Below are 55009 nucleotides of genomic sequence, written 5' to 3'. Positions count from 1 at the left end.
CGCGGCCCTCGCCCAGGAACTTGCCCTGGCCGTCGACCACCTCGATATTCATGCGCAGGTGGCCCTCGACCAGGCTCACCGACTCGGCCCAGGCCTCGTCGGCTACACGCACGCCGGTCATGCGCAGCAATTCCTGGCCCAGGGCCTGGGGCAAGGCCCCCTGGGCGAACGGCATGCGTGCCAGCGACGCCTTGACGAAGTCGGGCACCGGCACGAAGTTCTTGCGCAGGGCCTTGGGCAGGTTGCGTACCAGCGCCACGCACTTGGCTTCGAGCAGGCCCGGCACCAGCCACTCGAGGCGTTCACCCGGCAGGTTCGGCAACAACGGCGCAGGCACGCGCACAGTCACGCCATCGCGCGGGTGCCCCGGTTCAAAGTGATAGGTCAGCGGCAGGCGCAGTTCGCCCACCTGCAGGCTGTCGGGGTACTGGGCCGCCGTGACCTCGCTGGCCTCACGCGCCAGCACGTCCTCTTCGCGCATGATCAGCAGGTTGGCATCCTTCTGGCTGCCCATGAGGTACCAGGCATCGAAGGTGGCGGTCTGGTGAATTTCTTCGGGCAGGCGCGCTTCGTAGAACGCATACAGCGTTTCTTCATCGGCGAGAATATCGCGCCGACGCGCTTTGGCCTCCAGTTCATCAAGCTGCTCCAGCAGGCGCTTGTTGGCCGCCAGGCATTTGGCCCGCGACTGGATCTCGCCGCCTACCAGGCCCTCGCGGATGAACAGTTCACGCGAGGTGGCCGGGTCGATCGGGCCAAAATGCACCGGGCGCCGCCCGACCAGAATCAGGCCGTACAAGGTGATCTGCTCATAGGCCACGACCTGCCCGCGCTTTTTCTCCCAGTGCGGCTCGAAGTGGTTCTTCTTGACCAGGTGGCCGGCCAGCGGCTCGATCCAGTCCGGTTCGATCCGGGCCACCACGCGTGCATACAACTTGGTGGTTTCGACCAGCTCGGCGGCCATCACCCACTGCGGGCGCTTACGCCCCAGGCCCGACGACGGGTGTACCCAGAAGCGCCGCTGGCGAGCCCCCTGGTAGTCGCCCTCTTCGGTTTTATGGCCGATCTGGCTGAGCAGGCCGCTGAGGATGGCCTTGTGAAACTTCTGGTAGTCGGAAGGTTCCTTGTTCACCGTCAGTTGCAGGTCACGGCAAATCAATGCCAGCTGGCGATGGGCATCGCGCCATTCGCGCAGGCGCAGGTAATTGAGAAAGTGCTTGCGGCACCAGTTGCGCAACGGGTTGGCGGTCAGCGCCTGGCGCTGTTCTTCAAAGCCGCGCCACAAATTCACCAACGCGGCGAAGTCGGAGTCCACATCCTTCCATTGCGCGTGCGCCTGGTCCGCCGCCTGCTGGCGCTCGGGCGGGCGTTCGCGCGGGTCCTGCACCGACAACGCACTGGTGACGATCAACACTTCCTGCAAGCTACCCTGGCGTGCGCCCTCCAGCAGCATGCGGCCCAGCCGCGGGTCGATGGGCAGGCGCGCCAACTGGCGGCCGATTGGCGTCAGCTGGTTCTCGCGGTTGACCGCCGACAGTTCCTGCAACAGGTTGAAGCCGTCGCTGATGGCCTTGCCATCTGGCGGCTCGATGAACGGGAACGCGTCAATGGCACCCAGGCGCAGGTGCAGCATTTGCAGAATCACCGCCGCCAGGTTGGTACGCAGGATTTCCGGGTCGGTGAACGCCGGCCGGCTGTTGAAATCCTCTTCGCTGTACAAGCGCACGCAAATGCCCGGCTCAACCCGGCCGCAACGGCCTTTACGCTGGTTGGCACTGGCCTGCGACACCGCCTCGATGGGCAGGCGCTGAACCTTGGCGCGGTAGCTGTAGCGGCTGATGCGCGCAGTACCGGTGTCGATCACATAGCGAATGCCCGGCACAGTCAGCGAGGTTTCGGCGACGTTGGTGGCCAGCACCACCCGGCGCCCGGTGTGCGGCTGGAAGATGCGCTGCTGCTCGGCCGGCGACAGGCGCGCGTAAAGCGGCAGAATCTCGGTATGGCGCAGTTGCGCCTTGCGCAGGATCTCGGCGGCATCGCGGATTTCCCGCTCGCCCGGCAGGAAGATCAACACGTCGCCAGGGCCTTTGCCTTGGCTGCGCTCATGCTGGGCCAGCTCGTCGAGGGTGGCGAGAATCGCCTGGTCGACCGTCAGGTCGTCCTCGATCTGGTTGCCCTCTTCGTCCTGCTCGCTGGTCAGCGGGCGGTACCAGGTTTCCACCGGGAAGGTGCGGCCAGACACCTCGATGATCGGCGCATTGTCGAAGTGTTTGGAGAAGCGCTCCAGGTCGATGGTCGCCGAGGTGATGATCAGCTTCAGTTCGGGCCGGCGGTGCAGCAAGGTCTTCAGGTAGCCGAGCAGGAAGTCGATGTTCAGGCTGCGCTCGTGGGCTTCGTCGACGATGATCGTGTCGTAGCGTTCGAGAAAGCGGTCATGCTGGGTTTCGGCCAGCAGGATGCCGTCGGTCATCAGCTTGACCAGGGTGTTGGCGTCGCTCTGGTCTTCGAAACGGACTTGGTAGCCGACCAACCCACCCAGCGGCGTACCCAGCTCTTCGGCCACCCGCGCCGCCACGCTGCGCGCGGCAATGCGCCGTGGCTGGGTATGGGCAATCAGGCCATGGCTGCCACGGCCCAGTTCCAGGCAGATTTTCGGCAACTGCGTGGTCTTGCCCGAACCGGTTTCACCGGCGATCACCAGCACCTGGTGTTCGGCGAGGGCCTTCTTGATTTCGTCGCGTTTGGCGGCGATCGGCAGGTTGTCGTCGTAGCGCACGACCGGCACGCTCTGCTGGCGCGCGGTAACCTGGGCACAAGAAGCCTGGACCTTGTCCACCCACTGCGCCAGCTTGGCCTCGTCTGGGCGCTTGCGCAGCTCATGCAATTGCCGCCGCAAGCGGTGGCGGTCGGCAATCATGGCGTGGTCGAGGTTGTGCAGCAATTTGTCGATGGCGTGGTCAGTCATGGGGCTTTTTAATGATGCAGGTGAGCCTGCTTTTTCATGATCGGCATTCTGAGGATGCGCGATTGTCGCAGATTTGCGCCTGTTTTGCTGTCCAGGCTGGCGCGCACCGTGTAGGAGCGGCCTTGCGTCGCGATGGGCTGCGCAGCAGCCCCGTGGTTTTGTGCCGGGGCGCAGATTTTGGGCTGCTACCGCAGCCCATCGCGACGCAAGGCCGCTCCTACAAGGGATCGCACAGTGGCTGAAAGTTTAGCAAGTCCTTAAGTAAAGGTTGCCATTCACTGCTTTAATCACCCTTACGCCGCATGTGAGTATCAAAACCATGACGCCCGCCCAGCCCATCGCCCCACCGTTGCCGCGCCCTTCGCTACCGAAGGCCCGCAGCCGTGCCGGGGAAAACCCGCTGGTGCACATCATCCTCGCCTTCTGGGCCTTGTGGCACTGCCGCCACGCCCGCCCACCGGATACCGCCCTCACGCCGTTGTGACCAAACCCGGCCAGCCTCTGGCCGTTTGCCCCAGCCGGGCCGCCCGCCAGTGCGGTGGCCCTGCGCAGCCGTGAGCGAACCCAACATGCATTTTGCCCCCGTAGAGCACGCCGCCCGTTTTCTGGCCGACAACCCTGATATCGAGTTGTTCGAGCTGTTCATTCTCGACGCCAACGGCGTACCCCGCGGCAAGCTGCTGCACCGCGACGAGTTGCTGGCCGTGTACCAGAGCGGCCGGCCGCTACCCAGTACCATTCTCGGCCTGACCCTGAACGGCGACGATGTGGAAAACTCTGGGTTGGTCTGGGATGTGGGTGATATCGACTGCCGCGCCTACCCGCTCGAGGGCAGCCTGACAAGGTTGCCCTGGCGCCGGGTGCCGACCGCCGCGGTGCAGGTGAGCATGCACCCGAGCGAGGGGTTGCCTGCCAGCATCGCCGACCCGCGCCACGTGCTGCTGCGCACCATCGAGGCGCTGCAGGCCGACGGCTACCACCCGGTGATGGCCTGCGAACTGGAGTTCTACCTGCTTGACCAGCAGCGCGACGCCCAAGGCCGCCCGCAACCGGCACTGGACAACGATGGCGGGCGCCCGCGCAGCACCCAGGTATACGGCCTGCGCGAACTGGAACAGATCGAGCCGTTTCTCGCCGATCTGTATGCCGCCTGCAAAGCCCAGGGCATCCCGGCCCGCACGGCCATTTCCGAATACGCCCCCGGCCAGGTGGAAATCACCCTGGAGCACGGTGACGCACTGCAGGCCATGGACCAGGCGGTACGCTACAAGCGCCTGGTCAAGGGCGTGGCCCATGCCCACGGCAAGCAGGCCTGCTTCATGGCCAAGCCATTTGCGCACCTGGCGGGTACTGGCATGCACATGCACCTGAGCCTGGCTGACCACGCCGGCACCAATCTGTTCGCCAGCGACGACAAGGCTGGCACGCCGCTGCTGCGCCAGGCAGTCGCCGGCATGCTGCGCCACCTGCGCGAATCACTGCTGCTGTTCTGCCCCAACGCCAATTCGTTCCGCCGCTTCCAGGCCAACAGTTATGCACCAATGGCACCCACCTGGGGCGTGGACAACCGCACCGTGAGCCTGCGCGTACCCGGTGGCCCGGTCAACAGCCGGCATGTGGAGCACCGCATCTGCGGCGCCGATGCCAACCCCTACCTGGCGGCGGCGGCGATCCTGGCAGCCAGCCACCGTGGCATTCGCGAACAGCTGGACCCAGGGGCACCGGTGCAAGGCAACGGTTATGCCCAGGCCACCGAACACCTGCCCACCGACTGGCTGACGGCGCTCGACGCCTTGCAGCAGTCGGCTTGGGCCCGCGAAGCATTGGGCGAGGACTTCCTCGGCGTGTACCTGAAGGTCAAGCGCGCCGAGTACCGCCAGTTCATGGCCGAAGTCAGCGAACAGGACTGGCGCTGGTACCTGCACCAGGCCTGAGCCCCTCAACATTCAAGGAACACCCATGAACGCAGCATTGCACAAAGGCCCGGCGCAGCGCGCGCCGTCCTACTACAGCGCCACCCTCAACGACCCTACCGAGTACCCGCAACTCAAGGGCACGGTGCAGGTGGATGTGGCAATCATCGGCGGCGGCTTCACCGGCGTGGCCACAGCAGTCGAGCTGGCCGAGCGCGGCCTCAAGGTGGCCATCGTCGAAACCAACCGTATAGGCTGGGGTGCCAGCGGCCGTAACGGTGGCCAAGTCACTGGCAGCCTGTCGGGCGACGAAGCCATGCGCTCACAGATGCGCAACCACCTGGGCGCCGAGGTCGATGACTTCATCTGGCACCTGCGCTGGCGTGGCCACCAGGTAATCGAGCAGCGCGTAGCGCGCTACGGCATCGACTGTGACCTCAAGCGTGGCCACCTGCATGCCGCCATGAAACCCTCGCACATGAACGAGCTGCGCGCGTTCGAGGCCGAAGCGCAACGCCGGGGCATGGGCGAGCAGGTTCAAATGCTCGACCGCGCGGCAGTGGCTGAGCACCTGCAGAGCCCACTGTACATGGGCGCCTTGAAGAACCTGCGCAACCTGCACCTGCACCCGCTCAACCTGTGCCTAGGTGAGGCCCGCGCCGCACATGGCCTGGGCGCGCTGGTGTTCGAGAATTCCGAAGTGCTGGACATCGTGCATGGCCCGCGCCCGGCGGTGGTTACCGCCCACGGCCGGGTCGAGGCACGCCAGGTGATGCTGGCCGGCGATGTGTACCACAAGCTGGAAAAGCGCCAACTCAAGGGCAAGATATTCCCGGCCATGGGCGGGATCGTCACCACCGCGCCACTGGGCGAACTGGCCGAGCAGATCAACCCCCACGACCTGGCGGTGTACGACTGCCGCTTCGTGCTCGACTATTACCGCCTGACAGCCGACAAGCGCCTGCTGTTCGGTGGCGGCGCCAACTACTCCGGCCGTGACTCGCGGGATATCGAAGGCGAACTGCGGCCATGCATCGAGCGCACGTTCCCGGCATTGAAGGGCGTGCCGATCGAGTTCCAGTGGAGCTGCGCCATGGGCATCGTGGTCAACCGCATTCCACAGCTGGGCAAGCTGTCGGACAACGTGTGGTATTGCCAGGGGTATTCCGGGCACGGCATTGCCACCAGCCACATCATGGGCGAGATCATGGCCGAGGCGTTGACCGGTACGCTTGAGCAGTTTGACACCTTCGCCCAGTGCAAGCATGTGCGGGTGCCGATGGGGGACTTGCTGGGCAACCCGCTGCTGGCGGCCGGCATGTGGTATTACCAGATGCTGGAAAAACTGCGCTGAGCCCAAAACCCATGCCCTCGCTGTAGGAGCGGCCTTGTGTCGCGATGGGCCGCAAAGCGGCCCCTGGATCTTGGCATGGGCGCTGAAATGGACGGGGCCGCCTTGCGGCCCATCGCGACACAAGGCCGCTCCTACAGGGGCAGCGCAGGGTCAGGCGATCTTCTTCAAGCCCTGCTTCTTCAGCTCTTCATCACGCAGTTCGCGGCGCAGGATCTTGCCCACGTTGGTGGTCGGCAGCGCATCGCGGAACTCGATATGGCGCGGCACCTTGTAGCCGGTCACGTTGGCACGCATGTGCTCCATCACCTGCTCCTTGGTCACGGTCATGCCCGGCTTGACCACGATGAACACCTTGATCACTTCGCCCGACTTCTCGTCCGGCACCCCGATGGCCGCGCACTGCAACACGCCAGGCAAACCGGCAAGCACATCTTCCAGCTCGTTGGGGTACACATTGAAGCCGGAGACCAGGATCATGTCCTTCTTGCGGTCGACGATACGCATGTAGCCGTCAGGCTGGATCAAGGCGATATCGCCGGTCTTCAGCCAACCCTGGTTGTCGAGGATCTCGGCAGTGGCCTCTTCACGCTGCCAATAGCCCTTCATGACCTGCGGGCCCTTGATGCACAGTTCGCCAACTTCGCCCAACGGCAATTCGTTGCCGGCCTCGTCGATTACCTTGCACAGGGTCGACGGCACCGGAATACCAATGGTGCCGACCTGGTTCGCTTCGGCAGGGTTGACCGTGGCCACCGGGCTGGTTTCCGTCATGCCGTAGCCTTCGCAGATGGCGCAACCGGTCACAGCCTTCCAGCGCTCGGCCACGCTCAACTGCAGGGCCATGCCGCCCGACAAGGTGATTTTCAGCGCCGAGAAGTCCAGGGCACGGAACCCATCGTTGTTGCACAGGGCAACGAACAGGGTGTTCAGGCCGACAAAGCCGGTGAACTTCCACTTGCCCAGTTCCTTGACCATCGCCGGCAGGTCACGCGGGTTGCTGATCAACACGTTGTGGTTGCCGATCAGCATCATCGCCATGCAATGGAAGGTGAACGCGTAGATGTGGTACAGCGGCAGCGGGGTGATGAGAATTTCACAGCCTTCGTGCAGGTTCGAGCCCATCAGCGCCCGGCACTGCAGCATGTTGGCCACCAGGTTGCGGTGGGTCAGCATGGCACCCTTGGCCACGCCAGTGGTGCCGCCGGTGTACTGCAGCACCGCCACATCGTTGGCCTGCGGGTTGGCCTCGGTTACCGGCTGGCCCTTGCCCAGCGCCAGCGCAGCGTTGAAACGCACGGCCTGCGGCAGGTGGTAGGCCGGCACCATCTTCTTCACGTACTTGATCACGCTGTTGATCAGCAAGCGCTTGACCGGCGGCAACAGGTCGGCCACTTCGGTGACGATGACGTGCCGGACCTGGGTCTTGGGCACCACTTTCTCAGCCAGGTGGGCCATGTTGGCCAGGCACACCAAGGCCTTGGCGCCAGAGTCGTTGAACTGGTGTTCCATTTCCCGCGCGGTGTACAGCGGGTTGGTGTTGACCACGATCAGCCCGGCGCGTATGGCACCGAACACCGCGACCGGGTACTGCAGGACATTGGGCAGTTGCACGGCAATGCGATCACCCGGCTTAAGGTCGGTATGCTGCTGCAACCAGGCGGCAAATGCCCCCGACAGCGCATACAACTCGCCATAAGTGATAGTCTTGCCCAGGTTGCTAAAGGCCGGTTTGTCGGCAAAGCGTTGGCAGGATTGCTTGAGTACTGCCTGGATATTGGGGAATTCGTCAGGATTGATTTCCGCCGTAATCCCGGCTGGGTACTTATCCTTCCAAAAATGTTCGATCATGGAAGCCCACTCCTTCAGCAACAGCGAAGTTCGATTCACGCGTCGATGCGCTTATTATTGATATGAGATGACGGTTCGTTGCAAACCGGATCATCTGAAAGCGGGCCGAGAGTAACAGCTTTGCCTGGGGTCGCCTAGAGGCCAAAACGGGCCTTACGGTCACAAAAATGACTCAATGAACAATTTAGGTCATTTTTAGAGTATTTAGCTTAAAGTGGCAAGCTACAAGCTTCAAGCGGCAAGATAGAGCGTGCCAAAGGCTCTGATTCAACGCTTACAGCTTGTAGCTTGTAGCTTGCAGCTTGCTTCTCGCAGCTCGCAGCTGACTCAAGCGATATCCCGCAGCTCCCGGCGCAGAATCTTGCCCACCGGCGTCATCGGCAGGGACTCGCGCAGCACGATGTGCTTGGGCACCTTGTAACCGGTGAAGTTGGCCTTGCAGTAGGCCTTGAGCTCATCCACGCTCAGCCCCCCCTCGCGCGGCACCACGAACAGCTTCACCGCCTCGCCGGAACGCTCGTCGGGCACGCCGATGGCCGCGCAGTTGGCGACCTGCGGGTGGCCCATCACCACGTCTTCGATCTCGTTGGGGTACACGTTGAAACCCGAGACGATGATCATGTCCTTCTTGCGGTCGACGATCCGCGTGAAGCCGTCCGGGTCGATCACAGCGATATCACCGGTTTTGAACCAACCGTCCGCATCCAGGGCCTGGGCGGTGGCCTCAGGCTGCTGCCAGTAGCCCTTCATCACCTGCGGCCCCTTGATGCACAACTCGCCACGCTCGCCCAACGGCAGCTCATTGCCGTCATCATCGATGACCTTGAAGGCGGTACCGGCCACCGGGATGCCCACCGTACCCAGCCGGGCCAACTGGCCGTAGGGGTTGGTGCTGGCCACCGGGGAGGTTTCGGTCAGGCCATAGCCTTCGACAATGCGGCAGCCGGTAAGCGCCTCCCAGCGTTCGGCAGTGGCCTTGACCAGCGCCGTGCCACCGGAGTTGGTAACTTTCAGTGCCGAGAAATCCAGCCGGCGAAAGCCCGGGTGATCCATCAGCGCCACGAACAGGGTGTTGAGCCCGAGCAATGCAGAGAAACGCCACTTGCCCAGCTCCTTGATGAAGCCGGGAATATCCCGCGGGTTGGTGATCAGCACGTTGTGGTTGCCGGTGACCATCATGCACATGCAGTTCGCGGTGAACGCGTAGATGTGGTACAGCGGCAGCGGCGCGATCATCACCTCCTGGCCATCCTTGAGCAGCTTCTGCCCGTCCGGGCCGTGCTGCGAAAAGCACGCCAGCACCTGCAGCATGTTGGCCACCAGGTTGCCGTGAGTAAGCATGGCGCCTTTGGCCAGCCCGGTGGTGCCGCCGGTGTACTGCAGCACGGCGATGTCGTCCAGGCTCTGCGGCACCGGTTGCGGCGACAGGCCGCGCCCCTGGCGCAGCACCTGCTTGAACGAGAGTGCCTGGGGCAAGTGGTAGGCTGGCACCATCTTTTTCAGCTTGTCGACCACCGTGTTGATCAACCAACCCTTGGCGGTGGGCAGCAGGTCGCCCATTTTCGCTTCGATCAGGTACTCGATGCCGGTGTCGGGCAACACGGCCTGCACCCGCTTGCCGAACATGTTCAGGTAGACCAACGCCCGCGCCCCGCTGTCATTGAACTGGTGGCGCATCTCGCGCTCGGTGTACAGCGGGTTGGTATTGACCACGATCAGCCCGGCACGCATGGCACCGAACACGGCGATCGGGTACTGCAGCACGTTGGGCATCTGCACCGCGATACGGTCGCCCGGCTGCAGGTCGGTGTGCTGCTGCAACCAGGCGGCAAACGCGGCTGAATGTCGCTCCAGTTGCGCGTAGGTCAGGGTCACGCCCAGGTTGCTGAATGCCGGGCGGTCGGCAAAGCGCTTGCAAGAGCGCTCGAACACCTCGACCACCGAGGCATAGGCATTGATGTCGATGGTGGAAGGCACGCCCGCCGGGCGCTTGTCATTCCAGAAGTCGGCTTGCATTTATTATTGTTCCTCTGCCTGGACCTGAACTGCGTCCTTGGATCCTTGACCTGGTCGCCAACCGGCAAACAGGCGTTGCTTCGACGTTAGCAGGTAAGCCCAGGGTGGCCTATACGCCAAGTGCCGCCATTAACATTGTGAATCTTATTTGTGCCCTTCCTGCAATCGGGCCGGTTGTGCATACACTGTTCCGGTACCCCATGCGCACAAGGAGCCGCCATGCCCCACGACGCCTTCTGGCTGCCCGTCAGCGAGCACTGCCGCCTGTACGTGCACCAATGGCTGCCAGCCACGCCAGTGAAAGCCGTAGTCTTGCTGGCCCATGGCATGGCCGAGCATGCCGGGCGCTACCAGCGCCTGGGCCTGGCCCTGGCCGCGGCTGGCTTTGCCGTGTTCGCCGCTGACCAGCGTGGCCACGGGCGTAGCGCCGAGCACGGCAGCCTGGGCCTGTTCAGCCGCCATCATGGCTGGAATGCCGTGGTCGACGACCTCGGCCGGCTGGCCCAGTACATTGGCCAACACTACCCGGGCACACCGCTGTTCCTGTTCGGCCACAGCATGGGCAGCTATATCGCCCAGGCTTACCTGCTGCACCACAGTGCCAGCCTGCACGGGGCGATCCTGAGCGGTTCCAACTACCAGCCTGCCGCGCTGTACCGCATGGCCCGGCTGGTGGCGCGGCTGGAGGCCTGGCGCCAGGGGCCGCTGGGCAAAAGTGCGGTGATCGAATGGTTGTCCTTCGGCGCGTTCAACAAGGCCTTCAAGCCCAACCGCACGGCATTCGACTGGCTTAGCCGCGACCCGGCCGAGGTCGACCGCTACGTCAACGACCCGCTGTGCGGCTTTCGGTGCAGCAACCAGCTGTGGCTGGACCTGCTGCAAGGCTTGGCGCAGATCAGCCAGCCGGGTAACCTCGCACAGATCGATCCGAACCTGCCGATACTGATAATGGGTGGGGAATGTGATCCGGTCAGTGCCGGCAAGCGTCTCACCCATCTGGCCGACGCCCTGCGCGCCACCGGCAATCGACATGTACAGCTACGCGTCTATCCTGAAGCGCGGCATGAAGTACTCAACGAAACCAACCGTAACGAGGTCACTGCCGACATTGTCGGCTGGCTTGAACAGGCACTGGCCATTGATCGGCCCGTGCGCAGTGAATGACAGCCACCCTCGCCTACCGCTCAAGGAAACCCCGATGTCCCAGGTCACCAACACGCCTTACGAAGCCCTCGAAGTAGGCCAGAAGGCGCAATACCAGAAGTCCGTCGAAGAGCGCGACATCCAGCTGTTCGCGGCGATGTCCGGTGACCACAACCCGGTGCACCTGGACGCCGAGTTTGCGGCCAAGAGCATGTTCCGCGAACGCATTGCCCACGGCATGTTCAGCGGCGCGTTGATCAGTGCGGCAGTGGCCTGCACCCTGCCAGGCCCTGGCACCATCTACCTGGGCCAGCAGATGAGCTTCCAGAAGCCGGTGAAGATTGGCGACACGCTCACCGTACGCCTGGAAATTCTGGAAAAACTGCCCAAGTTCAAAGTGCGCATCGCGACCAATGTGTACAACCAGAACGATGAGCTGGTGGTGCAGGGCGAAGCGGAAATCCTGGCGCCACGCAAGCAGCAGACCGTGGAACTGGTATCGCCACCGAATTTCGTTGCCAGCTGAGCATAGCGCTGGCACTACCGGCCCTGCGACGGGCGAATGCCCGCCCCCAGGCAACCATCAGTCTGGCATCCGCTGGGTGACCAACTCCACCAGGCGGTCCAGGCTCTCACCCCAGCCCTGGTAGAACCCCATGTCCTCGTGGGCCTTGCAATCGGCAGCATTCCAGTGCCAGGCCCGGGCGGTATAACGGGTTTTGCCCCGTTCCTCGTCCAGGCTGATCACGGCGGTCATGAACGCCTTGTTCGACGGTACCCAGCCGGGGCCAAACGCATCGGTGAACACCAGGCGCCGCGGTGCCGCGATCTCCAGGAACACGCCCTGGGTGGGGTACTCGCTACCATCCGGCGCCCGCATCAAGGTGCGGAAAAGGCCGCCGGGCCACAATTGCATCTCGCATTCCGGGGTGCTCATGCCATGCGGCCCCCACCATTGCCTTAGCCACTCGGGCTCGGTCCAGGCGCGGAACACTTTGGCCGGTGGGGCGTCGATCAGGCGACTGATCAACAACTCATGTTGCGCTTGCGCAGCAGGGGCAAGGCTCATCGGGTGTTGTCTCCGTGGCAGTCAGGGTGGCAGTTCACACAGCAAGGCTGTGCGAATTCCCCACGTCCACGATAGACCAGGCCCGCCCCACGAGGGTGGCCCGCCGAGCAGCGGCTCAGTGCGTTTGGCGATAACGGCCCACGGCGTTCGAGCGCCGCGCGGGGGCGCTCGAACCTCCTGTAGCCGGTCAACCCTGCTGGCAGCCCTCGCCCATGGCACGGTACTGGATGGTATGCACCTGGCCGTTGTGGTCTTCATAGGTCATGGTGGCAGGCACCACTTCGCAGACATTGGGAATGGTCGACAGGTCGATTACCCGCTTGATATCCAGGTTCATCGAGTAGTCGTACTGCTGGGCCACTGGCTGGGTGGAGACGGACTTGGCCTCATCGGCGAGGGCGAACGAGGACATACCGACCAATGCAAGAATCAGTAATGGTTTCATGGTGTTTTGCCTTTTGAGCATTCAAGCTGATCGATTGACTTCTAATGCCGTTTCCGGCGCGGAGAAGTTGCCATCTACGGTGAAGATGGCACGAAGTACCGATCCCGCTTCGTACTGCAGGGGGGATGCCTGAAATTCTACGCCTGGCCGTTAATAGTTGAACCCCGAACTCGGATATTCACTCTTGCCGAATTTGCAACAATCTGCGACAAAATACCCGCAAAGCATTACGCCAGAGCCTCTGCTCTGTACTCAGGGGAAATTCGCCATTTCTGAACAATTAACCTGCTCGACACTTGCGGATACAGAACGCCGGCTGCTGGACCACTTTTACCGGCAACAAGGCTCGCGCATGCGCGCGGCAAGCGATGCGCAGTTGTGGGTAGCCAGGGGGCCGGGGATCATTGCCGGGCTGAGCCTGGCCAGGGTAACCGGGGGTTTCTGGCTGACCGGCCTGTTCGTCGACCCGCAACGGCGCCAGCAAGGGATAGCCGGCAAACTGGTGAAGGCGGCGCTGGCCCAGGCTGACGGGCCAACCTGGCTGTTTTGCCACCCCGACCTGCTGGCGTTCTATCAACGCCTGGGTTTCGAACTGGCGCAGTGCCTGCCCGACACCCTCCATGGCCGCTTGCAACGTTACCAGCGCAGCAAACGCCTGGTGGCCCTGCAGCATGGTCAGTCGTCGCCTGCTTCCAGCCCTGGGAACAACACGTCGGTGTAGCCGAACTTGGTAAAGTCCTGGATCCGCGATGGGTACAAACGCCCGATCAGGTGGTCGCACTCATGCTGCACCACCCGCGCGTGGAAGCCTTCGGCAAAGCGGCGGATCGCGTTGCCCTGTGGGTCGATGCCCTCATAGCAAATGTGCTTGAAGCGTGGTACCACGCCGCGCAAGCCGGGCACCGACAAGCAGCCTTCCCAACCGTCTTCCAGTTCAGTGGAAGTCGGGGTGATGACCGGGTTCAGCAGGATGGTCTGCGGCACCGCTTCGGCGTCCGGGTACCGCTCGCTGCGTTCAAAGCCGAAAATCACCAGCTGCAGGTCGATGCCTACCTGCGGCGCGGCCAGGCCCACGCCGCCGACATGGCGCATGGTTTCAAACATGTCATCGATCAGTTGCTGCAGCTCGCCGCTGCCCAGCAGCTGCACGGGCACTGGCGCGGCGACGCGCAGCAGGCGCTCGTCGCCCATCTTGAGAATGTCACGGATCATCGGGGGTTGGGCTCGGAAGTCTGCGCCTGGCCCGAAGTGGGGTGCTCATGGCCCAGAACACTGATGGTCTGCGCGGGCGCGTGCTCGTCGAAATCCTTTTCACCGGGGTTTTTGCCCTCGGCCGACATGTGCTCGATCACCGCATTCATTTCGGCGCCAAGCAACAGCACAGCAGCCGAGATGTAGAAATACAGCAACAGCACGATGATTGCACCAATGCTGCCGTACATGGCGTTGTAGTCCGCGAAGGTTTTCACATAGTAGGCAAAGCCCAGCGACGCGATGATCCACACCACCACCGCCAGCACCGAGCCCGGCGTGATGAAGCGGAACTTCTGTTTCACATCAGGCATTACGTAGTAGATCAACGCGACCGCCACCATCAGCAGAAAGACGATCACCGGCCAGCGCAACACCGTCCACAAGGTGACGATGAACTCCTGCATGCCGATCTGGGCGGCGATCCACTCCATGACCTGCGGGCCCAGCACCATCAGCGCAGCGGCTGCCAACAGCATGCCGGCCAGGCCCACGGTGTAGAAAATGGATAACGGGATGCGCTTCCAAACCGGCCGGCCCTCGGGCACATCGTAGGCGGCGTTCATGGCGCTCATCATCAGGCGCACACCGGCCGATGCGGTCCACAAGGCGATCACGATACCGACCGACAACAGCCCGCCCTTGGATTGCTGTAGCTGGTCGATTACCGGGTTCACCTGCTCCAGGGCCTGGGGTGGCAACACCAGCTCCGATTGCAGGCGCAACCAGGAGAAAAAGTCGGGCAGGTGCAAAAAGCCGATCAGGGCAATCAGGAACAGCAAGAATGGGAATAGCGAGAACAGCGCCTGGTAGGCCAGCGCCGACGCATAGGTGGACATCTCGTCATCGAGAAATTCCTTGACGGTGCGCGCCAGCACGCGGTGCAAAGGCAGGCCCTGCAGGGCGGAAAAAATCATAGCGTCTCCTTTCGCCGCTTGATCGAATCAACACACAAGTCTAATAGACCGTGCCGAAGCTGTGCTGCTCCCAGTCGCGATTGAAGAAATTGGCGGCAAAAGTAACGGCCTCTTCGCACGTATGCGAAGAGGCCGGCACAGGCTTGCTCAGATCACGGTTTTTTTACCGCGTCCTTCACATCGCCCTTCACTTGCTGCGCCTCGCCTTTGAGCTCTTGCGCCTTGCCCTCGGCACGCAGCTTGTCGTTGTCGGTCACCTTGCCGACACCTTGTTTCACGTTGCCCATCGCCTCATTGGCCAGGCCTTTGACTTTGTCTTTAGTACCGCTCATGGCAAAACTCCTGCAAATGGAGACACGTGTACAGTGTCGACAAAAAGGTGGACCCAGCACCCAGCGCAAGAGTTTCAACGAATTTTCAACCCGCAAGCCAAGCGGTCAATCTACGGGCGAATACCGCACCAAATCACACAGGCAGCCCTGTGTTGACGCCACGGCTCCCCTAGAATGCGGTGCAAATGTGCGCCTCAAGCCAGGCGAGCACACGACAAGAACAATGTTTTCGGATACCCGCCCCATGCGTCTGATGCCTGCACTGCTGGCCTTGCTGCCACTGCTGCCCCTGTCCACCCTGGCCACCGCTGCCGCCAGCCCTGAAACCCTGCGTGTCGAGCGTTACACCGACGACGGCAACCCCGGCACCCTGCGCTGGGCCATTGAAACCAGTAACCGGAACCCCGGCCATTACCGTATCGACATCGCCGCCGTGGGCAAGCCACCTTATGTGATCCGCCCCAGCCACGCGCTGCCGGAAATCAAAGGCCCGGTCAGCATCACCGGGCTGGCCTGGGCACGCGAGGGTCAGTACATTGCCATCGATGGCTCCGCCTACATCAAGGACCAGGGTGTTCGCACCTGCCCCGGTGCCCTGCCCGGCCAGTTCGGCACCAATGTGCGCACCACCACCAACCCTGGGCTGGTGCTGCGTGACACTCAGGGCGTGCAACTGCGCGGCCTGGAAGTGCGCAATTTCTGCATCGGCATCCTGGTCAACCGCGCCAGCCACAATGTCATCGAAGACAACCGCATCGTCGCCAACAAAGGCGGCGCCGGCATCATGCTGACTGGCGACGACGGTGCAGGTAACCCTACTGCTACCACTACCAACAACAAGGTGCTGCGCAACCAGCTGATCGACAACGGGGATGGGCTGGAGCTGACCCGTGGCGCAGCATTCAACCTGGTAGCCGACAACCTGTTCCGCTCCACAGCAGCCAACCCCGAGCCCTCACAGGGTATCGAGATTCTGCTGGGCAACGACAACAGCGTGGTGCGCAACCGCTTCGAGAACTACTCCGACGGCCTGCAGATCAACTGGGGCAAACGCAACTACCTGGCGGCCAACACCTTCAGCGGCAACTCGATCGGGGTCAGCGTCACCGGTGAGGGCAACATCCTCGACGGCAACCTGATCCACGGCAACCGCATCGGCGTGGCCCTGCGCCCGGAGCCTGAGGTAACTACCACACGCCTCAGCGGGAACCGCATCTGGGCCAACAGCCAGGATATCCGCCGCTGCCAGGCGGGCGGCTCATGCGTACCCGGGCAGCGCACCGGGGCCATCGTGTTTGGCGTGCCAGCCCAGGCACACGCCTTGTACGTGGGCTCACGCGGGGTTGGCGCCGACCTGCCGAAGCAGGACCAGGCACTTATCTGCAACGCCAAGGGCGAGCCCAAGCCGTGCCAGCCGCTGCCCAACCACAATCAGCCGGCACCACGGCTGCTGGCGCTGGAAGGCAATGTGCTGCGCGGTGAAGTACAGGGGCCGGCATCGAGCCTGCTGCGCGTTGAGTTCTTCGGCAATGCCCAGGCCGACGCCACCGAGGCCGAGCACTACCTTGGCGAGGTGCAGGTGAACAGTGACGCACAAGGGCAGGCACGGTTTGCCCAGGCGCTGGACGACATCGCAGGGTTGCGCAGCTTCACCGCGACCGTGACTACCGCTGACGGGGCAACCTCCGAGCTGAGCCTGCCGCTTCGTCGCTGACGCAACGCCAGGGCCGGCTGATGGCGGGGGTGGGGCGCAACCCAAGGCAGCGCCCGTGCCCCCCACCTGGCGCGCCCGCAGCAGGCACAACCATCAAACCTTGCCCCGCCCCGTGGCACCCCTCACAATGCAGGCCTTCATAGCGTCAACCCGCAGGAACCTGCATGAAACTCGACAAACCCGCCGCCATCGCCCGGCGCAACCAAGCACTGGCCCGCCCGGTGCTGAACAGCAGCAACACCCTGTTCGCCATTCTGGACAACAAACGCAACCTATGGTGGTTCGAAGTGCCGGTGGCGCTGCTGGGCAAGGGCCAGGCCGACTGGGTCAACCTGCTGCTGCACACCCCGCAAACCGACGAGCTGCAGCACCTGAAACTGCCGACCAACTTCCTCAAGGCCCACCTGGAGCAGATGGAAGTGCGCAAGCCTGGCAAGCGCCGCTCGACCATCAGCCTGGCGCTGAGCGCCGACCGCGACTCGCTGCTGCGCGACACCCGCCCAGGTGGCGAGCAGCTGGATTTCCGCAACTTCGTTCAGGCCTGATCAGGCCTTTTCGATCCGGTCGTCATGGATGACGATCAAGCCCTGCTTGAACAAGCCGCCAATGGCTTTCTTGAAGTTGCCCTTGCTGACATTGAACAGCTTGCTGATCAACGCCGGGTCGCTCTTGTCACACACCCCCAGCACCCCGCCTTCGGCCTCCAGGCGCGCCATGATCTGCTCCTGCAGGCTGTCGGCCAGGGCGGCGCCCACCGGCTGCAGACTTAGGGCGATCTTGCCGTCGTGGCGCAGTTCCTTGATGAAACCCTTCTCGTGCATGCCCGAGCGCAGGAACTTGAACACTTCGTTCTTGTGGATCAGGCCCCAGTGGCGGTTGTTGATGATGGCCTTGAAGCCCATCGGCGTTTCGCCAGCCACCAACAGCTCGACCGGCTGCCCGACCTTGTAATCGGCTGGGGCCACGTCGAGGTAGCGGTCCAGGCGGGAAGTGGCGGTGATGCGGCGGGTGCGCTTGTCGAGGTACACGTGCACCACGCAGTAGTCGCCGATCTTCAACGGCCGCGCCTCTTCCGAGTACGGCATCAACAGGTCCTTGGACAAGCCCCAGTCGAGGAAGATGCCGGCACCGTTGATGTCCTTGACCTTGAGGCTGGCAAACTCACCGACCTGCACCTTGGGCTTCTCGGTGGTCGCAATCAGCTGGTCTTCGCTGTCCAGGTAGATGAACACGTTCAACCAGTCATCGACTTCGGTTTCGGCGTTTTTCGGGATATAGCGCCCGGGCAGCAGGATCTCGCCATCGGCGCCGCCGTCCAGGTACAGACCGAAGTCCACGTGTTTCACGATTTGCAAACTGTTGTAACGCCCAAGCAGAGCCATTTCCGATGATCCTCATAACAAGGCGGCTATTCTACACCTGAAGCCAGCGCGCCGCCCGACCGCTGATGCAGTGGAACCGCCGTGCCCCCCTCGCGTCTACCGTCTGGCCAGCCACTGCAAGGAACAGCACATGCCTTCACGCCTGTCCAAAGCCCTGCTCATCGCCCTTGGATTCGCCCTGGCCCTTGGCGCCTGCAGCCGCATGGACCTGGCCTACCGCAACCTCGATCGGCTGGTGCCGTGGTCGCTGGGCGACTACCTGGACATGAACGGCACGCAAAAGGCCTTGCTCGACGACCGCCTCAAGCAACACCTGGCCTGGCACTGCAAGACCCAGTTACCGGGCTACCTCGACTGGCTGGAGCGGGTCCGCGCCATGGTCGCCAACAACCAGGTGACCGACCAGGCGCTGCAGCAACGCACCCGCGAAGCGCGCCAGGCGATTGGCCGTGTGGCCGAGGAAATCACCCCTTCGGCGACCGAGTTGTTGCGCGGCATGAGCGACCGCCAGGTGGCCGAAATGCGTGAAGCGTTCCGCGACGACATCGCCGAGCGGCAAAAAGAGTACGTCGATACCCCGCTGGCCGAGCAGGTCAACGAGCGCAGCGCGCGTATGGAAAAACGCCTGACCGCCTGGTTTGGCCCACTGTCCGCGGTGCAGAAGCAACGCGTACAAGCCTGGTCAGCAGCGCTGGGCGACCAGAACCGCGAATGGATCGCCAACCGCGCCCACTGGCAGCAACAGCTGCTGCTGGCGATGAACCAACGCAACGACGCCAGCTTCGAGCCGCGCCTGGCGACCTTGTTGCAACACAAGGAAAGCCTGTGGACGCCGGACTACCGCGCGGCCTTCCAGAACACCGAACAACAGGCGCGCAGCCTGTTGGTAGACCTGGTGCAGCAAAGTAGCGTGCAGCAGCGGCAGTTGCTGCAAGCGCGGTTGGCCAAGGTGCGCGACCACTTCAGTGAGCTGAAGTGCCTGAAGAGTGCCTGAAGGCGTGAGGGGCTTGGCCTGCAACACCGCCATCAGCGCCCCTTGCGCCGATACGGGAACACGTCGATCACCTTCCCCTCGCCAATGGCCGCCTGCAGGCCCTTCCAGTAATCCGCGTCATACAACTCGCCGTGCAAGCGGCTGAACAAGCGTCGCTGGCCAATGTCGGCAAACAGAAACGGCGGAAACTCTTCGGGGAACACATCGTGGGGCCCGATCGAATACCACGGCTCGCCCGACAGCTCGTCTTCCGGATACCGCGGTGGCGGTATGTGGCGGAAATTCACCTCGGTCAGAAAGCAGATTTCGTCATAGTCATAGAACACCACCCGCCCATGCCGGGTGACGCCAAAGTTCTTCAACAGCATGTCACCAGGAAAAATGTTCGCTGCCGCCAGTTGCTTGATGGCCAGGCCGTAGTCTTCCAGCGCCGCCAGCACCTGGCCTTCGCCCGCGCGCTCCAGGTACAGGTTCAGCGGGGTCATGCGCCGCTCGGTCCAGCAGTGGCGCACCAGCACCGTGTCGCCCTCCAGGGCCACGGTCGAGGGCGCCACTTCGAGCAACTCGGCCAGGCAATCGGGCTCGAATTTGCTGCGTGGGAAACGAAAGTCGGCGAACTCCTGGGTATCGGCCATGCGCCCTACCCGGTCCACGCTTTTCACCAGCCGGTACTTGTCGATCACCGTGGCGCGGTCAACGGTTTTCGACGGTGAAAAGCGGTCTTTGATGACCTTGAACACGGTGTTGAAACCCGGCAGGGTGAACACGCTCATGACCATGCCGCGCACCCCCGGCGCCATGACGAAGCGGTCGTCGCTGTTGGCCAGGTGGTTGATCAACGCCCGGTAGAACTCCGACTTGCCTTGCTTGTAGAAACCGATCGACGTGTACAGCTCGGCAATGTGCTTGCCCGGCAGAATGCGCTTGAGAAAATGCACGAACTCGGCCGGCACCGGCACATCGGCCATGAAGTAGGAGCGGGTGAACGAGAAGATGATCGACACCTCGGCTTCGTCGGTGATCAACCCGTCCACCTCGATGCCATGGCCCTCGCGGTGCAGCAAGGGAATCACCAAGGGCCATTGCTCATCGCGGTTGTACAGGCGGCCCACCAGGTAGGCACCTTTGTTGCGGTACAGCACGGGCACGAACAGCTCCACCGCAAGCTCCGGGTCCTTGCAAACCCAGTCGGGCAGGCAGTCGCGCACCTGCGCTTCCAGCCGTGCCAGGTCACCCTCCAGGTCACCGTAGGCGACATCGAACGGGTAGTCGGCGAAGATCGCCTGCAGCATTCCCTTCAGGCTACCGCCCAGCGCATAGGTACGGGTTTGCGCGGCGCGCTCGCGCCCGCGCAGCGACGGCCGGGTGGTGTGGATGAACATGCAACCATCGCTGATCTGGTCGTGGCTGAACAGGCTGCAGAACAGCGAGTTGTACCAGGTCTCGGCCAACTCATCGTCCAGCCGGGGGTCGATCTGCTGAATGTAGGCGTGTTTGGCCAGCGGCCACTGCGCCACGTCCAGCAACACCGGCGCGGGGAAGGCCTGGCGCAGCCAGCCGTTGACCTCGGCGACTTTTTCTTCATACAGGCTGATGCGCGCAGCCGCGGCCTGCTGGATTTCCTGCCAGCGCGCCTGCTCGAAGCGCTGGCGGGCGCCGAGGGTAATGCGCTGGAAGTGGTCACGGTAATCGTCGAAGCCCGCCAGGATGGTGCGGGCGATTTCGACAGCGGGCCAGGGTTGGGGCATGCCGGGCACCTCATGGGTGAATGAGTTACACAGCTTAGTCGGCCTGATGCAAAAGCGGGCCAGGTTCACTGCGCAAGAAAGCACAAGTATCGCCCCGCCCCCTCGCGTACACTCGCGCCCCTGCCCTGCCCTCCGGAGACCGTTGTGAGCCCGATTGCCCTAACCCGCCTGCTGACCCTTGCTGCCGTCTGGGGGGCGAGTTTCCTGTTCATGCGCATTATCGCCCCCGAGCTGGGCACGGTGCCGACCGCGTTCTTTCGCGTCTCGATCGCCTGCCTGGGCCTGGTCGCCATCGTCGCCGCCAGCCGCGTGCGCTGGGACTTTCAGGGCAAGCTCGGGGCCTGCCTGGTACTGGGCATGATCAACTCCGGCATCCCGGCAACCTTCTATTCCGTAGCTGCTCAGGTGCTGCCAGCCGGTTACTCGGCGATCTTCAACGCCACCACGCCACTGATGGGCGTGCTGATCGGCGTGCTGTGCTTCCGTGAACCCATGACGTTGGCCAAGCTCTGCGGCATCTTCCTTGGCCTGCTCGGTGTCGGCATCCTCAGCGGGGCCGGGCCGGTGGCCCTGGACATGGCCCTGCTGCAAGGCGCCCTGGCGTGCCTGGCAGCTACCACCTGCTACGGCTTTGCCGGGTTCCTCGCGCGGCGTTGGATCAGTGGCCTGGACAGCCGCCTGTCGGCGCTGGGCAGCATGCTCGGCGCTACGCTGATGCTGAGCCCGCTGTTCGCCTGGAGCGCCCTCAGCCAGCCGCCCGCCAGCTGGGGCGGCTGGCAGGTCTGGCTGTCGCTGCTCGGCCTGGGCCTGCTGTGCACGGCATTCGCCTATATCCTGTACTTCCGTCTGCTGGCAGAAATAGGCCCGGTCAAGGCCAGCACCGTGACCTTCCTGATCCCGGTGTTCGGCGTGCTGTGGGGCGCATGGCTGCTGGACGAGCCGCTGTCGCTGGCGCACCTGTATGGCGGCCTGCTGATTGCTGTGGCCTTGTGGCTGGTACTGCGCCCGGCGCGCAATTGACCGGGAGAACGGCATGAACCCGACCTGCAAGAAGGTGCTGTTCCGCCTGGAACAGGACGCCAACGGCTACCCACCGGCCTCGGTCGAAGGCCTTTGGGCCAAGGCTGTGGAAGGCGGCCATGCCGTGGACAACATCCCCTTTCATGTGTACGGCATCGCGCCGGGTGACCTTATCGGCACCTATGAAGAAGACGGCCAGACCTGGTTCGCCGAACTGCGCCAAAGCAGCGGCACCTCGGTGTTCCGGGTGCTGGTCAAGCCCCCGGAAACCCTCGATCAGGTTCGCGCTGCCTTGCAGGATTTCGGCTGCGCCTGTGAAACCGAGCAGTCGGTAAGACTGCTGGCCGTGGCAGTACCGCAAAAGCGCTCAATCGACACCCTGCTCTACTACCTGCTCACCCAGCGCGAAGCCGGGCTGCTGGACTTCGAGGAAGGCGTACTCCGGCACGCCATCCCCGCCGAGTTCCGCTAGGGCTCAGGCCTTGGCCAGGCGCTTGGCAGGCTTGCGGAACACGAACAGCAGGCCGACCACGATCAACCCCATGCCCAGCAGGCTGAGCGGCGCCAGGCGGTTGCCGAAGATCAGCAAGTCCATCACCGCGGTGACCGCCGGCACCAGGTAGAACAGGCTGGTGACGTTGACCAGGTTACCCTTGGCGATCAGCCGATACAGCAGCAAGGTGGCCAGCAGCGAAACCACCAGGCCCATCCACAGCAAGGCAGCCACGAACCCCCCGGTCCACTGCACCTGTAAGGGTTGCAAGGGTGCGAACAGCGCGCACAGGGCAAAGCCGGCCAGGTACTGCAGCGGCAGCGTGCCCATGGGGTTGTCGGTGATGCGTTTTTGCAGGATCGAACCGCAGGTCATGCTGGCCAGCGCCAGCAGGGCGAACAGCATGCCCGCCAGCGACACCCCACCCAGGTTGAGCCCCTGGTACACCACCATGATCAAGCCGCTCAAGCCCAGCCCCAGGCCGAACAGGCGGCTGATCGAACGCTGGCGCTCCATCAGCACGACGGTGAGGATCGGTTGCACGCCCATGACCGTGGCCATGATGCCTGGCGTGACGTGGGTGTCGAGGGCCAGCAGATAGAAGATCTGATAAGCCCCGAGCAACACGCAGCCAGTGCCCAGGGCACGCAGCATGGCGCCCTTACGGCGTGGCCAGCGCAGCCCCAGCAACGGCCCGATCAGCAACAGGCCCGCCAGGGCCAAGGCAGAGCGCAGCAGCAGGAAGGCGAACGGGCTGGCATGCGCCAGGCCAAGTTTGGAAACGATCGCCCCGCTGCTCCACAGCAGGACGAACAGGCTGGTAGTGGCCGCCGAGGCCACGGATGCTTTGTTGAAAAAGGACATGAATTGCCACCTGATGATAGGCAGATAAGCCAAGCGGACGGCCTGCGCTAAAGCGCACTAAGTAGCCGGCCGGGTTCAGTGGGTTGCGTGTGCGAAGGGACTCGGCCGAAGCCGATCAGCCCAACACGACCACGCAGCATGGCGGAGCTACGCCGCCTACGGCGCCACTGACAGGTGGTGGGTAATGACTGACCATGGCCGGCTGCTGGCTGCCACGCACGACCATGCCCGCGACTGGCGCGATGGCAAAGCTGGTGGTGGAGGGCTTGGCGGGCATGATTCAGGCTTCAGGGAAGGAAGTGTTGTGGAGAATAGCGGTGAACCCACGATTGGGCAATAGCGGGCGCCAGTGTGAGGTGAGCTGGCCTGTGCGCGGGTGAACCCGCGCACAGGCCAGCCTGCGCTCAGAACAACCAGCGGTAAAACAGATAAGCCACGACCACCGCCAGGACCGGGCGCAAGACCCGGTAGGCCTTGGGGTTGGCCCGCTTGAACTGCTTCACGCGAGTGCTGAGCTTGTTGGAGAAGCGCTTGCTCCAGGCATACGCCTGGTTGATGCCGCCCACCCGCTCGTTGTCGGTGTTCTGCGGCGCGGTGGCGCGGCCCAGGAAGGCACTGACCTTGCGGTTGATGCGGGTCATCAGCGGGTTGCTCAACGGCCGCTCGATGTCGCAGAACAGGATCACCCGGGTCACATCGGTCTCGTTTTTCACCCAGTGCACGTAGGTTTCATCGAACATCACGTCTTCGCCGTCCCGCCAGGCGTACTCCTGCCCATCGACGTAGATGCGGCAGGCGTCGGAGTTCGGCGTGGACAGGCCCAGGTGGTAACGCAACGAACCGGCGAATGGATCGCGGTGCGGGTTCAGGTGGCTACCGCCAGGCAGCAGGGCGAACATCGCGCCCTTGACGTTGGGAATGCTGCTGACCAGTTCTACGGTTTTGGGGCACAGCGCCTCGGCCGATGGCAGCGGCTTGTCGTACCACTTCAGGTAAAACCGCTTCCAGCCCTTCTTGAAGAACGAACCGAAGCCGGCGTCGTTGTCCTTTTCGGCGGCGCGGATATAGCCCTCGTCGAACAGGCGCATGGCCTCCTCGCGGATTTCCTGCCAGTTGTCTTTGAGCACATCCAGTTCCGGGAAGCGCTGGCGGTCCAGGTAGGGTTTGGACGGCACCCCGGAAAACAGGTACATCAAGGCGTTGTAGGGGGCGAACAGCGCCGAATGGTTGACGAACTGGCGCAACACCGGCAGGCGGGCCTTGCCGCGCAGGTGCACGAACAGCACGCTGGCGAAGAACACCAGCAAGACACCCGCCTTGGCTGCAAAGGATAAGGTCATGCATCACTCCTAGGGGAAGAAACAGGGCTGCGCGGCCTGCTCTCCTGAAAATCATCCTGCCATCATAAACCGATCCCGCCGCGGTACAAACCACCCGGGCGGGATCGTGTCGATGAAGATTGTGCAGTCAACCAGGCTGCCGAACATTGAGCCCGGTCAGCGGCATGGCCGGTTACTGCTGGTTTTCCTGGTCGCTGAACATGTCGCTGAACAGCATGCTCGACAAATAACGCTCGCCGGAATCGGGCAGCACCACGACGATGGTCTTGCCTTGCATTTCCGGTTTTTCCGCCAGGCGCACGGCCGCCGCCATGGCTGCGCCGCAAGAAATGCCGCAGAGAATGCCCTCTTCCTGCATCAGGCGAATGGCCATGGCCTTGGCCTCTTCGTCAGCCACCGTCAGCACCTGGTCGACAATCGACAGGTCGAGGTTTTTCGGTACGAAGCCAGCCCCGATGCCCTGGATCTTGTGTGGGCTGGGCTTGAGCTCTTCGCCGGCCAGGGTCTGGGTGATCAGTGGCGAAGCCTCTGGCTCCACGGCCACCGACAGGATCGCCTTGCCCTGGGTATGCTTGATGTAGCGCGACACACCGGTGATGGTGCCGCCCGTGCCCACCCCCGCCACCAGCACGTCCACCGCACCGTCGGTGTCGTTCCAGATTTCCGGGCCCGTGGTTTTTTCGTGAATGGCGGGGTTGGCCGGGTTCTCGAACTGGCCTGGCAGGAAGTACTGCGCCGGGTCTGAGGCCACGATTTCGTTGGCCTTGTCGATGGCGCCCTTCATGCCTTTGGCCGGCTCGGTCAGCACCAGTTCGGCGCCTAGCGCCTTCAGCACCTTGCGCCGTTCGAGGCTCATCGACGCGGGCATGGTCAGCATCAGCTTGTAGCCACGCGCGGCGGCAACGAAGGCCAGGCCGATACCGGTGTTGCCCGAGGTGGGCTCGACTATGGTCATGCCCGGCTTGAGCCGGCCGCTGCTTTCGGCATCCCAGACCATGTTCGCGCCAATGCGGCACTTGACCGAGTAGCCCGGGTTGCGCCCCTCGATCTTGGCCAGGATGGTCACGCCACGCGGGGCGATCCGGTTGATCTGCACCAGCGGCGTGTTGCCGATGGAATGGGCGTTGTCTGCAAAGATACGGCTCATGGCAGGGGTCCTTGGCATGAAAGCGAGCAGGAAAAGACCTCAAGGGTAAGCCCCGGCCGTAGGCCCGTAAAGCCTGTTCGAACTCAGCCGGGCGCATTGCGGTCCACCGCACATCCTCCTGGGAGACACCCCGATGAAAGCCCGTTATCGCTGGCCGCTGATCGGCCTGGCCAGCCTGGTGGCGCTGCTGGTGGCGTTGCACCTGGCGCTGCCCTACCTGGTACGCGACTACCTCAACGACAAGCTGGCCGACATGGGCGACTACCGTGGGCACGTGGCCGACGTGGACCTGGCCTGGTGGCGCGGGGCCTACCGGATCAACGGCCTGCGGATCGTCAAGACCAGCGGCAAGGTGCCAGTGCCGCTGCTGGATGCACCGGTTATCGACCTGTCGGTCAGCTGGCACTCGCTGATCTACGACAAGGCCGTGGTGGCGAAAGTGATCTTCGAGCAGCCCGAACTGAACTTCGTCGACGGCGGCAACAAGCAGGCCTCGCAGACCGGCCAGGGCACCGATTGGCGGCAACAACTGGAAAAGCTGCTGCCGATCACCCTCGATGAAGTACATATAGACAAGGGCACCCTGACCTTTCGCAATTTCAATTCCAACCCCCCGGTCAATCTCAAGGCAACCCGGCTGGACGCCACCATCAGCAACCTGACCAACGTGCGCGACAAGCAAGGCCGGCGCGACGCCAGCTTTGAGGGCACGGCGCTGATCGCCGGCAATGCCAAGGTCGAAAGCCGCGCCACCTTCGACCCGTTCAGTGACTTCGATGACTTCGAATTCCGCCTGCGTGCCACCGGCATAGAGCTGCGCAACCTGAATGACTTCGCCAGTGCCTACGGCAAGTTCGACTTCAGCGCAGGGCATGGTGACGTGGTCATCGAGGCGCAGGCGGAAAACGGCCGCCTCAATGGCTACATCAAACCCCTGCTGCGTGACGTGGACGTGTTCGACTGGCAGCAAGATGTCGAGAACAAGGACAAAGGCTTCTTCCGCTCGGTGTGGGAGGCCGTGGTGGGCGCCTCCGAGACGGTGCTGAAGAACCAGCCGAAAAACCAGTTCGCCACCCGGGTGGAGCTCAGCGGCAGCGTGCACAAGCAGAACATCAGCGCCTTCGAGGCCTTCCTGCAGATCCTGCGCAACGGCTTCATCCAGGCGTTCAATGCACGCTATGAGCAACCGGCGCCGAAGTCCGACTGAAACAGCGTGACGGGGCATTCAGGGACTGAATACCCGGTCTGCGTTTGCAGGTGCCCGGGCCCGCGTTATAGTCGGTAACAAATCGAAAACAGGTGTTGGGCCATTCGCGGGCGCGCCCGCTCCCACAGGTACTTCCGCAGATTCAGAAGTTTGTGCAATTCCTGTGGGAGCGGGCGTGCCCGCGAAGAGGCCGGCACAGGCTTACAACAGAGGACAGCCCCATGAAGTTCGAAGGCACCCGCGACTACGTCGCCACAGACGACCTGAAACTGGCGGTAAACGCGGCCATCACCCTCGAACGCCCGCTGTTGGTCAAGGGCGAACCCGGCACCGGCAAGACCATGCTCGCCGAGCAATTGGCAGCTTCGTTCGGCGCGCGCCTGATCACCTGGCACATCAAGTCCACCACCAAGGCCCACCAGGGCCTCTACGAGTACGACGCGGTCAGCCGCCTGCGCGACTCGCAGCTGGGCGTGGACAAGGTCCATGACGTGCGCAACTACCTGAAGAAGGGCAAACTGTGGGAAGCCTTCGAGGCCGAGGAGCGAGTCATCCTGCTGATCGACGAAATCGACAAGGCCGACATCGAGTTCCCCAACGACCTGTTGCAGGAACTGGACAAGATGGAGTTCTACGTTTACGAAATCGACGAGACCATCAAGGCCCGGCAGCGCCCGATCATCATCATTACCTCGAACAACGAAAAGGAACTGCCCGACGCCTTCCTGCGCCGCTGCTTCTTCCACTACATCGCCTTCCCCGACCGCAGCACCCTGCAGCAGATCGTCGACGTGCACTACCCGAACATCAGCCAGGCGCTGGTCAGCGAGGCGCTGGACGTGTTCTTCGACGTACGCAAGGTGCCTGGCCTGAAGAAAAAGCCTTCCACCTCCGAGCTGGTCGACTGGCTCAAGCTACTGATGGCCGACAACATCGGTGAAGCGGTGCTGCGTGAACGCGACCCGACCAAGGCGATCCCGCCGCTGGCCGGTGCGCTGGTGAAGAACGAGCAGGACGTGCAACTGCTCGAGCGCCTGGCCTTCATGAGCCGGCGCGGCAACCGCTGACAGGAGCCGGGCCATGCTGCTCAACCTGTTCAATGAAATGCGTGCGGCCAAGGTGCCGGTGTCGGTGCGTGAACTGCTCGACCTGCACCAGGCCTTGCAAAAGCACGTGGTGTTCGCCGACATGGACGAATTCTATTACCTCGCCCGCGCCATTCTGGTGAAAGACGAACGCTACTTCGACAAGTTCGACCGCGCCTTCGCCGCTTACTTCAAAGGCCTGGAAAACCTCGACCAGCACATCGAGGCGCTGATCCCGGAAGACTGGCTGCGCAAGGAGTTCGAGCGCTCGCTCAGCGACGAAGAACGCGCGCAAATCCAGTCGCTGGGTGGCCTGGACAAGCTCATCGAGGCCTTCAAGCAGCGCCTGGAAGAGCAGAAGGAGCGCCACGCCGGCGGCAACAAGTGGATCGGCACCGGCGGCACCAGCCCGTTCGGTTCGGGCGGCTACAACCCCGAGGGCATCCGCGTGGGCGAGGCCGGCAAACGCCAGGGCAAGGCGGTGAAGGTCTGGGACCAGCGCGAGTACAAGAACCTCGACGACCAGGTGGAACTGGGCACGCGCAACATCAAGCTGGCCCTGCGCCGGCTGCGCAAGTTCGCCCGTGAAGGCGCCGCCGAAGAGCTCGACATCGACGGCACCATCGACCACACCGCGCGCGATGCCGGGTTGTTGAACATCCAGATGCGCCCGGAGCGGCGCAACACCGTGAAGCTGCTGTTGCTGTTCGACATCGGTGGTTCCATGGACGCCCACGTCAAGGTGTGCGAAGAACTGTTCTCGGCCTGCAAGACCGAGTTCAAGCACCTGGAGTACAACTACTTCCACAACTGCGTGTACGAGTCGGTTTGGAAGAACAACCTGCGCCGCACCTCGGAGCGGTTTTCCACGTTCGATCTGCTGCACAAGTATGGCGACGACTACAAAGTGATCTTCGTTGGTGATGCGGCCATGGCGCCTTACGAAATCACCCAGCCCGGTGGCAGCGTGGAGCATTGGAACGAAGAAGCCGGGTACGTGTGGCTGCAGCGTTTCATGGAGAAATTCAGGAAGATTATCTGGATCAACCCCTATCCCCGGCAGGCTTGGGACTACACCGCCTCGACCCACCTGGTGCGGGAGTTGATCGAGGACAAGATGTATCCGCTGACCTTGCAGGGGTTGGAGGAAGGGATGCGGTATCTCTCAAAGTGAGATAGAACGGGCTGCCACTTGCCAGCGGTCTGGCCTCTTCGCGGGCGCGCCCGCTCCTACAGGTATGGCGCAGGCCTGTGTGGGAGCGGGCGTGCCCGCGAAAGGGCCCGCAGCCTTACAACCACCGGCCCAAGTATTGCTGCTGCTCCCGCCACGCCTCATCCTGCACCACCGCCCTGAACTTCACCTGCGCCCCCGGCATGCACTGCGCCAGTTGCGCCAGCGCCAGCGGCGTCAACGCCCCCAGCCGCGGGTAACCGCCAATGGTCTGCCGGTCATTGAGCAACACGATCGGTTGCCCGTCCGGCGGCACCTGCACCGCTCCCAGGGGAATGCCCTCGGAAATCATCGGCGCGCCCTGGTAGACCAACTGCGGCCCCAGTAGACGGATGCCCATGCGGTCGGCCCGGCTGTCCAGGGTCCAGTCGGTGTTGAATGCCTGGTACAGGCTGGTACCGCTGAAATCGCCGAGCTGCGCGCCCATCACCAGGTCGAGCACAGGCTTGTGGTGATAGCGCGGGCGCAACGCATCCGGCACTTCACGAAGGGTTGCCGGCGTATCCGCGAAAGCCAGCAGCTGGCCTTTACCAAGCGCAGCGCCCTGGCCGTCTGTACCGCCCAGCGCTTCGCGTACCACGGTGGCACAGCTGCCCAGCACCGCCTCGCCGCGAAACCCGCCAGGCGCCGCCAGGTACGCCCGAACGCCCTGGTTGGGCTGCTTCAGGGCCAAGCGCTGCCCTTTGCCCAAAGCAAAGCTGCGCCAGGGCGCTACCGGCTGATCATCAACTCGCGCATCCAGGTCGGCACCGGCCAGCGCCAGCACACAATCCTGCTGCGCCACCACACAGAAGCCACCCAGCGCGACCTCCACCACAGGTGCGGCCAGCGAATTGCCCAACAGCCAGTTGGCCCAGTACATCGCCACCCAGTCCAGCGCCCCGCCCTGGGTCACGCCCAAGTGCCGTACGCCGAAGCGCCCGGCGTCCTGCAACTGGCACAAGGCGTTGCTGGCCTCGATCGTCAACTGCTTCATCCTTGCGCCTCCACATCGCCGCCCAGGGCCAGAAACTCATCACGCGTAACCGCCACGAAGCGCACCCGGTCACCGGGTTGCAACAGGCTATAGCCCTCACGTTCATGGTCGAACAGGCGCACCGGGGTACGCCCGATCAGGTTCCAGCCCCCCGGCGACACCGCCGGGTACGCTGCTGTCTGGCGCTCGGCAATACCCACGCTGCCCGCCGCCACGCGCTTGCGCGGGGTGCTCAGGCGGGGGCTGGCCAGGCGTTCATCGACCAGGCCCATGAAGCCGAACCCGGGGGCGAAGCCCAAGGCAAAAACCGGGTACTCGCGCTCGCTGTGCAAGCGGGCCACTTCACCCTCGGTCAAGCCGCTGCGGGCAGCCAGTACAGGCAGCTCCGGGCCGACGCTGGCGTGGTACCACACCGGGATCTCGTGGCGCCGGCCACCACTGCCGGCGTCAGGCTGCAAACCGTCCAGGGCCTGGGCGATCAGCGCCCTCGCCTCAGCCGGCGGCAGGTCGAAGTGCACCATCAGCGTGGTGTACGACGGCACCAAGTCCAGCAGGTGCTGGCCGAACGCTGCGCGCAAGCACTGGCTGGCAGCAAGCATCCACGGCATGTTGGTCTCGTCGATACGCTCGAACAGGCGCACCATCAGGCTGTCGACCGCGACCACTTCGATACGCAGCTTCATCATCGCTCCATGGCATCGAGGGCTTGGCGAATCTGCCGCACCGCTGCTACCGAACTGTCGTTGTCGCCATGCACACACAGTGTGCTGGCCGCCAGCTTCAAGGCACTGCCATCGTTCGCCACCAGCGTATCGCCACGGGCCAGGCGCTCGGCCTGCTCCACCACACGCGCCGGGTCGTGATGCACGGCGCCGGGCAGGCGCCGCGAGACCAGGTGGCCGCTGGCGGTATAGGCCCGGTCGGCGAATGCCTCGAACCACAGCGGCACGCCGATTTCATCCCCCAGCGCCTGGGCCGTACGGTTGTCGGCGGTGGCCATCAGCATCAGCGGCAGGTCGCTGCCGTAAGCCGCCACAGCTTCCAGCACGGTGCGCAGCTTGAGCGGGTCGGCCATCATGTCGTTGTACAGCGCGCCATGCGGCTTGATATAGGCCACACGGCCGCCGAGCACCTTGCAGATGCCCTCCAGTGCGCCGATCTGGTAGTGCAGCAAATCGCGAATTTCCTCGGGGCTGCAGGCCATGGACCGGCGCCCGAAGCCGACCAGGTCCGGGTAGGCCGGGTGGGCACCGATCGCCACCCCGTGCTCCAGTGCCAGGGCCACGGTGCGGCGCATGATGCCAGGGTCACCGGCATGGTAACCGCAGGCGATGTTGGCGCAGTCGATGTAGGGCATGACCTCGGCATCCAGGCCCATGCGCCAGCTGCCGAAACTTTCACCCATGTCGCAATTGAGTAGCAGGCGTTCCACCACGCGGCCTCCGTTGTTGTCGTGCATGTGCCTACCTTACCGCGCTTGCAACTGTTTGCCGCGTGTTTCCGGCAGGCTCAGCGCTGCAACGATCACCACGCCATAGGACACGGCAGAAAACACACCGATACCCAGGCCCAGCGGCACCTGCTGGCCGAGCAAGCCAATCAGCAACGGGAACAGCGCCGCAACGACTTTGCCGATGTTGTAGCAGAAGCCCTGCCCCGAACCGCGGATACGTGTTGGGAACAGCTCTGTCAGGAACGCGCCCATGCCGCTGAAGATCCCCGAGGCGAAGAAGCCCAGCGGGAAGCCCAGCCACAGCATCACGCCATCGCTGACGGGCATCTGCGTGTACAGCAGCACGATGACGAACGAGCCCACGGCGAACAGGATGAAGTTCTTCTTACGCCCCAGCAGGTCGGACAGGTACGCACTGACGACGTAGCCCACATACGAACCAACGATGACCATCGCCAGATAGCCACCGGTTCCCAGCACGCTCAGGCCGCGTTCATTCTTGAGGAAGGTCGGCAACCAGGACGTGATGGCGTAGTAACCGCCCAGCGCGCCTGTGGTCAACAACGAGGCGCGCACGGTGGTCCAGAGCATGCCTGGGGCGAAAATCTCGTAGAAGTGCGACGGTGCCTCGGCCGCTGGCGTCGCCTTGGCCTGGCGGTAGACCTCCGGGTCCTTGACCAGGCGGCGCACGAAGATCACGAAGAGGGCCGGCACCAGGCCCAACAGGAACAGTGCCCGCCAGGCCTGCTCAGGCGGCAGCCAGGAGAACAGCAGTGCATAGAGGATGGCGGTGAGGCCCCAGCCAATGGCCCACCCGGACTGCACCATGCCGACCGCCTTGCCACGGTCCTGGGCGCGGATCACTTCGCCGATCAGCACTGCGCCGGCGGTCCACTCGCCGCCGAAGCCGAAGCCCATCAAGGTTCGGGCGATCAGCAACTGCTGGTAGTTCTGGGCGAACCCGCAGAGAAAAGTGAAAAACGCAAACCACAGTACCGTCAGTTGCAGGGTACGTACGCGGCCGATGCGGTCGGAGAGGATACCGGCTATCCAGCCGCCCACCGCCGAGGCGATCAGCGTGCTGGTGTGGATCAGCCCGGCTTCGGTGGTGGTGATCCCCCACAGCATGATCAGCGTGGGGATGACGAAGCTGAGCATCTGGGTGTCCATGCCATCCAGGCCGTAGCCAATCTTGCAGCTCCAGAAGGTGCGCCGTTGCTGTGAGTCGATGTCGCGGTACCAGGCGAACGGCCCGGACGAAGGGGAAGAACTGACCTGCTGCTGCACGCCGGTGGGGTTCATGCTTGCCTCGGCTTGTTGGTATTGTTGTATGGGCGACCTGTACTGTCGCGGCCTGGGCCAATGTTCGGAGCCCGCGCGCGCTGCGTCCAACGAGAAAAACCGCCGGTCTGGAACAAGAAAAACTGATCATGAACCTTCGCTTTCTCGAAACCTTTGTCTGGGTCGCCCGCCTCAAGAGCTTCCGCCTGACCGCAGACAAGCTGTTCACCACCCAGGCCTCGGTCTCCAGCCGTATTGCCGCGCTGGAGGCCGACCTGGGCGTGAAGCTGCTGCTGCGCGACTCGCGCGGCGTCAGCCTGACCCCGGAAGGCGGCAAGGTGCTGGAATACGCCGAACGCATGCTGGACACCGCCAAGGCCATGAAGCAATCGCTGGACAGCGACCGGGCCAAGGTCGGGCGAATTCGCATCGGGGTGATGGACACGGTCATCCACACCTGGATGAGTGCGCTGGTGGCGGAACTGACCGAGCGCCACCCACAGGTAGAAATCGAGCTGGTGGCGGACACTGCACTGAACCTGCGCGAGCAACTGCAAAAGGGGTTTCTCGACGTGATCCTGCAGACCGACCTGCTGCGCGAGCAGTCGATCCGCAGCCTGGATCTGGCGCGCTACCCGATGGGCTGGGTGGTTGCCGCCGGCTCGCCCCAGCACCGCGCTTTCGGCTCGCTGGCCGAGCTTGGTCGGGAGCGGATCATCACCTTCTCGAAGAATTCACGGCCGCACCAGGAGGTGCTGAGCCTGCTGCAGGGTGCCGGGGCTGACGCACCGCGGCTGAACTGCGTGAACTCGGTGGCGGCCATTACCCGGCTGCTACGCGACGGCTTCGGCATCGGCGCGTTGCCACCGGCATTGGTGGATGCCGAGCTGGGCCGCGGCGAGCTGGTGTTGCTGGCGGGACTGCAACCGCCGCCGAGCCTGGAGCTGGTGGTGGCCTGGCAGACCGGCGTGGCGCTGGTGGATGAGGTAGTCGGGCTGTGCCGACAGGTGCTGGAGGGGTATGCACGGGACATGGGTGGGCAGCGGATCGTGCTGGTTTCCTAGGGGTTGGCGTTGAGGACGCAGTGCCTGTGCTGGCGATCACCTTCAGCGCCAGCTCTCTTTCACCACCCGGCGCCGCCCCCCGAGGATCACCCAGCCAAGCCCCAGCAACAGGCTTTCGACCAAGAACGCCAGCACGAACCCTGCGCCAACACCCCAGCCGATGGCCTCGGGCACCAGCAGAATCTGGTAGCTGTAGCCGTTGAGGGTTTCTTCACGCAGCTGCGGGTCGGCCTGCACCAGCACATGCCAGGTGCGTGCGGCCCAAGGCCCTTGCATGGCCTGCCACTCGTTCTCCAGCAACTGGTTGCGGATCATCAGGCTTTCGATGCTGTTGGCGTCACTGTTGAACACCGGGTCATCACTGCTGCGGTAGTGCCTTAGCAAGGCCTGCAGGTCGCCATTGAAAAAGCGCTCGGCCGTCTGCTTGAAGCCGTCCAGCGCCTCGCGCGACTCGTACAGGTGCGCCTCCACCCGCTGGCTGTAGTCTTTCACCAGCCCCGGCACCTGAATACCGGCCAACAGGCCGAAGGTGAACAGCAGCAACCGCAGGTAACTTCTGAACATGCAGCGTCCTTAGCTCTGGCCGTGCGCCACACATTCACCGTGCCGCCACAGGGCCCATTGACCCGGCTCGTAGCGCTGCCAGGTCTCGTTCTCGGTCAGGGCCTCGGTGGCAATCACCGTGACCACGTCGTTGGGGGTGGTTTGCGTATGGAAGTCGACGATCAGGTCGACATCCTTCAAGCGTGCCGCACCAAACGGCGCACGCCGGGTAATGTGCACCAGCTTGGTCGAACAGAAGCAGAACAGCCAGTCACCGTCGCTGAGCATGCAGTTGAACACGCCCTGCCCGCGGTAACCGGCACAGGCTTCGACCAGCACCGGCAACAGCTGTTCCACCGGCACCGGCTCGGGGAAGGCGCTGCGAATGCGGTTGAGCAGGTCGCAAAAGGCCGCTTCGCTGTCGGTATCGCCTACCGGCCGATAGAAACTGCCCAGGCCCTTGAAGGCGCCCAACTGGCCGTTGTGCGCAAAGCACCAGTTACGGCCCCACATTTCGCGCATGAACGGGTGGGTGTTGGCCAGGCAGACCTTGCCGACGTTAGCCTGGCGGATATGGCCAATGACCACTTCGCTCTTGATCGGGTAGCGCTGCACCAGGCTGGCTACCTCCGACTCGCTGCTGGCAGCCGGGTCCTGGAACAGGCGCAGGCCGCGCCCTTCATAGAAGCCTATGCCCCAGCCATCGCGGTGCGGGCCGGTGCGGCCACCGCGCTGCATCAGGCCGGTAAAGCTGAAGACAATGTCGGTAGGGACGTTGGCACTCATGCCCAACAGTTCGCACATGGCTGTGTCTCCGCTTACAGACGGGGCTCGACCCGGCCATTTCCCCGGGGTGCCGCAGGTGGCGGGAGGTCACGGTAACGGTCGCTGCGCTCGGCGGCCAAAGGGGCCTGAGCGCCGAGCCGGTCATCTTCGGCCTGCTCGCGCTGGGCCGCGGCCTCAGCCTGGGCCCGCCGCTCGCGGGCGCGCTTTTCCAGCGGCCAGCGCAGCAATACGAAGAGGGCATACAAGGCAAAGGCGATCATGCCGTACATGGCAAAATCGGAAACTGCGCGCCAGGCATTGTTGCCAACCTTGAACGCCACATCCAGGGTGGTGATGGCGATGGCTGGGGCGAAGCTGTCCTTGACCGGGTCAACCACGGTCGGCGTCAGCAACAGCACCGCCAGCACCACGCGCAGGGGCTCGCGCAACCAGCGCCACATCCAGCCGGTCAGTTTGAAGCCCACCAGCAGGCAGCCCAAAGCGGCAACCGCGTACAGGCCCCAGGCCAAGGTGTAGTCGTTCTCGATCATGGTGTTCGTGCAAGCCAGGCAAAGAGGTGCCTATGATAAACACTTTTCCGGGCGCACACAGTGTTTGCCTGCGCCGGCCGCTTCGCAGCCGGGCCCAGGCCACCCCAACCAAGAGATCCTCGATGCCGACCAAGCCCCAACCGCCGATTGCCCATGCCGACCAGGCCGCCGACCCGTATGCCTGGCTGCAACAGCGCGACACCCCCGAGGTGCTCGCCTACCTGCAGGCCGAAAACGCCTACCAGCAAGCCTGCCTGGCCGACCAGGCGCCCCTGCGCGAGCAATTGTTCGAAGAGATCAAGGGCCGCATCCAGGAGACCGACCTGTCGCTGCCTTCACCCTGGGGGCCGTACCTGTACTACACCCGCACCACTGCTGGCGACGAATACCCGCGCCACTACCGCTGCCCACGCCCGGCCGACGACAGCAACACCGTCGATGAAAGCCAGGAGCAGCTGTTGCTCGACCCCAACGCACTGGCCAACGGCGGCTTTCTGTCGCTGGGCGCGTTCAGTGTCAGCCCCGACCACCGGCTGCTGGCCTACAGCCTGGATACCAGTGGCGACGAGGTCTACAGCCTGTACGTGAAAGACCTCGCCAGCGGCGCGATCACCGCCCTGCCCTTTGAAGACTGCGACGGCAGCATGACCTGGGCCAACGACAGCCAGACACTGTTCTTCGCCGAGCTGGACGACACCCATCGGCCATGGCGCCTGTGCCGCCATACGCTGGGCAGCCCCGGTGCCGAGCGCGTGTTCGAGGAGCCCGACGGGCGCTTCTTCCTGCATTGCTACCGCACCAGTTCCGAGCGCCAGCTGGTGCTGCTGCTGAACAGCAAGACCACCAGCGAAGCCTGGGTGCTGAACGCCGAAACCCCACAGGCACCATTCGTTTGCCTGGCGCCACGTGTCGAGGGCCATGAATACTTCCCCGACCACGGCCAGCTCGACGGCGCGTGGTGCTGGTTTATCCGCACTAACCAAGACGGCATCAACTTCGCCCTGTATTACGCCCCGGCTACCGAGGTACCGGGCCGCGAGCAATGGCAGGCACTGGTGCCGCACCGCGAGGCAGTCATGCTTGAAGGGCTGAGCCTGAATGCCGGCGCCCTGACCCTGAGCCTGCGCGAAGGCGGCCTGCCGATCATCGAAGTGCGCCCGCAAGGTCTGGCGGCCTACCGTGTCGAGCTGCCGGATGCCGCCTACAGCCTGTACGTGCAAGACAGCCTGGAGTTCGCCAGCCCCCGCCTGCGCCTGCGCTACGAAGCACTCAACCGCCCGGCCCAGGTGCGCCAGCTGGAGCTGGCCAGCGGCGCCCAGGTGGTGCTCAAGCAAACACCGGTACTGGGCGCGTTCGATGCCGACGACTATGTCAGCGAACGCTTGTGGGCGACTGCCGCCGACGGCACCCAGGTGCCGATCAGCCTGGTGCGCCGCCGCCAGGACCTGGGCCAGACCGTGCCGCTGTACCTGTACGGCTATGGTGCCTATGGCGAAAGCCTCGACCCGTGGTTCTCGCATGCACGCCTGAGCCTGCTGCAGCGCGGCGTGGCCTTCGCCATCGCCCATGTACGCGGTGGTGGCGAGCTGGGCGAAGCCTGGTACCGCGCCGGTAAGCAGGCGCACAAGCACAACACCTTCAGCGACTTCATCGCCTGTGCCGAACACCTGGTCGCCCAGGGCGTGACGGCGCCCGACCGGCTGGCCATCAGTGGTGGCAGTGCCGGCGGCCTGTTGATCGGCGCGGTGCTCAACCTGCGCCCCGAACTGTTCCGCTGTGCGGTCGCCGAGGTGCCGTTCGTCGACGTGCTCAACACCATGCTCGACCCCGACCTGCCGTTGACCGTGACCGAGTACGACGAGTGGGGCAACCCTGAGGAGCCGGAGGTGTACGCACGGATCAAGGCTTATGCGCCCTACGAGAACGTGAAGGCCCAGGCCTACCCGGCGATGCTGGTGGTGGCGGGCTACAACGACAGCCGTGTGCAGTACTGGGAGGCGGCCAAGTGGGTGGCGCGGCTGCGCACGCGCAAGACCGATGACAACCTGCTGTTGCTCAAGACCGAGATGGGCGCCGGGCACGGCGGGATGAGCGGGCGGTATCAGGGGCTCAAGGATGTGGCGCTGGAGTATGCGTTCGTGTTTGGCGAATTGGGTATCGCTTGAGATTGCCTGGGGCGCTTTGCGCCCCTTTCGCGACTCAAGGCCGCTCTCATAGAACAGTACATAACTTATTGATTTAGCGGGGTCTTTGTGGGAGCGGGCGTGCCCGCGAACACCGGCGTAGCCGGTGCCAGCCACCGCGCTGGATTCTTCGCGGGCACGCCCGCTCCCACACAGGCCGCGTCGCGGTTACGAATTGAGTTCTCTGCGCGACAGCGCAGCCCGTAGGGCTGTGTTATCTCCCACAGGGCACTGGCCCCCTAGTAGTCCCACCGCCAACGCACCGCTGCAGTCAGTCATCATCCTGCGCCGGCTTCGCCGGCTCCGGCCGCAACCCCGGCAAGGGCTGATCCTTCGGCGGCCCGGGCACCGGCATCGGTGGCAGCAAAGGCGCACCCGGCTGGCTGTCATAAGCCTTGGGCGGCGTGCTCGGGGTGATCTGGGGGTAAGGCGTGGGCGTTGGCGTACCCGGCGCACCGGGCACCGGGGTCGCCAGCCGGGGCGGCGTACTGGCGGCATCTGCCATGGGCAGGCCCGCCAGCCACAGCACGGCTAGGATCGCGCGCAACATCAGTAACCTCCTGTCGGGAACCTTCCTATAGGCTACGCCTAAATCAACGCTTTCGCCTGTCCGCCCGCCCTGCAAGCGCGCTAGACTCAATGGCATAACCGTCACCTGCCTGATCAGAACAAAGGAAACACCATGAGCGCCTCCTCTTCCGCTGCCGCCACCGCGCGCCTGGACCGCATTCTCGCCGACGCCAAGCGTGACAAGGAAATGGGCTACCGCGACAAGGCCCTGAGAATGTACCCGCACGTGTGCGGCCGCTGCGCCCGCGAGTTCGCCGGCAAGCGCCTGAGCGAGCTGACCGTGCACCACCGCGACCACAACCACGACAACAACCCCCAGGACGGCTCGAACTGGGAGCTGCTGTGCCTGTACTGCCACGACAACGAGCATTCGCGCTACACCGACCAGCAGTACTTCAGTGAAGGCTCCACCAGCACCCCGAGCATCGCCAAGGCCACGCACAACCCGTTTGCCGGCCTGGCTGGCTTGCTGAAGAAAGACTGACCATCGATTCGCCCCCCGCTGCTACCGGGCAGCCCGTATAATCGCGCTTTTTTTCGCGAAGGGCCCCGGTACGTGGCAAACAAACGATACAGCTGCATCGGCCTGTTCAACCCCAAGTCGCCGGAAAACGTCGGCTCGGTGATGCGCGCCGCGGGCTGCTACGGCGTCAACTCGGTGTTCTACACCGGCAAACGGTATGAGCGCGCCCGTGACTTCGTCACCGACACCAAGCGCGTGCACTACGACATCCCGCTGATCGGCATCGATGACCTGCAACGCATCATTCCGCTGGGCTGCACCCCGGTGGCGGTAGAACTGGTGGACGGCGCCCGGCCCCTGCCGGAATACACCCACCCGGACCGCGCCATCTACATCTTCGGCCCAGAAGACGGGTCGCTGAGCGAAGAAGTGCGCGGTTGGTGTGAAGAGACCATCTACATCCCGACCGAGGGCTGCATGAACCTGGCGGCGACGGTGAATGTGGTGCTGTACGACCGTATGGCCAAGGGGCTGAATACCCGGTCGGGGCCCAAATTCAAGTAAAAAGCCGCCCTTGCTCAGCTCACGAAGCGTTGATCCAGATGGGCTTCAGCTCCATGTATTGGTCATGGGCCCAGATGGACTTGTCGCGCCCACCAAAGCCAGACTCCTTGTAGCCACCGAACGGCGTGGTCACGTCACCTTCGCCGAAGCAGTTGACCGTGACCACCCCGGCGCGGATTTCACGCGACAGGCGCAGCGCAGTTCGATGTAGCCCTCGGCGGCGATCTGGCGCAGCAGTTCGCGCACGGGTGGGCGCGACAGGCCGAATTCGTCGCACAGGGCCAGTTCGTCCACTACCGCCCCCGGGGCCAGTTCCATGCTCAGGATCCGGCGGCGCAGCGCCTCGGCAAACACCGCCTTGCGGTCCGGTGGCACTTGCGCTTCGAGGGGCTGAACGGTGGCTTTCATGGCCGCCTTCTTTATGATCATGGCGCCGTGTCTACTATTTGTATAACGGCTGTAGGGCACTGTTAGACAATGTGTCTACAGCACTTCAGATAAACGGCTGAATCTGTCTGAGCCTTTGTTTTCAAGGCCTCCAGCGGTTTCGACAGCGGTGATTAAACACCCTTGAAGCTGCATTGCCAAACCGCACAGGGTATTCGCCATATACGACACAGCCAGCTGCTTTTCACCGTTTCAACCCCACCCTGGGCTCGCCGCCGGGCGATGCAACTGAACGCTGGCGTTGCCGTGCAGGTCAGCTGCTTACATTCCACAAGGAGGGTTTGCCATGCTCGATAGCCATTCCGCTGCGTCATCGCAGCACAATGTTCATGGCCTGGAACGTGCCAGCTCACTGGCCGGTGGGGCGCTGATGTTCAGCAAAGGGCTGCGCCGTGGCGGCCTGGTTGGCTTGCTGCAGATGGCGGTGGGCGGCCTGGCCGTGGCGCGTGGGGTCAGCGGGCACTGCGCCACCAAGGCCTGGTGGCAGCGGCACCGGCAGGAGTATCAGCGCTTGCGCTCGGATATCGAGCGTAGCGCGGCGGACCTGGAGGCGTTGAAGGCCAGCGCCGAGGCCGCGACGCGCGGGGTGACGGTGACCGGGAAGGATCCGTTGGCTGGCGGTTGATTGATGCATTGCCTGTGCCGGCCTCTTCGCGGGCTTGCCCGCTCCCACAGGTGTTGCGCATGCCTTAACTTGTAGGAGCGGGCAAGCCCGCGAAAAGGCCGGCACAGGCAATAAGAATTTCTAGCGCAACGCCTTGCTCTGCAACACCTCAGACCGCCGCCCCAGCACATTCTCGCTGATCTGCACGAACTCTTCGGTACTTACGCTCGGCAAGCGCATCAACCCGCGCACCACATCATCCAGCGAACGCTTGGCCTGGGTATGGATGCGGATTTCCTTGTCCAGCGCCTGCAGCAGCATTACCCCACGGGCGACCTGCGCAGGGGTGGCCTGTTCGCCACGCAGCCGGGTCACCTTCGCGCCCTGCTTGCTCAGGCGCGCCTGCCAGGCCTGGTAGCGGTCGTCGCTCACCCCGCCAGAGCGGCGCAGCAACTCGCTGGCGTAGTAATCGGTCAGGCTTTCCACCAACCAGTCATTGCCATCACCGGCGCGGATCTGGGCAAACAACTGCACCACCTCACGCAATAACGGGCTGCTGCCGTTCTCGCTGACCATCGGCCTGCCACTGTGCAGGTACACCGACCCCTGCGCCGCCATCGCCCCACGCCACATCCCGTCACGCGCGCCCACCAGCAACAGCTTCGGCGGGTTGCGCGGGAACACTGCCTGCAGTTGCGGCCAGACGAAGGTGAGCAAGGTCAGGCTGTCCATACGCCGCATGCCCTGCCCCACCGGCGCGGCCACGGTCACGTCGGTATCGCCCAGACGGGCGCGGCGGCTGCCCAGGTCACCGGCGAGCATCCAGCCAGTGGGGCGGTCGAACAGGCGCGATACATTGTCGATGCGGAACTTGTCCTGGCCGACGCGCGGCCAGGGCGTTTCGATGCTCTTCCAGCCCGCTGGCAGGTCGAAGGCCAGGCGCGCCACCAGCTCGGTCCCATCCTGCTGGTCGAGGCGCGCAGGCGGCACCAGCTGGTCGCCCAGGAACAGCGCCCAGTGCGGGGTGATACGCGACGAAAACGCGCCACTGGCAAGCTTCTGGTCCAGCAGCACGCGGTAGCTGAGGCTGGTCTTGCCGGCCGCAGGCTGCCATACCCCCCGCTGCCCGTTCAGTTGCCATTGGCCATCGGCCTGGAAGCCGCTGTAGGCCCCGGCCTTGCCCAGGTCGAAGTCAAGGCTGCGCACCGCGCTGCCGTCCGCCAGGGTCAGGCGAACTTCTGCCTGGCCGCTGGCAGGCAACAGGCGCACTTCGTAATCGAGATTGACTTTTTTCGCCCAGGCGGGCGCACTGGCCATCAGGCCCAACAGCAACAACAGCTGGCAACGCATACAGAAACTCCTTGTTCCCCGTGGCAGCGGGCCGCGCTGCTCAGCTGGCGCGGAAAATCAGGTGGTCTTCCCAGTCGTCTTCGTGCACATCCTGCTCCCTGAGCATACGCCCCGCCTGGGAAATGCGCTGTTCATGGACCTGTTGGCGGTCGCCACAGACCAGGTGGTGCCAGGCGGGCAAGTCCTTGCCCTCGCTGACCAAGCGGTAACCACAGGTACTGGGCAGCCAGGTGAACTGGTCGGCCTTGCCCGGGGTGAGCTGGATGCAATCCGGCACCTGGGCGAAGCGGTTGGGGTAGTCGCTGCACTGGCAGGTTTGCAGGTCCAGCAGCTTGCACGCGATACGCGTGTAATAGACGCTGTTGTCGTCCTCGTCCTCGAGCTTCTGCAGGCAGCACAGGCCGCACCCGTCGCACAGCGACTCCCACTCCTGGGCATTGAGTTGTTCGAGGGTCTTGCGCCGCCAGAACGGCGCGTTGTCAGCGATCATTACACGGTTACCTGCATTCATCTTGTGGTCGCGGCGCGCAGCGGCGCCAGTCTAGAGCCTGGCCTTGAGCAAAGCCAGGCCGCTTGTCAGTCGCTACGCGAAGCAGTAGCGTGCGCGTTTTCCGTCCGTTTGCAGGAGCCGACATGAGCGCCAACCCCCGCGTTGCCGATTACGCCATCAACGAGCAGTTCATCAACCGCTGGTCGCCCCGCGCCTTCACCGCCGAACCGATCAGCGAAGAGACCCTGCTGAGTTTCCTCGAAGCTGCCCGCTGGGCACCGTCGGCGTACAACTCGCAGCCTTGGCGCTTCCTGTATGCCCGCCGTGACACCCCGAACTGGGAGCGCTACCTGAGCCTGCTGGTACCGTTCAACCGTAGCTGGGCGCAACAGGCGTCGGCGCTGGTGCTGGTGATGTCCAAGACCACCTTCGCCGCCCCGGGTGCCACCGAAGAAAAACCGGCGCTGTGGCACACCTTCGACACCGGCTCCGCCTGGGGCCACCTGGCCCTGCAGGCCAGCATCAGTGGTTGGCATACCCACGGCATGGCCGGTTTCGACCAGGCGCTGGCGCGTCAGGAGCTGAAGATCCCTGAAGGCTACGAGCTGCATGCCATGGTGGCGATCGGCAAGCTCGGCGACAAGGCCAGCCTGGACGAAGCGCTGCAGGCGCGTGAAGTGCCCAGCCCGCGCAAGCCGCTGAGCGAGCTGGCGGCTGAGGGGGATTTCAGCCTGTAAGTTTTGGGTTGGCAGTACTGGCCTATTCGCGGGTTCACCCGCGAACAGGCCGGCACAGGCCAAAGCAGTCAATAGCCCCTGGCGAAGTCCACTTCACCGCGCAACCCCTGCCCGGCTTCATACGCCCGCATATTCTCGACAAACAACCGCACCATCGCCGCCGGCGAGGTGGGCGCCGAGCTGTGCCCGGTCAGCAACAAGCCCCAGGCCGTCCAGAACGGGTGCTGCCTGGGCAATGGCTCCTGGCGGCACACATCGATCACAGCCCCGGCCAAATGCCCCTCCTTCAACGCCGCTACCAGGTCGGCATCGACCACCGCCGCACCCCGCCCGGCATTGATGAACAGCGCCGTAGGCTGGAAGCACTTGAACAGTGCAGCGTTGTACAAGTCGTGGGTAGCCGGGGTATCCGGCAGCAGGTTGAGCACGTAGTCGACCTGGCCAACCATGCGCGGCAGGTCGGCCAGCGCCGCCACTTCAACGAATGGTGCCTGCTCGCGGGCGCTGCTGGCAACGCCGTACAGCACCACGCCAAACGGCTGCAGGAACTCGGCCACGCGCTGGCCGATGTCGCCGGTGCCCACGATCAGCACCCTGCGCCCTTCCAGCGTGCGCCCCGGGCGGTCGTCCCAGCGCCGCTCGACCTGGCTGACCAGGCGCGACAGCACCTCGCGCTCATGGCCAAGCATGTAGGTGAGCATGTACTCGGCCATTACCTGGCCGAAAATCCCCACCGCTCGGGTCAGGCGATAGTCACGCGGCAAACCGTCGGCCAGCAACGGTGTGATGCCGGCCCAGGTCGACTGCAGCCAGCGCGGTTGGTGGCCCTGGCGCAGCAAGCTCGCCAGCAGGTCGGGCTGGCCCAGCCACACCGGGCAACGCGGCGCCTGGCGGGCCAGTTCGGCCGAGTCGCCACTGGTCAGGATTTCCAGTTCAGGCGCGGCTGCGCGCAAAAGCTCGGCGTAGCGGGCATGGTCATGCTCGGCAATCAGTACGCGCATGTTCAGGCCGGGTCGTTGCGGCGCAGCAGCTCTTCGGGCAGGTGCTCGATGTACTCGTCATCCGGCGGTGGCATCTGCAGGTGGTAGCCCTGGTTGTCGAGGTTCTCCAACACCTTGGTGATGTCTTCGCGGGCCAGCTTGCGTTCCGGGCTGAGCACCAGGTCGAAGGCATGCACGGGGGTGCCGAAGAACGGCAGCAGGCCTTCTGGCACGCGCTCAAGGCCGTCAGCCTTGAGCACGTACAGGTACATTTCGTTCTTGCGGGGGCTCTTGTAGATGGAGCAAATGCGTTTCATCGGGTCTCTCCGGCGCCTGCAAGGCTGTCCAGCAGGGCCTGGCCCATACGCTCACGGCGCCAGCCGCGCAGCGAATCGGGCAATTGATAAGGGCCATTGGGGTAACCGCTCTTGAGCAGTGCCTCCAGGGCTTTTTTACGCAGCATCAGCTCAGGGGCAATGCCCAGGCGCTCGCCTTCGGCCTGGCCGATGGCGCGCAGCTGCTTGAGGATGCCGCTGGCTTCGATCGGCAGCGGTTCGGGCAAGGGCGCTGGCCACTGCTCGGCAGGCAGGCTGGCGGCGCGCTTGATCAGCTGGATAAGAAACTCACCGTCCTGACGAATGGTGCGCGGGTGCATCTCTTCAACCTTGGCCAGTGCCGACAGGTTGCTCGGCTGGTTCTTGGCAATGGGCCACAGCGAGTGTTCCTTGAGCACGCGGTTGCGGGGTACATCGCGGCTGCGGGCAGTACGCTCGCGCCAGGCGCACAGCTCACGCAGCACGGCCAACTGCTGGGGCGCCAGCTTCCAGGCCAGCTTGACGTCGCGGTACAAGGTGGCTGGCTCGACTTCGCGACGCAAGGCGGCGACCAGCTCGGCGCCATCCTCCAGCACCCAGGCGTATTTGTCGTCGCTAAGGCGCGGGCGCAGCACGGTAAACAGCTCGGCCAGGTGCACGGCATCTTCGGCCGCGTAGCTGACCTGGGTGTCCGACAGCGGGCGCTGCAGCCAGTCGGAGCGGGTTTCGCCCTTGGGCAGGTCGATGCCCAGCACTTCCTGCACCAGGCGCGAGTAGCCCATGGAAAAGCCAAGGTTCAGGTAACCGGCGGCCAGCTGGGTGTCGAACAACGGTTGTGGCAACTTGCCGGTCAGGCGCAACAGCACTTCGAGGTCTTCGCTGCAGGCATGCAGCACCTTGACCACACCACTGTTTTCCAGCAGGTCGGCCAGGGGTTGCCAGTTGCCGATCAGCAGCGGGTCGATCAGGAAGGCCCGTTGGCCGTCGCCAATCTGAATCAGCCCGGCCTTCGGGTAAAAGGTGTCGACCCGCATGAACTCGGTATCGACGGCAACAAACGGCAGTTGCTGCCAGTCGCGGCAGTGTTCAGCCAGGCTCTGGTCGTCACATATCCAGTGAATTTCGATGGCCACAAGGCTCTCCCACTAACATTGGCGCGCAGTATATACGGCGCGGGCACTGCTGGTGAAACCCGGGCCATCCTTGATATCGATCAATGGTGCGTTTGCACGCAGGGTGTAGGCGTCAGCGCTTGGCCGTCAGCCACGGGCGGCAACTGGCGAACATGTCCAGCGACCGTTGGTAGACCTCGGTGTGTACCTGCAGCAGGCCAAGCATCGAGTGGAACAGGTTGTCTTGCGACAGCGGGGCGTCGCTGAGCTTGGCCAGGCAGTCGGTATCGAGGCCGAAGTCCTCCTTGTAGCTGTCGGAGAACCAGGTCAGCAGCGGAACGTGCTTCTGCTGCTCGGGGGCGATGGCGTACGGTGTGCCGTGCAGGAACAGGTTGTACTCACCCAGCGACTCGCCATGGTCGGACAGGTAGATCATCGCCGTGTCCACCTTGTCCTGCTTGCTGCGCAGGGTGTCGATCAACGAGGCCAGGACCTTGTCGGTGTAGGCCAGGGTGTTGTCGTAGCCGTTGATGATTTGCTGTTCGCTGCACTGGTTCAGGGCGTTGCTCTGGCACACCGGGCTGAAACGCTCGCCGCCTTCGGGGTAGCGCTTGAAGTACTCGGGGCCATGGCTGCCCATCTGGTGCAGCACCAGCACGGTGTCCTTGTCGAGGTTGTCGATCAGCGCATCCAGGCCTTGCAGCAGGATCTGGTCATGGCATTCACCGCCGGCGCACAGTTGCGGGTCCTTGAGGTTGCTGACATCGATGAACTGCACGCGATCGCAAGTGCCCTTGCAACCCGACTGGTTGTCCCGCCACTGCACGGCAAGGCCGGCACGCTGGAGGATGTCCAGCAGCCCTTCGCGGTTCTTGGCGACACTGGCGTCGTAGTCCTTGCGCTGCATGCCAGAGAACATGCACGGTACCGAAACCGCCGTTTCCGTGCCGCACGAATGCACGTCGGAGAACGCCAGCAGGCCCTGTTCCTTGGCCAGGTTCGGCGTGGTATCGCGGCCATAGCCCAAGACACCGAAGTGGTCTGCCCGGGCACTTTCCCCGACCACCAGCACGGTCAGCGATTTGCGCTCATGTTTCTGCCAGGCCACATCACGCTTGGCATCTTCGCCGTAAGGCTGGAACGGCCGCGCTGCGGTACCAACCCGTTCGCCGACATAACCAATGGAGGCGCCCACGATATTGCTTGGGGTCAGCATCAGGCGCAGTTCGTGGTGGTTGCGAAACAGCGACGATAGCCCTTGGTAGTTGACCAGCGCCACCGAACCCAGCGCCACCACGCAGGCACCACTCACCAGCAGCTTGCCAAGCAGTTCGCGGTGCCAGCGGCGGTAGGCGATCTGCGCCTTGCACACCAGCACCGAAGGCAACACCCCCAGCAGCAGGATGTAAGCGGCAAACTTGAACGACATCAGGTCGCGCACTTCCGCCACATTGGTTTCGGCCATGTTGCGGAACATGCCCGCATCGATAAGTACGCCGTACTGGTTCATGAAGTAAGCCACGCCGGCGCCACTGATGAACAAGACCACAAGTAACGGCTTCAACACATAACGGAAGGCAAATAAAGTGAGTACCAGGTTGAACGCGAACAGCATCAGCACGGCGAACGCCAGAATCAGCCACAACCCCGACAGGCCGGGGGGCACGACCGCTTGCAGATGCTCCCAAAGGAACATGTTGAAGCCGATCAGCAGGTACAGGCTGGCCAGCAGCGTGACCCATTCAGTCCGCAGGGATTTGAAATTGAGCATCAGTGTTCGCAATCAAGAGTGGTTATCAACCCCACGGTCCGACGGCACCATGGGAAAGTTGGGCGAACTCTAGAAAGCGCACCATCAATTTTTTGTGAAAAAGTCGGTAACAATTTAGTGATGGCGAGGCTTTTGCCCGTTAATGCCGTTTTCTTCAGCTGCCGTTCAGCCTGCAGCCCGTGAACGGCTTGCGCAAAGACGGCTATCCTCAGTGGTCAGGACCCAATCGACAAACCTGACAGAGGTGAAGAAATGCCAGTTCCGCATGATCTGCTCGCTGACCTGCACATTACCGCTGAGAAGTTCCAGGCACTGATGGACAACGACCAGGCGCTGCATGCACTGCACAAGGAATACAACGCCAAGGACAAGGAGGTGGTGGCCGCCGAAGGCAACGGCACCAACGACGACGCCGTCAACCGCCTGCGCAAGGAGCGGTTGCTGATCAAGGACAAGATCGAACGGATCATTCATCCGCCCAAATCCTGACCGAGCATTTTCTTTGAATTCACCGGCCCTATCGCCGGCAAGCCGGCTCCCACAGGGGCCCCACAGTACTGCGAACCTGTGATGCACCTGTGGGAGCCGGCTTGCCGGCGATAGGGCCGCAAGCCCTCACACAGCAACCAGCGCTTTCAACGCCCCATCCAGGTCCTCGATCAGGTCGCGGTAATCCTCGATCCCCACCGACAGCCGCAGCAGGTTCTCGCTGATGCCCATCACGCCCTTCTGCTCCGGGCTCAGCGAGCAGTGGGACATGCTCCACGAGTGGTTGATCATGCTCTCCACCCCGCCCAGCGAGTCGGCCAATACAAAGATCTGCAGCGCCTCGACCAGGCGGTTGAGCGCGGCGCGGTCGCCCTTGACCTTCATCGCCACCACCGCGCCGCCACTGCGCATCTGGCGCTTGCACAGTTCATGCTGCGGGTGGCTTTCCAGCCCGGGGTAATACACCTGCTCCACCTGCGCGTGGTTTTCCAGAAAGCGCGCCACCTGCAGGGCATTGGCGCACTGGCGCTCCATGCGCACATCCAGGGTCTTCAGGCCACGCAGGGCCAGGTAGCAGTCGAACGGCCCCTGCACCGCGCCGATGGCCATGCTGATGCGGCGCAGGCGCGCCAGCAGCGCGTCATTGGCCGCGACCACCACCCCGCCAGTCAGGTCGGAGTGGCCGCCAATGTATTTGCTGGCCGAGTGCATCACCAGGTCCACCCCCAGGTTGATCGGGCGCTGGTTCCACGGCGAGCAGAAGGTGTTGTCTATGCAGGTGAGGATGCCCTTGGCCCGCGCCAGGTCGCACACCGCCTTGATGTCGACCAGGTGCAACAACGGGTTGGTCGGCGACTCGATCCAGATCAACTGGGTTTCGGGCTTGATCGCCGCGGCCACCGCGCCCAGGTCGTTGAGGTCGACATAGGTGGTGGTCAGGCCTGAAGTACGGCTGCGGTAGTCTTCCAGGATGCGGAAAGTGCCCCCGTACACGCCGTTCATCACGACCACGTGGGCATCCTTGGGCAGCAGCTCCAGGACCGTGGCGGTGGCATTCACCCCCGAGGCGCAGGCCACGGCACCCACGCCCTCTTCCAGCGCGGCTACGCAGGTTTCGTAGGCATGCCGGGTGGGGTTGCCCACGCGGCTGTAGGAGTACTCCGGCTTGTCGTCGAGGCTGCGTTTGGTGAACGAGCTGGCGGTGACGATGGCCGGGAAAATGGCATTGTCGGCAACACTGAACTGCTCGCCAGCGTGAATGGCACGGGTGGCGAAATTGCGCGGCTTGTCGGACATGGTCAGGCCCATTGGCAGAATGAAAGCTGCCACTATGGCACAAGCCAAATCGCCTGGCCTTGGGGTAACCTGTGAAATATTTTCCGGCACGGCCAGCGCGCGATATGGACAGCTTCGACCAGCACATTCTTACCCTGCTTCAGCGCGACGCCTCGATGTCGCTCAAGGACCTGGCCGAAGCCGTCAACCTGTCCACCACCCCGTGCTGGAAGCGGGTCAAGCGCCTGGAAGAAGAAGGCTACATACTCGGCCGTGTCGCCCTGCTTGACCCTGAACGGCTAGGGCTGGGGCTGACGGTGTTCGTCCAGCTCAAGACCCAGCGCCACGACAGCGCCTGGCTGGCGCAGTTTGCCGCGACCGTTACCGGGTTCGAGGAGGTGATGGAGTGCTACCGCATGTCTGGCGACTGGGACTACATGTTGCGGGTGGTGGTGGGGGATATTGCGGCGTATGACCGGTTTTACAAAAAGCTGATTACCAGCACCGAGGGGTTGTCGAACATTACCTCCAGTTTTGCCATGGAGCAGATGAAGTACACCACGGCTTTCCCGGTGAACCGTGGCTGATGGCTGTGGGGCATATTGCCGGCAAGGCGCACAGGGATTGCATCAGGGCTGACAGGTGGTTGCCAGGCGATATGCAGCGCCTGGGAGATCGAGCGCCGCCCGCGCGGCGCATCGCGAGCTTTGCTCGCTCCTACGTTTGTTTCGGGCCAATTATGCCTGGGGGATTGGCGCGCGAACGCTTTGGCGCATGCCTCAATATTGTGCCGGACAAACAAGGCGGTCGCGCGCACCTGGCACATGGGTTACTGGCCCGAAACAAACGTAGGAGCGAGCGGAGCTCGCGATGCGCCGCGCGGGCGGCGCTCGATCTCACAGGCGCTGAAGATCCTGCGCCTACCCCCGCCCCCGACAGGGCCCTTGCAGGCGCCCGTCAATCCGAAGCCAGCACCGCCGCAATCCGGTTCCCGGCCTTGGCCTTCTCCAGCTTGATCGCCACAAACTTCGAGGTCGGGGTGTACGTCCCCTCGCCATAACTCTCCAGCGGCACCAGCGGGTTGGTCTCGGGGTAGTAAGCCGCCGCCTGCCCTTGCGGCACGTCATACGCCACCAGGCGGAACCCCGACACCCGCCGCTCCACACCATCCTCCCACAGCGACACCAGGTCCACGTGCTCGCCCGGTTCGAAGCCCAGGCGGCGGATGTCGGACTCGTTGACGAACACCACTTCGCGCAGGCCGAACACCCCACGGTAGCGGTCGTCCAGGCCATACAGGGTGGTGTTGTACTGGTCGTGCGAACGCAGGGTCTGCAAGATCAGGTCGGGCTTGTCCCCGCGGGCCAGCACCTTGGCGTTGACCAATCCCTCGGGCAGCGTGTGGGGCATGAAGCGCGCCTTGCCGGTGGCCGTGCGGAAGTTGCGCTCGGCAGCGTGGTTACCCAGGTGGAACCCGCCAGGGCTGTTCAAGCGTTCATTGAAACGCGCGAAGCCGGGGATGACGTCGGCAATCATGTCGCGGATCCGGTTGTAGTCGGCCACCGCATAGGCCCAGTCGATCGGCTGATTGCCCAGCGTGGCCTTGGCCATGCCGGCGATGATCCATGGCTCCGAACGCATGTGCGGCGAGCGCGGGCGCAACTGGCCATGGGAGAGGTGCACCATGCTGAAGGTGTCTTCCACGGTCACGCCCTGCGGCCCTGCGGCCTGCAGGTCGATTTCGGTACGGCCCAGGCATGGCAGGATCAGCGCGTCGCGGCCGGTGACCAGGTGCGAGCGGTTGAGCTTGGTGGAAATCTGCACGGTCAGCGCACACTTCTGCAGCGCGGCATGGGTGCGCGGTGTATCCGGGGTGGCTTGGGCAAAGTTGCCGCCCAAGGCGACGAACACCTTGGCCCGCCCCTCCTCCATGGCCTTGATCGCCAGCACCGCATTGTGCCCGTGGGCACGCGGCACACGGAAGCGGAAGCGTTTTTCCAGGGCGTCGAGCAGTGCTGCCCGGGGCTTCTCGTCGATGCCCATGGTGCGGTCGCCCTGCACGTTGCTGTGGCCGCGCACCGGCGACAGGCCAGCGCCGGGCTTGCCGACGTTGCCGCGCAGAAGCTGCAGGTTGACGATTTCCTGCACGGTTGCCACCGAATGGCGGTGCTGCGTCACGCCCATGGCCCAGCACATGATGACCCGCTCGGCCTTGCGGTACATACGCGCGGCCAGTTCGATCTCTGCCAGGGTCAGGCCAGACTGCTCAACGATGTGTTCCCACGCCGTGGCGTCGACCGCCGCCAGGTAGCCATCGATACCGCTGGTGTGCTCGGCGATGAAGGCGTGGTCGAACACCGGCGGTTCGCCCTTGGCCTGGGCCTCGCGTTCCCACTGCAACAGGAACTTGGCAATACCGCGCATAGCCGCCATGTCGCCCCCCAAGGCTGGGCGGAAGTACGCGCTGGAAGTCGGCTCGGAGCCATTGCTGAGCATTTCGAACGGGTGCTGCGGGTGCTGGAAACGCTCCAGGCCACGCTCTTTGAGCGGGTTGAAGCACACCACCTGGGCACCGCGCTTGACCGCTTCACGCAGCGGTTCGAGCATGCGCGGGTGGTTGGTGCCGGGGTTCTGGCCAATCACGAAAATGGCATCGGCCAGTTCCAGGTCGTGAAACACCACGGTGCCTTTGCCCACCCCCAGGGTTTCCGACATGCCCGAGCCGCTGGCTTCGTGGCACATGTTGGAGCAGTCCGGGAAATTGTTGGTGCCATAGGCACGCACGAACAGCTGGTAGAGAAACGCTGCTTCATTACTGGCCCGGCCCGAGGTGTAGAACTCGGCTTCGTCCGGCGATTGCAGTGCGCGCAGGTGCCGGGCAACCAGCTCGAACGCTTCTGCCCAGGTGGTTTCCACGTAATGGTCGGTGGCTGCGTCATAGCGCATCGGGTGCGTCAGGCGGCCTTGGTACTCAAGCCAGTAGTCGGTCTGTTGCTTCAACGCGCTGACGCTGTACTTGGCAAAGAAGGCCGGGTCCACCGAGCGGCCGGTGGCTTCCCAGTTGACCGCCTTGGCGCCGTTTTCGCAGAACTTGACCATGTCGCTTTCCGGCGACTCGCCCCAGGCACAGCCTGGGCAGTCGAAGCCGCCGTTCTGGTTGGTCTTGAGCATGGCTCGCAGGTTCTTGAAGGCGTTGTCACTGCCCAGCCAGCTCTTGGTCACGCTTTTCAGCGCCCCCCAGCCGGCGGCGGCGCCTTTGTAGTCCCTGATGTGTTCGTCCTGGCTCATGCGGTGAATCCTCACGCTTCGGTGCTTTGTTTCAGCCTATGGAGCGTGGGGCGGGGCGTCCAATCGAAAGATCTTACGGCGTGATAAGCGCTTTCGATCACGGCAGGCAGGCGACGCGCTGCCAGGCCGCATGATAGAGACCATCGATCATGCAGTCGGACAAAGCAATTTGACGGCCCTGCGCCCAGGTTATAGCTTGGACAGAAATGCCCCCCTTCCCAGACGCGAGCGCGAACGTGGAACAGAACAGCCGGGCCCTGATCGACGGCTTCAACCGGAAAATCGACTACCTGCGGATGTCGGTCACCGACCGCTGCGACTTCCGTTGCGTGTACTGCATGGCCGAAGACATGCAGTTCCTGCCGCGCCAGCAGATTCTCAGCCTGGAGGAACTGTTCCAGGTGGCCGAGCGCTTCGTCGCCCTCGGCACCCGCAAAATCCGCCTGACGGGTGGCGAACCCCTGGTGCGCCAGGGCATCGTCGACTTGTGCGGGCGCATCGCCGCCCTGCCCGGCCTGCGCGAACTGTGCCTGACCAGCAACGGCTCGCAGCTGGGCCGCCTGGCCCAGCCGCTGTTCGACGCGGGCGTTACACGCCTGAACATCAGCCTCGACAGCCTGGACGCCGACCGCTTCAAGCAACTGACCCGTACCGGCGACCTGCACCAGGTCATTGCCGGCATCGACGCAGCCCGGCAAGCCGGCTTCAAGCGCACCAAGCTCAACTGCGTGGTGCTCAAGGGCCGCAACGACCATGAACTGGTCGACCTGGTGCGCTTTGCCATCGACCGCGAGCTGGACATCACCTTCATCGAAGAAATGCCCCTGGGGGTGATCAGCGAGCATGAACGTGGCGAGTCGTTCTGCTCCAGCGATGAAGTACGGGCGCTGCTGGCTGAACAGTTCACCCTGGTGGAGTCCACCGAAACGTCGCAGGGGCCGGCCCGTTACTGGCGCCTGGCCGAAGCGGCCAACACCCGGGTCGGCTTCATTTCGCCGCACAGCCACAACTTCTGCGCCACCTGCAACCGCGTGCGCCTGACCGTCGAGGGCCGCTTGCTGCTGTGCCTGGGCAACGAGCATTCGGTAGACCTCAAGCACGTGCTGCGCGCCCACCCGGGCGACCCCGACCGCCTGGAAAAGGCCATCCGCGACTCGCTGCACCTCAAGCCCTACCGCCATCACTTCGAAGTCGGTGGCGACGTGCAGATCCTGCGCTTCATGAACATGACCGGCGGCTGAGCAGCTGCCTCTGGATTGCCATGATCGTCCACCCCGCACCCGATGTGTTGCGCGTGTTGTTCACCCTCAAGGGTTCGATCATCAAGCGCATTGCCCTGCGCTGCCTGATGGTCACCCTGCTGGCGGCACTGATTGTGCTGGTCGAGCGCCATTACCCGGCGTTTTTCTACCCGGTCAGCGCCACCCCATTCACCTTGCTGGGCCTGTCGCTGTCGATCTTCATGAGCTTTCGCAACAACGCCTGCTATGACCGTTGGTGGGAGGGGCGCAAGGCCTGGGGCAAGCTGATCATCGAAACCCGCTCGTTCGTACGTGAGAGCGTGGTGATCGGCGATGAAGCACTACGCCGTGAGCTGCTGCGCAGCCTGTGCGGGTTTGCCCATGCGCTGAATGCGCGTTTGCGCAACGAAGACGACCTGGCTGCCGCCCGCCCATGGTTGCACCGGCCCGAGGCGCTCAGCCCGCACAATGTGTGCGACAGCATCCTGCGTGAGGTGGGCAGCCAATGCTCGCGGCTGGCCGAGCGACAACAGATCAGTGACTGGCGTTACAGCCTGCTGGAGCAGCGGCTGGTGGGGCTTACCGAGGTGCAGGCCACCTGCGAGCGGATCAAGGGCACGCCACTGCCGTTCCCCTACACGCTGTTGCTGCACCGCACCATCTACATCTTCTGCCTGTTGTTGCCGTTTGCCCTGGCCGAGCCGCTGGGCTGGCTGGCGCCGCTGTTCACCACCATCGTGGGGTACACGTTCTTCGGGCTGGATGCGATTGGCAACGAACTGGAAGACCCGTTCGGGCGGGATGAGAATGACCTGCCTACCGATGCCATGGTGCGGACGGTGGAGCGGGATGTACTGGCGGGGTTGGGGGACCAGCAGTTGCCGCCGGCGTTGTTGCCGGTGGGGCATGTGTTGAGCTAAGGGCCCTATCGCCGGCAAGCCAGCCCACAGGGATCGCCTTAGGGCTGACAGGTGTTTGCCACAAGGTATGGCAGCGCCTGTTAGAGCGAGCGCCGCCCGC

Annotated in this window: 54 protein-coding genes and 2 pseudogenes (1 of these 56 cut by a window edge); 24 read left to right on the top strand and 32 right to left on the bottom strand. The window is 63.7% G+C overall.

What is annotated here, in order from left to right; all coding sequences use genetic code 11:
- Nucleotides 1–2965, bottom strand: the 5' portion of a protein-coding gene (hrpA, locus tag EGJ22_RS15000) for an ATP-dependent RNA helicase HrpA (RefSeq protein WP_125920311.1). Its footprint begins 941 nt before the window's first position; the window shows 2965 of its 3906 coding nt (coding positions 1–2965); its start codon is at nucleotides 2963–2965; its stop codon lies beyond the left edge, outside the window.
- A gap of 319 nt (nucleotides 2966–3284) precedes the next feature.
- On the opposite strand from hrpA, the gene EGJ22_RS26165 reads away from it, so the two are divergent.
- The 3 genes from EGJ22_RS26165 (at nucleotide 3285) to EGJ22_RS14990 (ending at nucleotide 6232) form a co-directional block, all read left to right on the top strand.
- Nucleotides 3285–3449, top strand: a complete 165-nt coding sequence (locus EGJ22_RS26165) for a hypothetical protein (RefSeq protein WP_009686760.1) — start codon at nucleotides 3285–3287, stop codon at nucleotides 3447–3449.
- An 85-nt stretch (nucleotides 3450–3534) separates the two neighbouring features.
- On the top strand, nucleotides 3535–4899 hold the full coding sequence (locus tag EGJ22_RS14995; protein WP_029885383.1) for a glutamine synthetase family protein: 1365 nt from the start codon (nucleotides 3535–3537) through the stop codon (nucleotides 4897–4899).
- A 25-nt stretch (nucleotides 4900–4924) separates the two neighbouring features.
- Nucleotides 4925–6232 (top strand): FAD-binding oxidoreductase, encoded by a 1308-nt coding sequence (locus EGJ22_RS14990; protein ID WP_029885384.1) that lies wholly within the window; start codon nucleotides 4925–4927, stop codon nucleotides 6230–6232.
- 150 nt (nucleotides 6233–6382) lie between these two features.
- Here the strand turns inward: EGJ22_RS14990 and fadD1 are convergent, their stop codons facing one another.
- A complete protein-coding gene (fadD1, locus tag EGJ22_RS14985) occupies nucleotides 6383–8080 on the bottom strand; it encodes a long-chain-fatty-acid--CoA ligase FadD1 (protein WP_009686764.1) in 1698 nt (565 codons plus the stop codon).
- Nucleotides 8081–8407: 327 nt separating this feature from the next.
- Entirely contained in the window at nucleotides 8408–10096 is a 1689-nt protein-coding gene (gene fadD2 / locus EGJ22_RS14980; protein WP_125920310.1) for a long-chain-fatty-acid--CoA ligase FadD2, read from the bottom strand.
- Nucleotides 10097–10315: 219 nt separating this feature from the next.
- Between fadD2 and EGJ22_RS14975 the strand changes: the two genes are divergently transcribed.
- Both EGJ22_RS14975 and EGJ22_RS14970 read left to right on the top strand, forming a co-directional pair.
- Nucleotides 10316–11260 carry an alpha/beta hydrolase gene (locus tag EGJ22_RS14975; protein ID WP_029885386.1) on the top strand — a complete coding sequence of 315 codons (945 nt, stop codon included), beginning with the start codon at nucleotides 10316–10318 and terminating at the stop codon, nucleotides 11258–11260.
- 34 nt (nucleotides 11261–11294) lie between these two features.
- The gene (locus EGJ22_RS14970; protein WP_009686767.1) at nucleotides 11295–11765 is read left to right on the top strand and encodes a MaoC family dehydratase; all 471 of its coding nucleotides are present in this window, start codon (nucleotides 11295–11297) and stop codon (nucleotides 11763–11765) included.
- A 57-nt stretch (nucleotides 11766–11822) separates the two neighbouring features.
- Here EGJ22_RS14970 and EGJ22_RS14965 read toward each other — a convergent pair whose 3' ends face one another.
- Both EGJ22_RS14965 and EGJ22_RS14960 read right to left on the bottom strand, forming a co-directional pair.
- Nucleotides 11823–12308, bottom strand: a complete 486-nt coding sequence (locus EGJ22_RS14965; protein ID WP_009686768.1) for an SRPBCC family protein — start codon at nucleotides 12306–12308, stop codon at nucleotides 11823–11825.
- Between the two features lie 187 nt (nucleotides 12309–12495).
- The gene (locus tag EGJ22_RS14960; protein ID WP_029885387.1) at nucleotides 12496–12753 is read right to left on the bottom strand and encodes a DUF2790 domain-containing protein; all 258 of its coding nucleotides are present in this window, start codon (nucleotides 12751–12753) and stop codon (nucleotides 12496–12498) included.
- A gap of 316 nt (nucleotides 12754–13069) precedes the next feature.
- Between EGJ22_RS14960 and EGJ22_RS14955 the strand changes: the two genes are divergently transcribed.
- Complete coding sequence (locus EGJ22_RS14955) at nucleotides 13070–13474, top strand: GNAT family N-acetyltransferase (protein WP_220464559.1); 405 nt, start codon at nucleotides 13070–13072, stop codon at nucleotides 13472–13474.
- On the opposite strand, the gene def is transcribed toward EGJ22_RS14955, so the two are convergent.
- The 3 genes from def to EGJ22_RS14940 form a co-directional block, all read right to left on the bottom strand.
- Complete coding sequence (gene def, locus EGJ22_RS14950) at nucleotides 13429–13965, bottom strand: peptide deformylase (protein ID WP_029885389.1); 537 nt, start codon at nucleotides 13963–13965, stop codon at nucleotides 13429–13431. The genes EGJ22_RS14955 and def overlap by 46 nt on opposite strands.
- Nucleotides 13962–14921, bottom strand: a complete 960-nt coding sequence (locus EGJ22_RS14945) for a YihY/virulence factor BrkB family protein (protein ID WP_009686772.1) — start codon at nucleotides 14919–14921, stop codon at nucleotides 13962–13964. Before EGJ22_RS14945 ends, def begins: the two co-directional genes overlap by 4 nt.
- A 152-nt stretch (nucleotides 14922–15073) precedes the next feature.
- Nucleotides 15074–15253 (bottom strand): CsbD family protein, encoded by a 180-nt coding sequence (locus tag EGJ22_RS14940; protein ID WP_029885390.1) that lies wholly within the window; start codon nucleotides 15251–15253, stop codon nucleotides 15074–15076.
- 244 nt (nucleotides 15254–15497) lie between these two features.
- Between EGJ22_RS14940 and EGJ22_RS14935 the strand changes: the two genes are divergently transcribed.
- Together EGJ22_RS14935 and EGJ22_RS14930 are read left to right on the top strand one after the other, a co-directional pair.
- Complete coding sequence (locus EGJ22_RS14935) at nucleotides 15498–16967, top strand: nitrous oxide reductase family maturation protein NosD (protein ID WP_029885391.1); 1470 nt, start codon at nucleotides 15498–15500, stop codon at nucleotides 16965–16967.
- A gap of 164 nt (nucleotides 16968–17131) precedes the next feature.
- Entirely contained in the window at nucleotides 17132–17512 is a 381-nt protein-coding gene (locus EGJ22_RS14930; protein WP_029885392.1) for a hypothetical protein, read from the top strand.
- On the opposite strand, the gene EGJ22_RS14925 is transcribed toward EGJ22_RS14930, so the two are convergent.
- Entirely contained in the window at nucleotides 17513–18349 is an 837-nt protein-coding gene (locus tag EGJ22_RS14925) for a S1 RNA-binding domain-containing protein (RefSeq protein ID WP_009686776.1), read from the bottom strand.
- 130 nt (nucleotides 18350–18479) lie between these two features.
- Between EGJ22_RS14925 and EGJ22_RS14920 the strand changes: the two genes are divergently transcribed.
- Entirely contained in the window at nucleotides 18480–19343 is an 864-nt protein-coding gene (locus EGJ22_RS14920; RefSeq protein WP_029885393.1) for a DUF6279 family lipoprotein, read from the top strand.
- A 32-nt stretch (nucleotides 19344–19375) separates the two neighbouring features.
- Here the strand turns inward: EGJ22_RS14920 and aceK are convergent, their stop codons facing one another.
- Nucleotides 19376–21091, bottom strand: a complete 1716-nt coding sequence (gene aceK, locus EGJ22_RS14915) for a bifunctional isocitrate dehydrogenase kinase/phosphatase (RefSeq protein WP_029885394.1) — start codon at nucleotides 21089–21091, stop codon at nucleotides 19376–19378.
- A gap of 144 nt (nucleotides 21092–21235) precedes the next feature.
- Between aceK and EGJ22_RS14910 the strand changes: the two genes are divergently transcribed.
- Nucleotides 21236–22111, top strand: a complete 876-nt coding sequence (locus EGJ22_RS14910; protein WP_029885395.1) for a DMT family transporter — start codon at nucleotides 21236–21238, stop codon at nucleotides 22109–22111.
- 13 nt (nucleotides 22112–22124) lie between these two features.
- Entirely contained in the window at nucleotides 22125–22583 is a 459-nt protein-coding gene (locus EGJ22_RS14905; RefSeq protein WP_029885396.1) for a DUF4265 domain-containing protein, read from the top strand.
- Between the two features lie 3 nt (nucleotides 22584–22586).
- On the opposite strand, the gene EGJ22_RS14900 is transcribed toward EGJ22_RS14905, so the two are convergent.
- The 4 genes from EGJ22_RS14900 to cysK form a co-directional block, all read right to left on the bottom strand.
- Nucleotides 22587–23468 carry a DMT family transporter gene (locus tag EGJ22_RS14900; protein WP_029885397.1) on the bottom strand — a complete coding sequence of 294 codons (882 nt, stop codon included), beginning with the start codon at nucleotides 23466–23468 and terminating at the stop codon, nucleotides 22587–22589.
- A gap of 115 nt (nucleotides 23469–23583) precedes the next feature.
- A complete protein-coding gene (locus EGJ22_RS25985) occupies nucleotides 23584–23745 on the bottom strand; it encodes a hypothetical protein (RefSeq protein WP_009686782.1) in 162 nt (53 codons plus the stop codon).
- A 127-nt stretch (nucleotides 23746–23872) separates the two neighbouring features.
- Complete coding sequence (locus EGJ22_RS14890) at nucleotides 23873–24808, bottom strand: aspartyl/asparaginyl beta-hydroxylase domain-containing protein (protein WP_029885398.1); 936 nt, start codon at nucleotides 24806–24808, stop codon at nucleotides 23873–23875.
- A 172-nt stretch (nucleotides 24809–24980) separates the two neighbouring features.
- Nucleotides 24981–25955, bottom strand: coding sequence for a cysteine synthase A (cysK, locus tag EGJ22_RS14885; RefSeq protein WP_009686784.1), 975 nt, complete (start codon nucleotides 25953–25955; stop codon nucleotides 24981–24983).
- 133 nt (nucleotides 25956–26088) lie between these two features.
- Here cysK and EGJ22_RS14880 point away from each other — a divergent pair, with 133 nt between their 5' ends.
- The 3 genes from EGJ22_RS14880 to EGJ22_RS14870 all read left to right on the top strand — a co-directional run bounded on the left by EGJ22_RS14880 (nucleotide 26089) and on the right by EGJ22_RS14870 (nucleotide 29421).
- On the top strand, nucleotides 26089–27162 hold the full coding sequence (locus EGJ22_RS14880) for a DUF748 domain-containing protein (RefSeq protein ID WP_029885399.1): 1074 nt from the start codon (nucleotides 26089–26091) through the stop codon (nucleotides 27160–27162).
- A 221-nt stretch (nucleotides 27163–27383) separates the two neighbouring features.
- The gene (locus EGJ22_RS14875) at nucleotides 27384–28229 is read left to right on the top strand and encodes a MoxR family ATPase (RefSeq protein ID WP_009686786.1); all 846 of its coding nucleotides are present in this window, start codon (nucleotides 27384–27386) and stop codon (nucleotides 28227–28229) included.
- A gap of 13 nt (nucleotides 28230–28242) precedes the next feature.
- A complete protein-coding gene (locus EGJ22_RS14870) occupies nucleotides 28243–29421 on the top strand; it encodes a VWA domain-containing protein (RefSeq protein WP_029885400.1) in 1179 nt (392 codons plus the stop codon).
- A 115-nt stretch (nucleotides 29422–29536) separates the two neighbouring features.
- On the opposite strand, the gene EGJ22_RS14865 is transcribed toward EGJ22_RS14870, so the two are convergent.
- The 4 genes from EGJ22_RS14865 to EGJ22_RS14850 are packed head-to-tail and all read right to left on the bottom strand — an operon-like array spanning nucleotide 29537 to nucleotide 33209.
- Nucleotides 29537–30454: a biotin-dependent carboxyltransferase family protein gene (locus EGJ22_RS14865; RefSeq protein ID WP_029885401.1), complete on the bottom strand. Its 918-nt coding sequence runs from the start codon at nucleotides 30452–30454 to the stop codon at nucleotides 29537–29539.
- On the bottom strand, nucleotides 30451–31137 hold the full coding sequence (gene pxpB, locus EGJ22_RS14860; protein WP_029885402.1) for a 5-oxoprolinase subunit PxpB: 687 nt from the start codon (nucleotides 31135–31137) through the stop codon (nucleotides 30451–30453). The genes EGJ22_RS14865 and pxpB overlap by 4 nt, the downstream gene beginning before the upstream one ends.
- A complete protein-coding gene (locus tag EGJ22_RS14855) occupies nucleotides 31137–31913 on the bottom strand; it encodes a 5-oxoprolinase subunit PxpA (RefSeq protein ID WP_009686790.1) in 777 nt (258 codons plus the stop codon). The genes pxpB and EGJ22_RS14855 overlap by 1 nt, the downstream gene beginning before the upstream one ends.
- Nucleotides 31914–31922: 9 nt before the next feature.
- The gene (locus EGJ22_RS14850; RefSeq protein WP_029885403.1) at nucleotides 31923–33209 is read right to left on the bottom strand and encodes an MFS transporter; all 1287 of its coding nucleotides are present in this window, start codon (nucleotides 33207–33209) and stop codon (nucleotides 31923–31925) included.
- A 128-nt stretch (nucleotides 33210–33337) separates the two neighbouring features.
- Between EGJ22_RS14850 and EGJ22_RS14845 the strand changes: the two genes are divergently transcribed.
- A complete protein-coding gene (locus EGJ22_RS14845; RefSeq protein WP_029885404.1) occupies nucleotides 33338–34252 on the top strand; it encodes a LysR family transcriptional regulator in 915 nt (304 codons plus the stop codon).
- 42 nt (nucleotides 34253–34294) lie between these two features.
- On the opposite strand, the gene EGJ22_RS14840 is transcribed toward EGJ22_RS14845, so the two are convergent.
- The 3 genes from EGJ22_RS14840 to EGJ22_RS14830 are packed head-to-tail and all read right to left on the bottom strand — an operon-like array spanning nucleotide 34295 to nucleotide 36111.
- Nucleotides 34295–34816 carry a DUF2937 family protein gene (locus EGJ22_RS14840; RefSeq protein WP_029885405.1) on the bottom strand — a complete coding sequence of 174 codons (522 nt, stop codon included), beginning with the start codon at nucleotides 34814–34816 and terminating at the stop codon, nucleotides 34295–34297.
- A 9-nt stretch (nucleotides 34817–34825) separates the two neighbouring features.
- Nucleotides 34826–35599: a class II glutamine amidotransferase gene (locus EGJ22_RS14835; protein ID WP_009686794.1), complete on the bottom strand. Its 774-nt coding sequence runs from the start codon at nucleotides 35597–35599 to the stop codon at nucleotides 34826–34828.
- Nucleotides 35600–35613: 14 nt separating this feature from the next.
- Nucleotides 35614–36111, bottom strand: coding sequence for a hypothetical protein (locus tag EGJ22_RS14830; protein ID WP_009686795.1), 498 nt, complete (start codon nucleotides 36109–36111; stop codon nucleotides 35614–35616).
- Between the two features lie 122 nt (nucleotides 36112–36233).
- On the opposite strand from EGJ22_RS14830, the gene EGJ22_RS14825 reads away from it, so the two are divergent.
- Entirely contained in the window at nucleotides 36234–38276 is a 2043-nt protein-coding gene (locus tag EGJ22_RS14825; RefSeq protein WP_009686796.1) for a S9 family peptidase, read from the top strand.
- Nucleotides 38277–38565: 289 nt separating this feature from the next.
- On the opposite strand, the gene EGJ22_RS14815 is transcribed toward EGJ22_RS14825, so the two are convergent.
- Nucleotides 38566–38844: a hypothetical protein gene (locus tag EGJ22_RS14815; RefSeq protein ID WP_009686797.1), complete on the bottom strand. Its 279-nt coding sequence runs from the start codon at nucleotides 38842–38844 to the stop codon at nucleotides 38566–38568.
- A gap of 132 nt (nucleotides 38845–38976) precedes the next feature.
- Here EGJ22_RS14815 and EGJ22_RS14810 point away from each other — a divergent pair, with 132 nt between their 5' ends.
- Both EGJ22_RS14810 and EGJ22_RS14805 read left to right on the top strand, forming a co-directional pair.
- Complete coding sequence (locus EGJ22_RS14810) at nucleotides 38977–39348, top strand: YajD family HNH nuclease (protein ID WP_009686798.1); 372 nt, start codon at nucleotides 38977–38979, stop codon at nucleotides 39346–39348.
- 72 nt (nucleotides 39349–39420) lie between these two features.
- Nucleotides 39421–39891 carry an RNA methyltransferase gene (locus tag EGJ22_RS14805; RefSeq protein WP_009686799.1) on the top strand — a complete coding sequence of 157 codons (471 nt, stop codon included), beginning with the start codon at nucleotides 39421–39423 and terminating at the stop codon, nucleotides 39889–39891.
- Nucleotides 39892–39910: 19 nt separating this feature from the next.
- Here EGJ22_RS14805 and EGJ22_RS14800 read toward each other — a convergent pair.
- Nucleotides 39911–40105: pseudogene (locus EGJ22_RS14800) on the bottom strand (aldehyde dehydrogenase family protein); the annotation flags it as partial.
- Nucleotides 40090–40299, bottom strand: a pseudogene (locus EGJ22_RS14795) (GntR family transcriptional regulator); the annotation flags it as partial. The pseudogenes EGJ22_RS14800 and EGJ22_RS14795, both read right to left, overlap by 16 nt.
- A gap of 325 nt (nucleotides 40300–40624) precedes the next feature.
- Between EGJ22_RS14795 and EGJ22_RS14790 the strand changes: the two are divergent.
- Nucleotides 40625–40963: a YgaP-like transmembrane domain gene (locus EGJ22_RS14790; RefSeq protein WP_009686802.1), complete on the top strand. Its 339-nt coding sequence runs from the start codon at nucleotides 40625–40627 to the stop codon at nucleotides 40961–40963.
- A gap of 120 nt (nucleotides 40964–41083) precedes the next feature.
- On the opposite strand, the gene EGJ22_RS14785 is transcribed toward EGJ22_RS14790, so the two are convergent.
- Nucleotides 41084–42292, bottom strand: coding sequence for a hypothetical protein (locus EGJ22_RS14785; protein WP_029886174.1), 1209 nt, complete (start codon nucleotides 42290–42292; stop codon nucleotides 41084–41086).
- 40 nt (nucleotides 42293–42332) lie between these two features.
- Complete coding sequence (locus tag EGJ22_RS14780) at nucleotides 42333–42782, bottom strand: YcgN family cysteine cluster protein (RefSeq protein WP_009686804.1); 450 nt, start codon at nucleotides 42780–42782, stop codon at nucleotides 42333–42335.
- A gap of 143 nt (nucleotides 42783–42925) precedes the next feature.
- On the opposite strand from EGJ22_RS14780, the gene EGJ22_RS14775 reads away from it, so the two are divergent.
- Nucleotides 42926–43519 carry a nitroreductase family protein gene (locus EGJ22_RS14775; protein WP_009686805.1) on the top strand — a complete coding sequence of 198 codons (594 nt, stop codon included), beginning with the start codon at nucleotides 42926–42928 and terminating at the stop codon, nucleotides 43517–43519.
- A 68-nt stretch (nucleotides 43520–43587) separates the two neighbouring features.
- Here the strand turns inward: EGJ22_RS14775 and EGJ22_RS14770 are convergent, their stop codons facing one another.
- From EGJ22_RS14770 to EGJ22_RS14755, 4 genes are all read right to left on the bottom strand, one after another.
- Nucleotides 43588–44520 carry a D-2-hydroxyacid dehydrogenase gene (locus EGJ22_RS14770; protein WP_029886175.1) on the bottom strand — a complete coding sequence of 311 codons (933 nt, stop codon included), beginning with the start codon at nucleotides 44518–44520 and terminating at the stop codon, nucleotides 43588–43590.
- 2 nt (nucleotides 44521–44522) lie between these two features.
- Nucleotides 44523–44816 (bottom strand): YcgL domain-containing protein, encoded by a 294-nt coding sequence (locus EGJ22_RS14765; protein ID WP_009686808.1) that lies wholly within the window; start codon nucleotides 44814–44816, stop codon nucleotides 44523–44525.
- Complete coding sequence (rnd, locus tag EGJ22_RS14760; protein WP_029886176.1) at nucleotides 44813–45946, bottom strand: ribonuclease D; 1134 nt, start codon at nucleotides 45944–45946, stop codon at nucleotides 44813–44815. The genes EGJ22_RS14765 and rnd overlap by 4 nt, the downstream gene beginning before the upstream one ends.
- A 112-nt stretch (nucleotides 45947–46058) precedes the next feature.
- A complete protein-coding gene (locus EGJ22_RS14755) occupies nucleotides 46059–47696 on the bottom strand; it encodes a phosphoethanolamine transferase (RefSeq protein WP_029886177.1) in 1638 nt (545 codons plus the stop codon).
- Nucleotides 47697–47948: 252 nt separating this feature from the next.
- On the opposite strand from EGJ22_RS14755, the gene EGJ22_RS14750 reads away from it, so the two are divergent.
- The gene (locus EGJ22_RS14750; RefSeq protein ID WP_029886178.1) at nucleotides 47949–48185 is read left to right on the top strand and encodes a YdcH family protein; all 237 of its coding nucleotides are present in this window, start codon (nucleotides 47949–47951) and stop codon (nucleotides 48183–48185) included.
- A gap of 126 nt (nucleotides 48186–48311) precedes the next feature.
- Here the strand turns inward: EGJ22_RS14750 and EGJ22_RS14745 are convergent, their stop codons facing one another.
- A complete protein-coding gene (locus EGJ22_RS14745) occupies nucleotides 48312–49493 on the bottom strand; it encodes a PLP-dependent aspartate aminotransferase family protein (RefSeq protein ID WP_029886179.1) in 1182 nt (393 codons plus the stop codon).
- A 92-nt stretch (nucleotides 49494–49585) separates the two neighbouring features.
- Between EGJ22_RS14745 and EGJ22_RS14740 the strand changes: the two genes are divergently transcribed.
- On the top strand, nucleotides 49586–50047 hold the full coding sequence (locus tag EGJ22_RS14740; protein ID WP_029886180.1) for an Lrp/AsnC family transcriptional regulator: 462 nt from the start codon (nucleotides 49586–49588) through the stop codon (nucleotides 50045–50047).
- A 370-nt stretch (nucleotides 50048–50417) separates the two neighbouring features.
- On the opposite strand, the gene EGJ22_RS14735 is transcribed toward EGJ22_RS14740, so the two are convergent.
- Entirely contained in the window at nucleotides 50418–52748 is a 2331-nt protein-coding gene (locus EGJ22_RS14735) for an FdhF/YdeP family oxidoreductase (RefSeq protein WP_029886181.1), read from the bottom strand.
- Nucleotides 52749–52984: 236 nt separating this feature from the next.
- Between EGJ22_RS14735 and moaA the strand changes: the two genes are divergently transcribed.
- Together moaA and EGJ22_RS14725 are read left to right on the top strand one after the other, a co-directional pair.
- Nucleotides 52985–53989, top strand: coding sequence for a GTP 3',8-cyclase MoaA (gene moaA / locus EGJ22_RS14730; protein WP_009686815.1), 1005 nt, complete (start codon nucleotides 52985–52987; stop codon nucleotides 53987–53989).
- A 20-nt stretch (nucleotides 53990–54009) separates the two neighbouring features.
- Entirely contained in the window at nucleotides 54010–54909 is a 900-nt protein-coding gene (locus EGJ22_RS14725) for a bestrophin family protein (protein ID WP_029886182.1), read from the top strand.
- The last annotated feature ends 100 nt before the right edge of the window (nucleotides 54910–55009 follow it).

The sequence above is a fragment of the Pseudomonas sp. p99-361 genome, from assembly GCF_003935475.1.
Taxonomy (GTDB): Bacteria; Pseudomonadota; Gammaproteobacteria; order Pseudomonadales; family Pseudomonadaceae; genus Aquipseudomonas; species Aquipseudomonas juntendi.
Note: the sequence above shows the minus strand (reverse complement) of the source record. Positions and strands in the feature narration are given on the sequence as shown.

Coding starts and splice junctions, on each gene's coding strand:
- EGJ22_RS14845 (WP_029885404.1), top strand. CDS start 33,338: ATGAACCTTCGCTTTCTCGAAACCTTTGTCTGGGTCGCCCGCCTCAAG.
- EGJ22_RS14900 (WP_029885397.1), bottom strand. CDS start 23,468: ATGTCCTTTTTCAACAAAGCATCCGTGGCCTCGGCGGCCACTACCAGC.
- EGJ22_RS25985 (WP_009686782.1), bottom strand. CDS start 23,745: ATGCCCGCCAAGCCCTCCACCACCAGCTTTGCCATCGCGCCAGTCGCG.
- EGJ22_RS14905 (WP_029885396.1), top strand. CDS start 22,125: ATGAACCCGACCTGCAAGAAGGTGCTGTTCCGCCTGGAACAGGACGCC.
- fadD2 (WP_125920310.1), bottom strand. CDS start 10,096: ATGCAAGCCGACTTCTGGAATGACAAGCGCCCGGCGGGCGTGCCTTCC.
- EGJ22_RS14780 (WP_009686804.1), bottom strand. CDS start 42,782: ATGATCGCTGACAACGCGCCGTTCTGGCGGCGCAAGACCCTCGAACAA.
- EGJ22_RS14970 (WP_009686767.1), top strand. CDS start 11,295: ATGTCCCAGGTCACCAACACGCCTTACGAAGCCCTCGAAGTAGGCCAG.
- EGJ22_RS14850 (WP_029885403.1), bottom strand. CDS start 33,209: ATGAACCCCACCGGCGTGCAGCAGCAGGTCAGTTCTTCCCCTTCGTCC.
- EGJ22_RS14995 (WP_029885383.1), top strand. CDS start 3,535: ATGCATTTTGCCCCCGTAGAGCACGCCGCCCGTTTTCTGGCCGACAAC.
- EGJ22_RS14975 (WP_029885386.1), top strand. CDS start 10,316: ATGCCCCACGACGCCTTCTGGCTGCCCGTCAGCGAGCACTGCCGCCTG.
- EGJ22_RS14855 (WP_009686790.1), bottom strand. CDS start 31,913: ATGCACGACAACAACGGAGGCCGCGTGGTGGAACGCCTGCTACTCAAT.
- EGJ22_RS14890 (WP_029885398.1), bottom strand. CDS start 24,808: ATGACCTTATCCTTTGCAGCCAAGGCGGGTGTCTTGCTGGTGTTCTTC.
- EGJ22_RS14925 (WP_009686776.1), bottom strand. CDS start 18,349: ATGGCTCTGCTTGGGCGTTACAACAGTTTGCAAATCGTGAAACACGTG.
- EGJ22_RS14935 (WP_029885391.1), top strand. CDS start 15,498: ATGCGTCTGATGCCTGCACTGCTGGCCTTGCTGCCACTGCTGCCCCTG.
- EGJ22_RS14770 (WP_029886175.1), bottom strand. CDS start 44,520: ATGCGCGTACTGATTGCCGAGCATGACCATGCCCGCTACGCCGAGCTT.
- EGJ22_RS14835 (WP_009686794.1), bottom strand. CDS start 35,599: ATGTGCGAACTGTTGGGCATGAGTGCCAACGTCCCTACCGACATTGTC.
- EGJ22_RS14810 (WP_009686798.1), top strand. CDS start 38,977: ATGAGCGCCTCCTCTTCCGCTGCCGCCACCGCGCGCCTGGACCGCATT.
- EGJ22_RS14965 (WP_009686768.1), bottom strand. CDS start 12,308: ATGAGCCTTGCCCCTGCTGCGCAAGCGCAACATGAGTTGTTGATCAGT.
- EGJ22_RS14830 (WP_009686795.1), bottom strand. CDS start 36,111: ATGATCGAGAACGACTACACCTTGGCCTGGGGCCTGTACGCGGTTGCC.
- EGJ22_RS14755 (WP_029886177.1), bottom strand. CDS start 47,696: ATGCTCAATTTCAAATCCCTGCGGACTGAATGGGTCACGCTGCTGGCC.
- EGJ22_RS14960 (WP_029885387.1), bottom strand. CDS start 12,753: ATGAAACCATTACTGATTCTTGCATTGGTCGGTATGTCCTCGTTCGCC.
- EGJ22_RS14750 (WP_029886178.1), top strand. CDS start 47,949: ATGCCAGTTCCGCATGATCTGCTCGCTGACCTGCACATTACCGCTGAG.
- EGJ22_RS14785 (WP_029886174.1), bottom strand. CDS start 42,292: ATGCGTTGCCAGCTGTTGTTGCTGTTGGGCCTGATGGCCAGTGCGCCC.
- EGJ22_RS14825 (WP_009686796.1), top strand. CDS start 36,234: ATGCCGACCAAGCCCCAACCGCCGATTGCCCATGCCGACCAGGCCGCC.
- EGJ22_RS14765 (WP_009686808.1), bottom strand. CDS start 44,816: ATGAAACGCATTTGCTCCATCTACAAGAGCCCCCGCAAGAACGAAATG.
- aceK (WP_029885394.1), bottom strand. CDS start 21,091: ATGCCCCAACCCTGGCCCGCTGTCGAAATCGCCCGCACCATCCTGGCG.
- EGJ22_RS14990 (WP_029885384.1), top strand. CDS start 4,925: ATGAACGCAGCATTGCACAAAGGCCCGGCGCAGCGCGCGCCGTCCTAC.
- EGJ22_RS14945 (WP_009686772.1), bottom strand. CDS start 14,921: ATGATTTTTTCCGCCCTGCAGGGCCTGCCTTTGCACCGCGTGCTGGCG.
- EGJ22_RS14880 (WP_029885399.1), top strand. CDS start 26,089: ATGAAAGCCCGTTATCGCTGGCCGCTGATCGGCCTGGCCAGCCTGGTG.
- EGJ22_RS14870 (WP_029885400.1), top strand. CDS start 28,243: ATGCTGCTCAACCTGTTCAATGAAATGCGTGCGGCCAAGGTGCCGGTG.
- def (WP_029885389.1), bottom strand. CDS start 13,965: ATGATCCGTGACATTCTCAAGATGGGCGACGAGCGCCTGCTGCGCGTC.
- EGJ22_RS14745 (WP_029886179.1), bottom strand. CDS start 49,493: ATGGGCCTGACCATGTCCGACAAGCCGCGCAATTTCGCCACCCGTGCC.
- EGJ22_RS14940 (WP_029885390.1), bottom strand. CDS start 15,253: ATGAGCGGTACTAAAGACAAAGTCAAAGGCCTGGCCAATGAGGCGATG.
- fadD1 (WP_009686764.1), bottom strand. CDS start 8,080: ATGATCGAACATTTTTGGAAGGATAAGTACCCAGCCGGGATTACGGCG.
- EGJ22_RS14775 (WP_009686805.1), top strand. CDS start 42,926: ATGAGCGCCAACCCCCGCGTTGCCGATTACGCCATCAACGAGCAGTTC.
- pxpB (WP_029885402.1), bottom strand. CDS start 31,137: ATGAAGCTGCGTATCGAAGTGGTCGCGGTCGACAGCCTGATGGTGCGC.
- EGJ22_RS14865 (WP_029885401.1), bottom strand. CDS start 30,454: ATGAAGCAGTTGACGATCGAGGCCAGCAACGCCTTGTGCCAGTTGCAG.
- EGJ22_RS14840 (WP_029885405.1), bottom strand. CDS start 34,816: ATGTTCAGAAGTTACCTGCGGTTGCTGCTGTTCACCTTCGGCCTGTTG.
- EGJ22_RS14735 (WP_029886181.1), bottom strand. CDS start 52,748: ATGAGCCAGGACGAACACATCAGGGACTACAAAGGCGCCGCCGCCGGC.
- EGJ22_RS14740 (WP_029886180.1), top strand. CDS start 49,586: ATGGACAGCTTCGACCAGCACATTCTTACCCTGCTTCAGCGCGACGCC.
- EGJ22_RS14930 (WP_029885392.1), top strand. CDS start 17,132: ATGAAACTCGACAAACCCGCCGCCATCGCCCGGCGCAACCAAGCACTG.
- EGJ22_RS14920 (WP_029885393.1), top strand. CDS start 18,480: ATGCCTTCACGCCTGTCCAAAGCCCTGCTCATCGCCCTTGGATTCGCC.
- EGJ22_RS14725 (WP_029886182.1), top strand. CDS start 54,010: ATGATCGTCCACCCCGCACCCGATGTGTTGCGCGTGTTGTTCACCCTC.
- EGJ22_RS14790 (WP_009686802.1), top strand. CDS start 40,625: ATGCTCGATAGCCATTCCGCTGCGTCATCGCAGCACAATGTTCATGGC.
- cysK (WP_009686784.1), bottom strand. CDS start 25,955: ATGAGCCGTATCTTTGCAGACAACGCCCATTCCATCGGCAACACGCCG.
- EGJ22_RS14875 (WP_009686786.1), top strand. CDS start 27,384: ATGAAGTTCGAAGGCACCCGCGACTACGTCGCCACAGACGACCTGAAA.
- EGJ22_RS14815 (WP_009686797.1), bottom strand. CDS start 38,844: ATGTTGCGCGCGATCCTAGCCGTGCTGTGGCTGGCGGGCCTGCCCATG.
- EGJ22_RS26165 (WP_009686760.1), top strand. CDS start 3,285: ATGACGCCCGCCCAGCCCATCGCCCCACCGTTGCCGCGCCCTTCGCTA.